The organism is Candidatus Clostridium stratigraminis, from assembly GCF_045310675.1.
In the GTDB taxonomy this organism is placed as follows: domain Bacteria; phylum Bacillota; class Clostridia; order Clostridiales; family Clostridiaceae; genus Clostridium_AT; species Clostridium_AT stratigraminis.
Genome location: NZ_JBJHZZ010000001.1, coordinates 576715 through 634385 on the forward strand (window position 1 = coordinate 576715; position 57671 = coordinate 634385).

The 57671-nt window shown below is 31.0% G+C and carries 57 protein-coding genes, 1 tRNA gene, 1 riboswitch and 1 other annotated feature (2 of these 60 only partly in view); of the genes, 42 read left to right on the forward strand and 16 right to left on the reverse strand.

The window, feature by feature from the left end; translation table 11 throughout:
* Both spoIIID and mreB read left to right on the forward strand, forming a co-directional pair.
* Positions 1–184: the 3' portion of a sporulation transcriptional regulator SpoIIID gene (spoIIID, locus tag ACJDUG_RS02770; protein WP_406763808.1), read on the forward strand. 71 nt of this gene lie to the left of the window's left edge; only the last 184 of its 255 coding nucleotides appear in the window; its start codon lies beyond the left edge, outside the window; its stop codon occupies positions 182–184.
* A gap of 97 nt (positions 185–281) precedes the next feature.
* Entirely contained in the window at positions 282–1316 is a 1035-nt protein-coding gene (gene mreB, locus ACJDUG_RS02775; protein WP_406768354.1) for a rod shape-determining protein, read from the forward strand.
* Between the two features lie 102 nt (positions 1317–1418).
* On the opposite strand, the gene yyaC is transcribed toward mreB, so the two are convergent.
* Positions 1419–1967, reverse strand: coding sequence for a spore protease YyaC (gene yyaC, locus ACJDUG_RS02780; protein ID WP_406768355.1), 549 nt, complete (start codon positions 1965–1967; stop codon positions 1419–1421).
* Positions 1968–2161: 194 nt separating this feature from the next.
* Positions 2162–2263: riboswitch (SAM riboswitch) on the forward strand.
* A gap of 81 nt (positions 2264–2344) precedes the next feature.
* Between yyaC and metK the strand changes: the two genes are divergently transcribed.
* From metK to prfB, 8 genes are all read left to right on the forward strand, one after another.
* Positions 2345–3520: a methionine adenosyltransferase gene (metK, locus tag ACJDUG_RS02785; RefSeq protein ID WP_406768356.1), complete on the forward strand. Its 1176-nt coding sequence runs from the start codon at positions 2345–2347 to the stop codon at positions 3518–3520.
* A 260-nt stretch (positions 3521–3780) separates the two neighbouring features.
* Positions 3781–4044, forward strand: a complete 264-nt coding sequence (locus ACJDUG_RS02790; protein WP_406768357.1) for a hypothetical protein — start codon at positions 3781–3783, stop codon at positions 4042–4044.
* A gap of 194 nt (positions 4045–4238) precedes the next feature.
* Complete coding sequence (gene recD2, locus ACJDUG_RS02795; RefSeq protein WP_406768358.1) at positions 4239–6461, forward strand: SF1B family DNA helicase RecD2; 2223 nt, start codon at positions 4239–4241, stop codon at positions 6459–6461.
* Positions 6462–6505: 44 nt separating this feature from the next.
* On the forward strand, positions 6506–7534 hold the full coding sequence (locus tag ACJDUG_RS02800) for a hypothetical protein (protein WP_406768359.1): 1029 nt from the start codon (positions 6506–6508) through the stop codon (positions 7532–7534).
* On the forward strand, positions 7507–8166 hold the full coding sequence (locus tag ACJDUG_RS02805) for a ComF family protein (RefSeq protein WP_406768360.1): 660 nt from the start codon (positions 7507–7509) through the stop codon (positions 8164–8166). The genes ACJDUG_RS02800 and ACJDUG_RS02805 overlap by 28 nt, the downstream gene beginning before the upstream one ends.
* A gap of 864 nt (positions 8167–9030) precedes the next feature.
* Entirely contained in the window at positions 9031–9570 is a 540-nt protein-coding gene (gene hpf / locus ACJDUG_RS02810) for a ribosome hibernation-promoting factor, HPF/YfiA family (RefSeq protein WP_406768361.1), read from the forward strand.
* Positions 9571–9755: 185 nt separating this feature from the next.
* Positions 9756–12260, forward strand: a complete 2505-nt coding sequence (gene secA, locus ACJDUG_RS02815; protein ID WP_406768362.1) for a preprotein translocase subunit SecA — start codon at positions 9756–9758, stop codon at positions 12258–12260.
* Positions 12261–12279: 19 nt separating this feature from the next.
* Positions 12280–13402 (forward strand): peptide chain release factor 2 gene (gene prfB, locus ACJDUG_RS02820; protein WP_406768363.1). Its coding sequence is split into 2 segments (ribosomal slippage): positions 12280–12357 and positions 12359–13402, totalling 1122 coding nucleotides; the frame shifts between segments, so codons are not numbered across the junction.
* Positions 13403–13522: 120 nt separating this feature from the next.
* Here prfB and ACJDUG_RS02825 read toward each other — a convergent pair.
* Positions 13523–14806, reverse strand: a complete 1284-nt coding sequence (locus ACJDUG_RS02825) for a M28 family metallopeptidase (RefSeq protein WP_406768364.1) — start codon at positions 14804–14806, stop codon at positions 13523–13525.
* Between the two features lie 232 nt (positions 14807–15038).
* Here ACJDUG_RS02825 and ACJDUG_RS02830 point away from each other — a divergent pair, with 232 nt between their 5' ends.
* Positions 15039–17201, forward strand: a complete 2163-nt coding sequence (locus ACJDUG_RS02830) for a Tex family protein (protein WP_406768365.1) — start codon at positions 15039–15041, stop codon at positions 17199–17201.
* 16 nt (positions 17202–17217) lie between these two features.
* On the opposite strand, the gene rimI is transcribed toward ACJDUG_RS02830, so the two are convergent.
* The 3 genes from rimI to tsaE are packed head-to-tail and all read right to left on the reverse strand — an operon-like array spanning position 17218 to position 18846.
* Positions 17218–17685 (reverse strand): ribosomal protein S18-alanine N-acetyltransferase, encoded by a 468-nt coding sequence (rimI, locus tag ACJDUG_RS02835; RefSeq protein ID WP_406768366.1) that lies wholly within the window; start codon positions 17683–17685, stop codon positions 17218–17220.
* Positions 17678–18391 carry a tRNA (adenosine(37)-N6)-threonylcarbamoyltransferase complex dimerization subunit type 1 TsaB gene (tsaB, locus tag ACJDUG_RS02840; protein ID WP_406768367.1) on the reverse strand — a complete coding sequence of 238 codons (714 nt, stop codon included), beginning with the start codon at positions 18389–18391 and terminating at the stop codon, positions 17678–17680. The genes rimI and tsaB overlap by 8 nt, the downstream gene beginning before the upstream one ends.
* Positions 18388–18846: a tRNA (adenosine(37)-N6)-threonylcarbamoyltransferase complex ATPase subunit type 1 TsaE gene (gene tsaE, locus ACJDUG_RS02845; protein WP_406768368.1), complete on the reverse strand. Its 459-nt coding sequence runs from the start codon at positions 18844–18846 to the stop codon at positions 18388–18390. Before tsaE ends, tsaB begins: the two co-directional genes overlap by 4 nt.
* Before the next feature lie 287 nt (positions 18847–19133).
* Here tsaE and ACJDUG_RS02850 point away from each other — a divergent pair, with 287 nt between their 5' ends.
* From ACJDUG_RS02850 to ACJDUG_RS02870, 5 genes are all read left to right on the forward strand, one after another.
* Entirely contained in the window at positions 19134–20081 is a 948-nt protein-coding gene (locus ACJDUG_RS02850) for a metal ABC transporter substrate-binding protein (protein WP_406768369.1), read from the forward strand.
* Positions 20082–20192: 111 nt separating this feature from the next.
* Positions 20193–20813: a CBS domain-containing protein gene (locus ACJDUG_RS02855; RefSeq protein ID WP_406768370.1), complete on the forward strand. Its 621-nt coding sequence runs from the start codon at positions 20193–20195 to the stop codon at positions 20811–20813.
* A 120-nt stretch (positions 20814–20933) separates the two neighbouring features.
* Positions 20934–21863: a peptidoglycan recognition protein family protein gene (locus tag ACJDUG_RS02860; RefSeq protein WP_406768371.1), complete on the forward strand. Its 930-nt coding sequence runs from the start codon at positions 20934–20936 to the stop codon at positions 21861–21863.
* Positions 21864–21937: 74 nt separating this feature from the next.
* Complete coding sequence (locus ACJDUG_RS02865; RefSeq protein ID WP_406768372.1) at positions 21938–22309, forward strand: hypothetical protein; 372 nt, start codon at positions 21938–21940, stop codon at positions 22307–22309.
* 390 nt (positions 22310–22699) lie between these two features.
* Complete coding sequence (locus ACJDUG_RS02870) at positions 22700–22858, forward strand: aspartyl-phosphate phosphatase Spo0E family protein (protein ID WP_406768373.1); 159 nt, start codon at positions 22700–22702, stop codon at positions 22856–22858.
* A 340-nt stretch (positions 22859–23198) separates the two neighbouring features.
* Here the strand turns inward: ACJDUG_RS02870 and ACJDUG_RS02875 are convergent, their stop codons facing one another.
* The 3 genes from ACJDUG_RS02875 to ACJDUG_RS02885 form a co-directional block, all read right to left on the reverse strand.
* Positions 23199–23402, reverse strand: a complete 204-nt coding sequence (locus ACJDUG_RS02875; RefSeq protein WP_406768374.1) for a hypothetical protein — start codon at positions 23400–23402, stop codon at positions 23199–23201.
* Between the two features lie 182 nt (positions 23403–23584).
* Positions 23585–23788, reverse strand: a complete 204-nt coding sequence (locus ACJDUG_RS02880) for a hypothetical protein (protein ID WP_406768375.1) — start codon at positions 23786–23788, stop codon at positions 23585–23587.
* Between the two features lie 458 nt (positions 23789–24246).
* Positions 24247–24489 (reverse strand): hypothetical protein, encoded by a 243-nt coding sequence (locus ACJDUG_RS02885; protein ID WP_406768376.1) that lies wholly within the window; start codon positions 24487–24489, stop codon positions 24247–24249.
* Between the two features lie 709 nt (positions 24490–25198).
* Positions 25199–25252: a sequence feature (sodium ion sensor (DUF1646 type); this cis-regulatory element may regulate processes involved in with the transportation of sodium ions), on the forward strand.
* An 80-nt stretch (positions 25253–25332) separates the two neighbouring features.
* Here ACJDUG_RS02885 and ACJDUG_RS02890 point away from each other — a divergent pair.
* On the forward strand, positions 25333–25461 hold the full coding sequence (locus ACJDUG_RS02890; RefSeq protein WP_406768377.1) for a hypothetical protein: 129 nt from the start codon (positions 25333–25335) through the stop codon (positions 25459–25461).
* A gap of 201 nt (positions 25462–25662) precedes the next feature.
* On the opposite strand, the gene ACJDUG_RS02895 is transcribed toward ACJDUG_RS02890, so the two are convergent.
* Positions 25663–26160, reverse strand: coding sequence for a hypothetical protein (locus tag ACJDUG_RS02895; protein ID WP_406768378.1), 498 nt, complete (start codon positions 26158–26160; stop codon positions 25663–25665).
* A gap of 400 nt (positions 26161–26560) precedes the next feature.
* On the opposite strand from ACJDUG_RS02895, the gene ACJDUG_RS02900 reads away from it, so the two are divergent.
* The 3 genes from ACJDUG_RS02900 (at position 26561) to ACJDUG_RS02910 (ending at position 28192) form a co-directional block, all read left to right on the forward strand.
* Positions 26561–26803 (forward strand): hypothetical protein, encoded by a 243-nt coding sequence (locus ACJDUG_RS02900; protein ID WP_406768379.1) that lies wholly within the window; start codon positions 26561–26563, stop codon positions 26801–26803.
* Between the two features lie 52 nt (positions 26804–26855).
* The gene (locus ACJDUG_RS02905) at positions 26856–27074 is read left to right on the forward strand and encodes a hypothetical protein (protein WP_406768380.1); all 219 of its coding nucleotides are present in this window, start codon (positions 26856–26858) and stop codon (positions 27072–27074) included.
* A gap of 920 nt (positions 27075–27994) precedes the next feature.
* Positions 27995–28192: a hypothetical protein gene (locus ACJDUG_RS02910; protein WP_406768381.1), complete on the forward strand. Its 198-nt coding sequence runs from the start codon at positions 27995–27997 to the stop codon at positions 28190–28192.
* Between the two features lie 85 nt (positions 28193–28277).
* Here the strand turns inward: ACJDUG_RS02910 and ACJDUG_RS02915 are convergent.
* Positions 28278–28352: transfer RNA gene (locus ACJDUG_RS02915), tRNA-Trp, on the reverse strand.
* A 126-nt stretch (positions 28353–28478) separates the two neighbouring features.
* On the opposite strand from ACJDUG_RS02915, the gene ACJDUG_RS02920 reads away from it, so the two are divergent.
* Both ACJDUG_RS02920 and ACJDUG_RS02925 read left to right on the forward strand, forming a co-directional pair.
* Entirely contained in the window at positions 28479–28685 is a 207-nt protein-coding gene (locus ACJDUG_RS02920; protein ID WP_406768382.1) for a hypothetical protein, read from the forward strand.
* Between the two features lie 54 nt (positions 28686–28739).
* The gene (locus ACJDUG_RS02925; protein WP_406768383.1) at positions 28740–30014 is read left to right on the forward strand and encodes an NAD(P)/FAD-dependent oxidoreductase; all 1275 of its coding nucleotides are present in this window, start codon (positions 28740–28742) and stop codon (positions 30012–30014) included.
* 12 nt (positions 30015–30026) lie between these two features.
* On the opposite strand, the gene ACJDUG_RS02930 is transcribed toward ACJDUG_RS02925, so the two are convergent.
* Positions 30027–30653, reverse strand: coding sequence for a RusA family crossover junction endodeoxyribonuclease (locus ACJDUG_RS02930; protein WP_406768384.1), 627 nt, complete (start codon positions 30651–30653; stop codon positions 30027–30029).
* Positions 30654–30743: 90 nt separating this feature from the next.
* On the opposite strand from ACJDUG_RS02930, the gene tsaD reads away from it, so the two are divergent.
* Positions 30744–31763 (forward strand): tRNA (adenosine(37)-N6)-threonylcarbamoyltransferase complex transferase subunit TsaD, encoded by a 1020-nt coding sequence (tsaD, locus tag ACJDUG_RS02935; protein WP_406768385.1) that lies wholly within the window; start codon positions 30744–30746, stop codon positions 31761–31763.
* A 121-nt stretch (positions 31764–31884) separates the two neighbouring features.
* Here tsaD and ACJDUG_RS02940 read toward each other — a convergent pair whose 3' ends face one another.
* Entirely contained in the window at positions 31885–33018 is a 1134-nt protein-coding gene (locus ACJDUG_RS02940; RefSeq protein ID WP_406768386.1) for an HD-GYP domain-containing protein, read from the reverse strand.
* Positions 33019–33272: 254 nt separating this feature from the next.
* Between ACJDUG_RS02940 and asnB the strand changes: the two genes are divergently transcribed.
* Positions 33273–35114 carry an asparagine synthase (glutamine-hydrolyzing) gene (asnB, locus tag ACJDUG_RS02945; protein ID WP_406768387.1) on the forward strand — a complete coding sequence of 614 codons (1842 nt, stop codon included), beginning with the start codon at positions 33273–33275 and terminating at the stop codon, positions 35112–35114.
* Positions 35115–35233: 119 nt separating this feature from the next.
* The gene (locus tag ACJDUG_RS02950; protein WP_406768388.1) at positions 35234–36988 is read left to right on the forward strand and encodes a MutS-related protein; all 1755 of its coding nucleotides are present in this window, start codon (positions 35234–35236) and stop codon (positions 36986–36988) included.
* 63 nt (positions 36989–37051) lie between these two features.
* On the opposite strand, the gene lepB is transcribed toward ACJDUG_RS02950, so the two are convergent.
* Positions 37052–37615, reverse strand: coding sequence for a signal peptidase I (gene lepB, locus ACJDUG_RS02955; RefSeq protein WP_406768389.1), 564 nt, complete (start codon positions 37613–37615; stop codon positions 37052–37054).
* A gap of 494 nt (positions 37616–38109) precedes the next feature.
* Here lepB and ACJDUG_RS02960 point away from each other — a divergent pair, with 494 nt between their 5' ends.
* The 12 genes from ACJDUG_RS02960 (at position 38110) to ACJDUG_RS03015 (ending at position 49873) form a co-directional block, all read left to right on the forward strand.
* Positions 38110–38949 carry a hypothetical protein gene (locus tag ACJDUG_RS02960; protein ID WP_406768390.1) on the forward strand — a complete coding sequence of 280 codons (840 nt, stop codon included), beginning with the start codon at positions 38110–38112 and terminating at the stop codon, positions 38947–38949.
* Between the two features lie 238 nt (positions 38950–39187).
* Positions 39188–40480, forward strand: a complete 1293-nt coding sequence (tig, locus tag ACJDUG_RS02965; RefSeq protein WP_406768391.1) for a trigger factor — start codon at positions 39188–39190, stop codon at positions 40478–40480.
* 78 nt (positions 40481–40558) lie between these two features.
* Positions 40559–41143, forward strand: a complete 585-nt coding sequence (gene clpP, locus ACJDUG_RS02970) for an ATP-dependent Clp endopeptidase proteolytic subunit ClpP (protein ID WP_406763867.1) — start codon at positions 40559–40561, stop codon at positions 41141–41143.
* Positions 41144–41161: 18 nt separating this feature from the next.
* Complete coding sequence (gene clpX, locus ACJDUG_RS02975) at positions 41162–42454, forward strand: ATP-dependent Clp protease ATP-binding subunit ClpX (protein WP_406768392.1); 1293 nt, start codon at positions 41162–41164, stop codon at positions 42452–42454.
* Between the two features lie 163 nt (positions 42455–42617).
* A complete protein-coding gene (gene lonB, locus ACJDUG_RS02980) occupies positions 42618–44297 on the forward strand; it encodes an ATP-dependent protease LonB (protein ID WP_406768393.1) in 1680 nt (559 codons plus the stop codon).
* A 132-nt stretch (positions 44298–44429) separates the two neighbouring features.
* Positions 44430–46751, forward strand: coding sequence for an endopeptidase La (lon, locus tag ACJDUG_RS02985; protein ID WP_406768394.1), 2322 nt, complete (start codon positions 44430–44432; stop codon positions 46749–46751).
* A gap of 1 nt (position 46752) precedes the next feature.
* Positions 46753–47334: a ribosome biogenesis GTP-binding protein YihA/YsxC gene (yihA, locus tag ACJDUG_RS02990; RefSeq protein WP_406768395.1), complete on the forward strand. Its 582-nt coding sequence runs from the start codon at positions 46753–46755 to the stop codon at positions 47332–47334.
* Positions 47335–47415: 81 nt separating this feature from the next.
* Complete coding sequence (locus ACJDUG_RS02995) at positions 47416–48153, forward strand: CPBP family intramembrane glutamic endopeptidase (protein ID WP_406768396.1); 738 nt, start codon at positions 47416–47418, stop codon at positions 48151–48153.
* Between the two features lie 111 nt (positions 48154–48264).
* Positions 48265–48621 carry a hypothetical protein gene (locus ACJDUG_RS03000; protein ID WP_406768397.1) on the forward strand — a complete coding sequence of 119 codons (357 nt, stop codon included), beginning with the start codon at positions 48265–48267 and terminating at the stop codon, positions 48619–48621.
* Positions 48622–48694: 73 nt separating this feature from the next.
* On the forward strand, positions 48695–48982 hold the full coding sequence (locus ACJDUG_RS03005) for a hypothetical protein (RefSeq protein WP_406768398.1): 288 nt from the start codon (positions 48695–48697) through the stop codon (positions 48980–48982).
* A gap of 45 nt (positions 48983–49027) precedes the next feature.
* Complete coding sequence (locus tag ACJDUG_RS03010; RefSeq protein ID WP_406768399.1) at positions 49028–49357, forward strand: hypothetical protein; 330 nt, start codon at positions 49028–49030, stop codon at positions 49355–49357.
* A 276-nt stretch (positions 49358–49633) separates the two neighbouring features.
* A complete protein-coding gene (locus tag ACJDUG_RS03015; protein WP_406768400.1) occupies positions 49634–49873 on the forward strand; it encodes a hypothetical protein in 240 nt (79 codons plus the stop codon).
* 40 nt (positions 49874–49913) lie between these two features.
* On the opposite strand, the gene ACJDUG_RS03020 is transcribed toward ACJDUG_RS03015, so the two are convergent.
* Together ACJDUG_RS03020 and ACJDUG_RS03025 are read right to left on the reverse strand one after the other, a co-directional pair.
* The gene (locus ACJDUG_RS03020; protein WP_406768401.1) at positions 49914–50285 is read right to left on the reverse strand and encodes a bactofilin family protein; all 372 of its coding nucleotides are present in this window, start codon (positions 50283–50285) and stop codon (positions 49914–49916) included.
* Between the two features lie 254 nt (positions 50286–50539).
* Entirely contained in the window at positions 50540–51490 is a 951-nt protein-coding gene (locus ACJDUG_RS03025; RefSeq protein ID WP_406768402.1) for an FG-GAP repeat domain-containing protein, read from the reverse strand.
* Positions 51491–51633: 143 nt separating this feature from the next.
* On the opposite strand from ACJDUG_RS03025, the gene ACJDUG_RS03030 reads away from it, so the two are divergent.
* Positions 51634–52860, forward strand: a complete 1227-nt coding sequence (locus tag ACJDUG_RS03030) for an ABC transporter substrate-binding protein (protein ID WP_406768403.1) — start codon at positions 51634–51636, stop codon at positions 52858–52860.
* A gap of 55 nt (positions 52861–52915) precedes the next feature.
* On the opposite strand, the gene perR is transcribed toward ACJDUG_RS03030, so the two are convergent.
* On the reverse strand, positions 52916–53350 hold the full coding sequence (gene perR / locus ACJDUG_RS03035; protein ID WP_406768404.1) for a transcriptional regulator PerR: 435 nt from the start codon (positions 53348–53350) through the stop codon (positions 52916–52918).
* Between the two features lie 214 nt (positions 53351–53564).
* Here perR and ACJDUG_RS03040 point away from each other — a divergent pair, with 214 nt between their 5' ends.
* The 4 genes from ACJDUG_RS03040 to ACJDUG_RS03055 all read left to right on the forward strand — a co-directional run.
* On the forward strand, positions 53565–54941 hold the full coding sequence (locus ACJDUG_RS03040; protein ID WP_406768405.1) for a PhoH family protein: 1377 nt from the start codon (positions 53565–53567) through the stop codon (positions 54939–54941).
* 199 nt (positions 54942–55140) lie between these two features.
* A complete protein-coding gene (locus tag ACJDUG_RS03045) occupies positions 55141–56169 on the forward strand; it encodes a phosphodiester glycosidase family protein (RefSeq protein WP_406768406.1) in 1029 nt (342 codons plus the stop codon).
* Between the two features lie 96 nt (positions 56170–56265).
* Complete coding sequence (locus ACJDUG_RS03050; protein WP_406768407.1) at positions 56266–57312, forward strand: hypothetical protein; 1047 nt, start codon at positions 56266–56268, stop codon at positions 57310–57312.
* Positions 57313–57410: 98 nt separating this feature from the next.
* A protein-coding gene (locus tag ACJDUG_RS03055; RefSeq protein ID WP_406768408.1) for a site-2 protease family protein crosses the window boundary here: on the forward strand, positions 57411–57671 show its beginning. The gene runs 378 nt beyond the window's last position; the window shows 261 of its 639 coding nt (coding positions 1–261); it begins with the start codon at positions 57411–57413; its stop codon lies beyond the right edge, outside the window.

A 57671-nucleotide genomic window follows, 5' to 3' on the forward strand; every position in this document is an offset into this window, starting at 1 on the left:
AAAAACAGCCAAGGTTTTTGGGGTTAGTAAAAGTACAATTCACAAAGATATGACTGAAAGATTACCTAAAATAAATCCTCAAATAGCGGATGAAGCTAAAAATATTTTAGATTACAATAAAGCTGAAAGACACATTAGAGGTGGAAAAGCTACTAAGTTAAAATATAAAGCTATTGAAGGTTAAAAACATTCCTATTATAATAAGAATTAGAGATTAATATAATTCAAGTTTAGTACAACTTGTTTTAAAGTATTACAAAAGAGCAGGAGAGTTGATAGGAATGTGTTTTAGAATTGGTATGGATATGGGGATTGACTTAGGGACAGCTACAGTACTTGTTTATATAAAAGGAAAGGGTGTTATACTTAAAGAACCTTCTGTAGTTGCAATTGATAAAAGTTATAATAAAGTTAAGGCTGTGGGTGAAGAAGCTAGACAAATGATTGGTAGGACTCCTGGTAATATAGTGGCAATTCGTCCATTAAGAGATGGAGTTATTTCAGATTACGATGTGACCGAGACAATGCTTAAACATTTTATTAGAAAAGCCTGTGGAAATAGAAGAATGTCTGCACCAAGGGTCATGGTATGTATTCCCTGCCAGGCAACTGAGGTTGAAAAAAGAGCAGTAAGAGATGCAGCGGTAAATGCTGGAGCAAAAAAAGTTTTTCTAATAGAAGAACCATTAGCAGCTGCAATAGGAGCTAATTTGGATATAACTGAAGCAAGCGGAAGTATGGTTATAGATATTGGCGGAGGAACAACAGATGTTGCTGTTATTTCTTTAGGAGGCATTGTAGTTAGATCTTCAATTAAAGTTGCAGGAGACAAGTTTGATGAAGCAATAGCAAGATATATTCGAAAAAAACACAAGCTTATGATTGGAGAACGAACAGCAGAAGACTTGAAGATAAATATTGGATGTGCATTTAAAAGAGAAAATGAAGTTGCTATGGAAATAAGAGGAAGAGACCTGATTACTGGCCTTCCCAAGAATATAACTGTATCTTCAGAAGAAATGAGAGAAGCACTAAGTGATACAGTAAATAGTATAGCAGACTGTACACATGCTGTACTTGAGAAAACTCCTCCTGAACTTGCTGCTGATATTGCAGATAAAGGTATAATTATGACTGGTGGAGGATCACTTCTAAATGGGCTAGATAAACTTATTGCTAGCGTTACTAAAGTACCAGTATTTGTTGCTGAGGAACCTGTGTCTTGTGTGGCAAAAGGGACTGGAAAAGCTCTAGAATATCTAGATAAAATTGATATTAGTTCAAATGGTTATGATGTTTCATTAATTGATAAATAAATTTACGGTTCTAAAATATAACATAAATTAGCCGCGTAAAAGCATCTGTTTTATAATAAATATGAGATAATGCTTATACTGCGGCTTTTATTTTGATTTTTATTATTTACTGGTAAAATTTATTCTATTTCCAGAATAGAGGTAATATGAATGAATAATAGCATGTGTTATTACCTTTGAAAGCTTCATTATCAAATCCAATCTTATATTTCTTGTAGTAAACAATTCATTACTGTCGCTTGAATCAACTATACCTATAATAGAGGCTCTGCCAACCTCAGGAAGCGATTTGCCAACTCCCTTACCAGGATGGATAGGATAATCTCTAACCTGGATCTCACCAATACTTTCAGTATCTCCCAAACAAGCATCAATACCTATAATATTTGCTTTAGGATATATACTTTTTATTTCATTTAGTTTTCTATCAATGTTTAGCGCATGAATTGGTTCTGAGATGGTACCAAATACCGGGAAGGGAAAAAAATTATCCTTCAATAGAGTACCTACTAAGGGACCAAGACAATCTCCAATACATCTATCTGTTCCAATACAAACTATAATTGTATTATCATCAATATAATCTTTTAGAAAGGTTGCAATTTCATAATATGCTAAAGGATTATCATAATGGGATCTAACTTTACTCAAAATATGCCCTCCTTGCAAAAAATGTTTTTCCCAATTGTTTTAGGCCAAAGTTTAAAATTAAAAATGAAAATTATTCAATAATATATATGCTTGAAATCCATTAAATATAAGATGAAAAATGTATTATTAATTTAAAATAATTTATTGACAGTTTTAGTTTCCTATGTTATTCTAGGTTAGAATTAAATTATTAGCTCTTATCAAGAGAGGTGGAGGGAAATGGCCCTATGAAACCCGGCAACCAAGTACTATACTAAGGTGCCAATTCCAGCAGAGTTATATCTGCAAGATAAGTGATGTGTTAAACACGCCTCTTCTTGTAGAAGAGGCTTTATTTTGTTAAAACATACTTGTAACATATAGGAAGGAGTTATAAAATGAGAAGATTATTTACTTCAGAATCAGTTACTGAAGGGCATCCAGATAAAGTTTGTGATCAAATTTCAGACGCAGTACTAGACGCTATATTAGCCCAGGATCCAAATGCAAGGGTTGCCTGCGAAACAGCAGTTACTACAGGCATGGTATTAGTTATGGGAGAAATATCAACTAATTGTTATGTAGATATACCTAAGGTTGTAAGAAAAACAGTTGAGGAAATAGGGTATACTAGAGCAAAGTTTGGTTTCGATGCTGATACTTGTTCAGTCCTCACTTCTATAGATGAACAATCCACAGATATAGCTATGGGTGTTGATAAAGCTCTTGAGGCCAAAAATGGACAAATAGAAAATATAGGGGCAATAGGTGCTGGTGACCAGGGTATGATGTTTGGTTATGCTACTAACGAAACACCAGAATATATGCCGCTTGCAATTGCAATGGCTCATAGACTTGCTAGAAAGCTTTCAGAGGTTAGAAAGGATGGTACATTTTCATACTTAAGACCAGACGGAAAAACCCAAGTTACTGTAGAATATGAAGATGACAAGCCTATAAGAATCGATACTATTGTAATATCTACACAACATAATCCAGAAGTAACTCGTGAGGAAATCGAAAGAGACTTAATTGAACATGTTGTAAGAAAAGTTGTTCCAGTAGAACTCTTAGATGAAAACACAAAGTATTTAGTAAATCCAACTGGCAGATTTGTTATTGGTGGACCTAATGGTGACTCAGGACTTACTGGCAGAAAAATTATTGTAGATACCTATGGCGGATATGGAAGACATGGTGGCGGAGCATTTTCAGGAAAAGATCCAACAAAAGTTGATAGATCTGCAGCCTATGCAGCTAGATGGGTTGCTAAAAATTTGGTTGCAGCTGGTGTTGCTGATAAATTAGAAATTGAGCTTGCCTATGCTATAGGAGTTGCAAAACCAGTTTCAATTGAAGTTGATACATTTGGTACAGGAAAAGTAAAAGATGATAAAATAATTGATATTATTAACAAAGTATTTGATTTAAGACCAGCGGCCATAATTAAGGCTTTAGATCTAAGAAGGCCAATATACAAACAAACAGCTTCATATGGCCATTTTGGAAGAACTGATATTGATCTTCCATGGGAGAAAAATAATAAAGTAGAAGAAATAAAAAAATATTTATAGTTATTTTATAAGACTACTGACTAAGTCAGTGGTCTTATGTTCTGTTTAAGACTTTTTGTTTAAAAGAGGATGTAATTACAAATAACTATAATACATGAATAATATGTATTTTAATTGTAAAAACTATATTTATCAAAAATTTAAATAATGCTATGTTCTGAAAAGAGGTAAAAGTCCTAAATGGACTTTTACGAGTAGTTTGCGAGCGGAAGTGAGTGGTCTTAAACTACTCAGTGTTCCGACACAAAAGGAGGAATATTATGAAAAGTGAATGGAGAGAAAGAGTTATTACAATTTTAAAAGGAATTAGAGTTTTATTTAATAGAGCATTAGTTTTGATAGCAGTTATAGCTATAGGAAGTGCTATGCTTTCAGCTTATTCGTTTATTCATTTCATAAATAAGATGGCTCTTATTTATAAGGGTAATCCTAATACTATTTTACTAGGGCTGATAATTTTGATTATTATTCCATTAATATCATTTTTACTAGAAAAAAGCTTATCATCAAGGTTAAATAACTAATAAAAAATCTCTGGCTATCATAAGCCAGGGATTTTTTATTGCTGAGGAATTGAATTTTAAAGATTACATTAATTATTATTGGACAATAATATAGACAACAGAATTATTAAGTTAAATAAAGTTGTTTAAAGTAATTCAATAATGTATCCTATAATTATAGGTTATATATTTTTATAGAGTTTAGGAGAGATTTTATGCCAGAAATTCAAGGCGTAGTTGAGGATATAATATTTAAAAATGAAGAGAATGGCTATGTCGTTTCTATTATTAAGGATGCAGATGAAAAATATACAATTGTAGGTTATATTCCATATTTAACTGAAGGCCAAAGCCTAAAGCTGCAAGGGATATGGGTTAAACATCCTCAGTTTGGTGATCAATTTAAGGTGGAAGGCTATGAGGAATTATTACCTAATTCTATAGTTGGAATTGAAAAATATCTATCATCTGGAATTATTTCAGGTATTGGACCAGTTACAGCCAGAAAGATAATTGATAAATTTGGAGATAAAAGTCTAGAGCTAATGGATAATGATATAGATTGTCTTAAAGAAATAGAAGGGATTGGAGAAAAAAAACTTGAAATTATTAAGGAGTCCTATTTAAGACAAAGAGAAGTAAAAAATATAATGGTTTTCCTGCAAACCTATGGTGTAACTACAAGTCAATGTGTTAAAATTTACAAGAAATTTGGCGAGGACTCCATAAATGTGGTTAAGCAAAACCCATATATTTTAACAGAAGAAATTAATGGAATAGGCTTTAAAACTGCAGATAAAATTGCCAGGAGTCTAGGTGTAGAGCTAAATTCTACCTATAGAATCAGCAGTGGTATTAACTATATTATCAATGAATTCTGCAGCCTTGGAAATACATATATGCCTTTAGAACTTCTTTTAAAGGAAGGAAAGAATATCCTTACCATAAAAGAAGAGGACATAGAATTAGTATTATATGACAGCACTGTTGAAGGGAAGATAAAGGTTGAAGTTATTGAGGATAAAAAGTGTGTATTTTTGTTACCCTTTTATTATTCGGAACTTGGTGTAACTAAAAAAATATTAACTCTTGCCTTAGATACTTATGAACCTATTAATACGGATGTAGAATTTGAAATAAAGCAATTTGAAAAGGATAGGAATATTGATTTTGAAGCATCTCAAATAGAGGCTATAAAAGGTGCAATAGAAAACGGTATAGAGGTTATTACCGGAGGGCCTGGCACAGGCAAAACAACAATTATAAATTGTATAATTGATATTTTTGAGAAGGCTAATATGAAGGTGTTTATGGCTGCCCCAACTGGCAGAGCAGCAAAAAGAATGTCTGAAGCTACAGGAAGAGAAGCAAAAACTATTCACAGGCTTCTAGAAATTGGCTTTAATGAAGAGGATACCTTAGAATTTGTGAAAGATGAAGCTTCAAGTTTAGAGTGTGATGTTGTAATTATAGACGAAGCCTCAATGATTGACATTATGCTGATGAATAACATGCTTAAGGCAATTGCCCCAGGTACCAGGCTAATTATTGTTGGTGATGTTGATCAACTTCCTTCTGTAGGTCCTGGAAACGTTCTTAGGGATATAATTGAAAGTAAATGTTTAAAGGTAGTTAGGTTAAAACAAATTTTCAGACAGGCTAAAGAAAGCATGATTATTGTAAATGCACATAAAATAAATAATAGCGAGATGCCTCTGCTTAATGAGAGAAATAAGGATTTCTATTTTATTAGAGGGGAAGATCAAAGTAAAATATTAAATACAATTGTTGGACTTATAGACAAAAGATTACCTAAATTTAATTCTAAATGGAATAAACTTCAGCACATTCAAATTCTATCACCAATGAGAAAAGGAGTTCTAGGTGTTCAAAATCTAAACAAAGTACTTCAAAATACTCTAAATCCAAGACATATAAGTAAAGATGAAAAGGAGTTTAGAGAGCTTATTTTTAGAACTGGTGATAAAGTAATGCAGATAAAAAATAATTATACACTCAAATGGACGAGAGTAGCAGGGTTAGGAGAAGATGAAGGTTTAGGAGTGTTTAATGGAGATGTGGGGTATATTGAGAATATAGATATAGAAAATGATTTAATTACAGTAATTTTTGATGATGAAAGGAAAGTAATATATGAAAGTATGTTCTTTGATGAATTAGATTTAGCTTATGCTGTAACCATACATAAAAGTCAAGGTAGTGAATTTCCGGTAATTATAATACCATGTTTCATGGGACCGCCGCTTTTAATGAATAAAAATCTATTATATACAGGAATTACAAGAGCTAAACAATTAGTGGTTCTAGTTGGTTCAATTAAAGCAGTACATTTTATGATAAATAATAATAAAAGCTTTGAAAGATATTCTGCACTTAAATGGAGAATTGCTGATATAATAGAAAGTGATGTTCTATAGTTTCTAAAATATATTTATGAATGATTTAGTTGAGGTAAAATGATATGTTAACTTTTAAAACCTCCAGTTTCGCTAGTTTTAATAATAGAATAGGTGAGAGTATTTTAAACTTTAGCTACAGTAAAGAGAAAGTATTGAATGTGATTGCACCTCCATTTAGCTCTCCTAGTATATTTGTAAAAATTATTTTAAAATTTGTTGAAACTAAGAAGAGAGTTTTATACATTACTGGAGAAATAGAGGAAAACGTTCAGCTCCTAAATATTTTAAAGAAACAAACAGATTTCAGAGCTTATAGCTACATAAGAAATAATGTATATAAAACTAATACTCTATTAACGGTTGCTAGCTATACAAATGCAGCTATTATAGATGAGAAATATGATTTGGTAATTTATGATGATATTAATAGCTTTCCTAAATACAATACTTTGGAAATTATTGATGTTATAATGAAATGTGTAAAAGAGTCAGGAAAAGTAATTTGTTTTTCAATAGAAGGTATATTTAGAGCACAAAGAGATATACTTATACCTACTAGAAGTAATAAAAAACCTTTATCGGAACCACGTTACGTTATTACAAGAATAGATTTAAATAAAGAGATCCCATTTATTATTTATGATTACCTTAATTTTTCTGTTGAAAATGATAGGAAGGTTGTAATTTATATTCCTAATAATACTGAAAAGGTTCACAATGTGTTTTCTTATCTATGTAACTTTAGAAGCATTTTAAGTAAAAACATTATGTATTTTATAAATGGAGAGAGTGATGAAAAAATACTTTATAATTTTTCTAGAATTAAGAAAGCCATTCTTGTTACAGATGACTATAAGGATAGAAGCATTTGCTTAGACGATGCAGATGTTATAGTTTATTTTTCTGATGATATGTTCTTTGATTATAAGAAGTTAACTTTTTTATGTGGAAAGGTAGGGAGAAGTGAAAAGCTTCGCGCTTCAGAAGTTATATTTTTGGCTAACGATGAAACTTATGACATGGATAAGGCTAAAAATATTATTCGATACTTCAACAAGGAATCATGGGAAATGGGATTATTGAATATTTAATAGAAAGTGTTTTAAATGTAATTTACTGTACAAATGAGACATGTTTAATCTGTAATGATTACTTGGTTTCTGATGGACCATTATGCAAAAGCTGCAGTGATAAAATTGAGTATTGCAATGATGCATTTGAATTAGAAAATAAAATTGAATGCTATAGTGCTGCATATTATGCTTCCTGCATTAAGGAAATGATCAGAAGACTAAAATATAAAAGTGATTTTGCTTTAGGTGAATTTCTTGGAGAAATGCTGCTTAATACCGTCAAAAAGAATAATATAGAATTTGATTTAATTACCTATGTGCCCCTTAGTAAAAAGGCCTATAGAAAAAGAGGTTTTAATCAAAGTGAATTTTTGGCAAGATATATAAGTAAAGGTGTTAACAGGCCCATGAAAGAATTATTGCGTAAGAAGAAGGACACAAAAGATCAAATAGGCCTAGATGGATATGATCGATGGCAAAATATGCTGGATTGCTTTGAAGCATTGAATTATAATTTAGATAATAAAAAAGTGATTCTTATTGATGATGTTATAACAACTGGAGCTACAGCTTTTCATTGTAGCAAGCAATTATTTAAAAGTGGTGCGGAAAAAGTTTCTGTATTGACTGTAGCAAAAAGTAGGTTATAATAAATATGTTAAGCTAGGTCTGTGATTGAAAGTCGATGCCAGTCGCAGGCAAAACGATCCACGTAAGTTAAACAAAGTTTTAATGAGCATGGTGCGGCTTAGAAGTAAATCCTGCCGATAAGATCGAGAGAACTAGTAGTGAGAGGTTGATTCTGGGTAGCAAAAATTCCAGCAGGTGAGTGTGGGGTCAAAGATCAGGTCAGCTAGCTTAATAACTATTAATAATGCGGTGTGGCAGTCTTTTATAAGGCTGCTATATTTATTTTTTGAATAAATTAAGCATTTAAAAAATATAAATTTAAAAAGGATATCTTGCTCTAGTCTATTAAAAGATAATTGTGTGGTAGTCAAAACAAAAAATAAATTGCTATGTATTTGTGCCATCGTATTTAGTATAGACCTTGTAATTTGCTTAAAAAACGATAACTTCAAAAGATGAGCATTATGCTTAAAAAGTTTTAAAATAGGAACTCTAATGTATAGAAATAAATTATATGGATATAATTCAAATGGTTAATATCCATATTTATTCTCCAATTTAATTTTGGCAGTTGCTTATAGCGGCTGCTTTTATTTTTTACTAAATTTTTATTAAGCTATTGAGGGATATTATTTTCAATAATACACATAATTATAATTATTAAATTACTATAAACTAAGTAAATAAAAGTAAATATTAAGTAATAATTATGCTAATTTATTTAATATTTTGTAAATTAAATCGAAAAAGCTTGTTATTTTTCACTTTTAGTAATAAAATGATATTAATAAATTCTACAAACTAAGCATAAATTTAACTTTATGCAAGTACATTATAAAACCAGTAAATTATCACCTAATATAGGTAGAGAGGGGCTGTATTATATGAAGATAAATATATTAGGAAAGAACGTTGAGGTTACTGAAGGATTAAGAAATGCAATTGAGAAGAAAATCTCAAGGCTTGATAAGTTCTTTGAAAATGAGCAGGAGGCATTTGTTACTTTAAATGTTCAAAAGGCAAGAAAAATCATTGAGGTTACTATACGATTTAATGGAGTACTTTTAAGAAGTGAAGAAGCTAATTCAGATATGTATGCTGCAATAGATATTGTTAGTGATAAATTAGAAAGACAGATGGTTAAACATAAGTCAAGACTTGAAAGAAAATATCATACAAATGTTCCATTAAAATATAAAGAAATTCCAACATATGAATATCACGAAGGTGAAGTAAGAGATCCACATATTGTAAAAACTAAAAAATTTGCTGTAAAACCAATGTCTTCTGAAGAAGCAGTTCTTCAAATGGAACTTCTAGGACATGATTTCTTTGTATACTCTAACGCTGAAGATGGAGTAGTAAATGTAGTATATAAGAGAAAAGATGGCAATTATGGATTAATTGAACCAGAATTTTTGTAATTAATATTTTTAAAGATACAAGGGAGCTTTAGAGCTCTCTTTTTTATTTAAAATATACATACATTTTATGTAAATTATTTTAAATATTGTTCATAAAAGTTGAATGGCAATTAAATAGATGGTATAATCTATAAAGTATAAGTAAATAATGATTTCTAATTTAACTAAGATAGTGAGGATGAAAAATGGGTGTATTTAATAAAATATTTGGCAGCTATAGTGAAAGACAGGTAAAAAATATTATTCCAACAGTAGATAAAATAGAAGCCTTAGAAAAGACTATGCAGGGCTTAACTGATGAAGAGCTAATAAATAAGACTCAGGAATTTAAAGATAGATATTTAAAGGGTGAAACCTTAGATGAATTACTTCCGGAGGCCTTTGCAGTATGTAGAGAAGCTTCTTGGAGAGTTCTTGGAATGAAGCACTATAGAGTACAGCTTATAGGTGGAATTGTTCTTCATCAAGGAAGAATATCTGAAATGAAAACTGGTGAAGGAAAGACCTTAGTTGCTACTTTACCTGCTTATTTAAATGCTATCTCTGGCAAAGGTGTGCATATAGTTACTGTAAATGATTATCTAGCAAGCAGAGATAAAGAGTGGATGGGCAAAGTTTATGAATTTTTAGGATTGAGTGTTGGCTGCATTCTTCATAATCTTAATAACGATGAAAGAAGAGAAGCCTATGGTTCAGATATAACTTATGGTACAAATAACGAATTTGGCTTTGATTATCTTAGAGATAATATGGTAATTTATAAGGAAGAAAGAGTTCAAAGGCAGCTTAATTTTGCAATAGTAGATGAAGTTGACTCAATACTTATTGATGAGGCTAGAACACCTCTAATTATTTCTGGTGAGGGAGATAAGTCTACTGAATTATATAGAATAGCAGATATGTTTGTAAAAACACTAGCTAAAGAAAAAGATTATACCTTGGATGAAAAAGCTGGAGCAGTAATGCTTACAGATGATGGTGTCGTAAAGGCAGAAAAATTCTTTGGCCTTGAAACCTATACAGACGCTTCTAATATGGAAATCCAGCATCATGTAGTTCAAGCACTTAAAGCTAATTATCATATGAAACTTGACAAGGATTATATAGTAAAAGAAGGAGAAATCATAATAGTTGATGAATTCACCGGAAGACTAATGGAAGGAAGAAGATACAGCGATGGTCTTCATCAAGCCATTGAAGCAAAAGAAGGGGTTAGAGTTCAAAAGGAATCAAAAACTCTTGCAACTATTACCTTCCAGAATTATTTTAGAATGTATACAAAGCTTTCTGGTATGACTGGTACTGCACTTACAGAGGAAGCTGAATTCAGGGAAATATATGGATTGGACGTAATTGTAATACCTACAAATATGCCAATGATAAGAATAGACCACTCAGACTTAGTTTATAAATCTGAAAGGGGTAAATTTAATGCTATTGTTGATGAAATAGTTGAAACTCACTCTAAGGGTCAGCCAGTACTTGTAGGTACTGTAAGCATTGAAAAATCAGAGGTAATATCTGCGCTATTAAAAAAGAAGGGAGTTCCTCATCAAGTTTTAAATGCCAAGTTCCATGAAATGGAGGCTGAAATTGTTTCACATGCAGGTGAAATGAATATGGTAACTATAGCTACAAATATGGCAGGACGTGGTACTGATATTAAGCTTGGAGAAGGAGTTACTGAGGTAGGCGGATTAAAGATTATAGGTACTGAAAGACATGAATCTAGACGTATAGATAATCAGCTTAGAGGTCGTTCTGGACGTCAAGGAGACCCAGGTGAATCAAGATTCTATGTATCTCTTGAAGACGACTTAATGAGAATATTTGGATCTGAAAGATTACAAGGTATAGTTGAAAAGCTCGGTCTTGAGGAAGATGAAGCTATAGAAAGTAAAATGGTTACAAGTTCTATAGAAAAAGCTCAGAAAAAGGTTGAAGGAAATAACTTTGACATCAGAAAGACTTTGCTTGGCTATGATGATGTAATGAATACTCAAAGAGAAATTATCTATAAACAGCGTTCACAAGTTCTAGAAGGAGAAAATCTTGAAGATCAAGTTAAAGATATGATTGATGAAGTTATTACTTCAGCAGTAGATTCACATTATACAGAAGTTGAAGAAGAACTTGAGGGGGATTTAGAGAAATTACTTGCCTTCTTAGATGAAATTTATCTTCCTAAGGGTATAGTTACTTTAGATGAACTTAAAGAAATGCCAATTCAAGAAATTAAAGATAAATTCCTTGATATTGCAAAGAATATATACAGACATAAGGAAGAAAATTTTACTTCTGAACAGATGAGAGAAGTTGAAAGAGTAATTCTTCTTAGAGTTGTAGATACTAAGTGGATGGATCATATAGACAATATGGATCATTTAAAACAAGGCATAGGCTTAAGAGCATACAAACAGCAGGATCCAGTGCAGGCTTATCAATTTGAAGGAAGCGAAATGTTTAATGAAATGATATATAATATAAAGGTAGATACTGTTAAATATCTATATCATGTTCAAGTTGAGAGAGCACCTGAGAGAGAGAAGGTAGCAGTAGAGACTGCAACTAACACAGACGATTCTCTTCCAAAACAGCCTATAAAGAAAGACAAAAAGGTTGGAAGAAATGATTTATGTCCATGCGGTTCAGGAAAGAAATATAAAAATTGCTGTGGAAGACTTGCATAATTGTTTTGGAGGGAAAGATATGTTTGCTGAATTTGAAGAGGCTGTAAATTCTATAGATACTTTGCAGAAAGAACTTAATGAAATTAGGGGGTCTCTTTGACATTGAGGCTTTAGAAAAAAAACTTGAAGAATTTGAAAATAAAATGCAAGAGCTAGACTTTTGGAATGATTCAAGGAACGCTCAAGGCATAACTCAAGAGGCAAAACTTATTAAGGATAAAATTGAAAACTTTTATTCTTTAAAGAATAGATTGGAAGATGTTAAAGTTTTAATTGAACTATCATCTCTAGATGAGGATGAGAATATTAAAAGCGAAGTAATAGGTGAATTAAAGCTTCTTTCAAAGGACTTAGAGAAGCTTAGAATTGAGATAATGCTTTCAGGAGAATATGATAGGGATAATGCAATATTAAACTTACATGCAGGAGCAGGAGGAACTGATGCTCAGGATTGGACTGAAATGCTTTTAAGAATGTACACAAGATGGTGCATTAATAAAGGTTACAAAATAGAAACAATAGATTTTGAACCTGGAGATGAGGCGGGAATTAAAGGCACAGCAGTAAGAGTAATAGGTGAATTTGCTTATGGTTACTTAAAAGCTGAAAAGGGCATTCATAGGCTTGTAAGAATTTCTCCGTTTAATTCAGCTGGGAAAAGACAAACTTCCTTTGCTTCTGTTGAGGTGTTGCCAGAGCTTACTGATGAGCAGGATATTGAAATTAGGCCTGAGGATTTAAAAATTGACACATATAGAGCTGGCGGTGCAGGTGGTCAATATGTAAATAAAACCGAGTCAGCAATCAGAATAACTCATATACCTACAGGTATTGTTGTTCAATGTCAAAATGAGAGAAGTCAGCATAGCAATAAAGAAACAGCAATGAAGATGTTAAAAGGAAAACTAATTGAACTTAAAGAAAGAGCTCATAAAGAAAAAGTAGAAGACTTAACTGGAGAGCTTAGAGATATAGGTTGGGGCAGTCAAATTAGATCCTATGTTTTTCAGCCATATACCATGGTTAAGGATCATAGAACAAATGCCGAAGCAGGTAATATTGGAGCTGTTATGGATGGGGACATTGATATATTTATTAATGAATACCTAAAGCAAAGCAGCAATGGAAAATTGGAACTGTAGAAGTGAAAAATTTTATGAATAGTTTATAGTAATTTTAAAAGCACTGAAATAACAGAAAACGCTTAAGACACTGAGGAATTATAATAATTAATTACTTCAGTGTCCTTAGTGGATGCTAATTCAGTGTTTTTTTATATAAAATTTTCTAGCTTGAAGCATAAGTAAAATAAAAAGTAATAGGGTACCTACACTAGAGAAAATTAGAATATATTTATTATAAAGTAAAAAAATATTACCGGAAAAGCCGTTTTTAAGAATTTCCTTGGAGGCTACTTTAAAGCAGCGATCTATTGCCGAAGTACTTATATATTGAACTTTATCCTCTGGTGTGTGAATTTTAGAGGAATCACTATCACAGAAAGTAATAGCATCTATGTTATTTTTCCTAAAAGCTTCATGATCACTTGAATCTTGAAAAAGCAGGTTATAATTTACTTTTTCCTTAATGCAGGTTTGACTTACTGCATGTATAAAAGGAGTTTTATTTGTATCTTTGCTTCCACCCATTATACTTAAAGGTACTGAGCTGCTTCCTATCATATCAAAATTATATGCTTTAGAACCTTTTAATAAAGTTGCATATTTTTGAACAAAATGCTCAGAACCTAAACAACCAAATTCTTCTGCATTAAAAGCTGCAAAAATAATATTTCTATCTGGTTTTCCAAGCGTTTTAACATATTTAACAAGCTCGAGTAAAAATGAGACACCAGAAGCATTATCAAAGGCTCCTTTATATATATTTCCAGAAAGATCGCTACCAAGGTGATCAAAATGTGCTGATATAATTATAGGAGGTGCATTAGGATCTTTACCCTTAATAAAGCCAACTACATTATTTAAAGTTGCATTTTTAATATCAACTGGTATATAGCAGGATATTCTATAATTTGTATCAATGTATGCTTCTATTTCCGCAAGAGTGTTTTTTGTAACCATTATGTATAAACTTTGAAAACGTGGGTCTGACCCCATGAAGGAGCTCCTAAAAGCTAAAGAATTATTATTCGGTACTAAGAATACAAAGCTATCTGTTCCTACAGTTACTTGAAGTGCTCCTTCAACCTGCTTTATAGAATTTTTATTTGTAAAGTTAATTGTGTTTTTTTTGAAATTTAACATTTCTTCTTTATAATCCGTGCCATATTTATACTCTTTTACTAATTTTCCTCTACTATCGTATATTTTAAGATAGGGGATATCGTTTATTCGATGAGGATAATTAGTTTCAAACTGATCATAGTAATTACCATCATAGGGAAGTAACTCATTTTTTTTAAATTCATTTTTAATAAAAGCTGAAACCTCTAAATTTTCAGCTGTACCTGATAATCTGCCCTTAAAATAATCAGAAGAGAGATAGCTTATATTTTCTTTTACTTCGGCATGACTAAAGCTATACACATGATTATAAATATTTAGGCTGTATAATAGTACAATAAAGAATATTATTAGGAAAAAAGATGAAATATATTTTTTCAAATTTAAGCTCCTTTTATATAGTTGTCCTTAAATAATATGAAATATATTTTTTGTATATAACTTTTGACTAATAAAATATATTTCTGTAAAATTATATAGTAGTAATAAACTATCAGATTTATAGCTAGACTTAAAGTAAATTGGAGGAACATAAATGAATAGTATTGAAAATAGACTTACAAGGGAATTTAACATAAAGCCCTTTCAAGTAGAAAACGTAATATCACTATTAGATGCAGGAAATACTGTGCCTTTTATAGCTAGATATAGAAAAGAAGTTACAGGTGGTCTTGATGATGTAATTTTAAGAAATTTATCTGAAAGATTGGCCTATCTTAGAAATTTAGATGAAAGGAAAGAAGCAGTTTTAAAGACAATAGAGGAACAAGGTAAATTAACAGAAGAAATTAGGATTGCAGTAGAAAACTCAGAAACCTTAACAGAAGTGGAGGATATTTATAGACCATTTAAACCTAAAAAAAGAACAAGAGCCATCATTGCAGAGGAAAAGGGATTAAAGTCTATAGCTGAGGTTATTTTTAATGGAGATTTTAAAGGTGATATAAAAGAATTTGCAAAAGAATTCATAAGTGAAGAAAAGGGTGTTAATACAGAGGATGAAGCTCTTCAAGGGGCTATGGATATAATAAGTGAAATGATTTCCGATGTAGCTGAATACAGAAAGTGGATTAGAAGTCTTTTGCAGAGGGAGGGTTTAGTAGAAACAAACGGGAGCTCAGAGGAACCTACTCCCTATGAAATGTATTATGATTATAAGGAAGCTGTAAAATCTATCCCTTCTCATAGAATTCTTGCTATAAACAGAGGTGAAAAAGAAAAAATATTATCAGTTAAAATAACAGTTGATAATGAAAAAATAATTCAATATTTAAATTCAAAATGCCTTAAAAAAAATAATATCACTGATTTTTACATAGAAGATGCAGTAAGAGATGCTGTTAAAAGACTTATTTATCCTTCCATTGAAAGAGAAGTAAGGTCAGATTTAACGGAAATTGGTGAAAATGGTGCTATAGATATATTTAAAGCTAATTTAAAGGCACTATTAATGCTATCTCCCATTAAAGGAAAGGTAGTATTAGGCTTTGATCCTGGTTTTAGAACAGGCTGCAAAATTGCAGTTTTAGATGATACAGGTAAATTTTTAGATCAAGCAACTGTTTATTGTACTGCACCGCAAAATGACATTGAAGGCTCTATTAAAATTCTTAAGAATTTGGTTTATAAATACAAGGTAGAGGTAATTTCACTTGGCAATGGTACTGCCAGCAGGGAATCAGAAGAGGTCTTAGCAAGACTTATAAAGGAAGTAATGGAAGAGAAGGGCATAGAGCTTTATTATGTAGTTGTCAGTGAAGCTGGTGCTTCAGTATATTCAGCTTCTGAGCTTGCTTCAAAGGAATATCCTGATGTCAATGTATCCATAAGAGGAGCAATTTCAATATCAAGAAGACTACAAGACCCACTTGCAGAACTGGTTAAAATTGATCCTAAAGCCATTGGCGTTGGGCAGTATCAGCATGATGTTACACCTAAAAAACTTGATGAATCTTTAAGAGGAGTAGTTGAAGATTGTGTAAACAGTGTTGGAGTGGACTTAAACATTGCAACACCAGCTCTGCTATCTTATATTTCAGGAATTAATTCTGCAATAGCTCAAAATATAGTAGCCTATAGAGAAGAAAATGGTAAGTTTAAAAGCAGAAAAGAGCTTTTGAAGGTTAAAAGACTTGGAGACAAGGCCTTCGAGCAATGTGCAGGCTTTTTAAGAGTTATGGAAAGCAGTGAACCTCTTGATAACACTTCTGTACACCCAGAGTCATACAAAGCATGTAAAGAGCTTTTAAATATACTTGATTATTCTATTTCAGATTTAAAAAATGGGAAATTAATTGATATAGATAATAAAGTATCTAAAGAAGGTTTAAAAGCTTTAGCAGTGAAATTAGAAATAGGAGAACCAACCTTAAAAGATATAATTAAAGAAATTAAGAAGCCTGGAAGAGATCCTAGAGAAGAACTTCCAAAGCCAATTTTTAAAACAGGTGTAATTGATATAAAACATCTTAAACCAGGTATGCTGCTTATGGGAACAGTAAGAAATGTAGCTGACTTTGGAGCCTTTGTAGATATTGGCGTACATCAAGATGGATTAGTTCATAAAAGTCAATTAGCACATAGATTTGTAAAACATCCCTTAGATGTAGTTAAGGTAGGAGATATAGTAGAAGTAAGAGTTCTTGAGGTAGATGAAAAAAGAAAGAGAATATCATTGACTATGAAAAAAGAACAGTAGTTAAAAATGCAGGGTATCAAAACCCTGCATTTTCTTTTGTTATATTATGCTTCCACATAATAATACCATCTTCTAAGGGATCTAAGTAGTAATTTTTTCTAACACCTTCTTCTACAAAACCATGCTTTTTATATAGGTTTTGAGCAGTAGTGTTTGATTTTCTTACTTCCAAAGTCATAGCAGTAATGTCTTCTAAAGCACATACCTCAATAAGTGCATCTAGTAGTAAATGGCTGATACCTAAGCCCCTGAATTCAGGGTGTACGGCTATATTTGTTATCTGACCTTCATCTAAGATAAGCCAGGCGCCTCCATAACCAATGACCATATTATCCTTTATAGCTACAACATATCGTGCTACTTCATTATTAATTTCTTTTTCCATTGATTCTCTTGACCAAGGGGTTCTAAAACTCAACTTGCTTATTGTAAAAACACCTTCAACATACTCTGGAGCAAAAGGTAATATAGTAATATTATCCATTGATATCAAGTCCAGTCCGTTTTTCATATTCCCTTACAGCTTGTGGTTTTCTTATATAAATTGGAGAAGTACTGAAAAGTTCATCCCTAATTCCAGAAGATAGCATATTTAAGCCTAGTTCACCTAAAGAAGAAGCTTTAACTAAGTTAAGATGATTAGGTGCAAAATGATTTTTATCAAAACTTTTTAGTAATTTACTTTTAAATTTCATGGCAGCGTCTCCTAAAAAGGTAACCGAGCAGTCATACTGCTTTAACATTTCGATTAACTCATCAATATGAAGAGCCATATAATCTGTCAGTTTAATCAATTTATCATTCTTAAAGGAATATAGAGCAGTATAGACATTATCACGTAAAGCATCAAGTATAGGACAGATAATGCCTCCTGTATATGACATGTTATAAGCTAGGGCATCTAGTGAAGAAACCGAAACAAAGGGTTTATTAGTACCTTGGCTTAAACCTTTAATCATTGATATACCAATCCTGAGTCCAGTAAAAGAGCCAGGACCTTTACTTACTACAAATCCATCTATATCTTTTATAGTAAATTCAAGGGATTTTAACAGACTGTCAACCATAGGCATCAATATAACCGAATGCTGCTTTTTATAATTTAAACTAATTTCACCTATTAATTTATTTTCATCAATAACTGCACAACTTGCACATTCCGTTGCAGAATCTATACTAAGTATTTTCATATATGTATCTCCTTTATGTAATTATATCTATCTCCATATCCTTCTATTGTAATTTTTCTAAAGTTCTCGCCTTGAAATGGAAGCTTATTAATTATTATTCTAATATGTTCCTCAGGAATAAGCTCCTCAATATAATTAGCCCATTCTATTACGCTTACACTATCTGAAAATATATATTCATCAAATCCTATAGCATATATTTCATCAGGATCACTTACTCTATATACGTCAAAATGATTTAGTTTTAATCTTCCTGAGTATTCATTTACAATAGTGAAGGTTGGACTAGTTATATCGTCACTAATTGCAAGTCCTGCTGCAATTCCTTTAGTTATATGGGTTTTACCCGTTCCCAAGTCTCCAATCAAACAAATAACATCTCCAGGTCTTGCAAACTCTCCAACTTGTTTCCCTAATGCAAAGGTTTTTTCCACACTGTCAATGATAAAGTCCACAAATATCACTCCTAAACAATAAGAACTTTCATGCATTATATTTTATAATAAAACAATAATAAAAAAAAGACAAATTTATTATTGAATTAACCATTTAATTTGCATATTTAGACTATTTTATGTAAAATAATAGGTGGTAATATAAAGTAATTAAAAGATTAAAAACCTAGATGGGCTTATACGGGCAGTCTACCGATGAGTAATCGGTAAGCTAGACTAGCCAGTGTATCGAGCAGGAGCGAGTAGTATTAAACTACTCAGTGTGACCACTGAAAGGAGGAAGAGGCGTGAAAAAAAGCATTTATACCCTTCTCATAACTATAATTTTCCTTTTTACTGCTTGTAGCAAGAACATACCTGAAACTCAATCAAAACCAAATGTGGAAGTAGACACAAACAAAGTGGTTAGCTTAAATATAATAACAACAAATAAATTATTGTATAATATGGTAAAGGATATTGTACAGGACAGGCACTGTGTTTCTTATATGTTTTCCTCTAAAGATAGACTATGGAACTTTAATTTTACCGATGACAGCATTAATAATATAAGTAAAAAAGATTTGTTTTTTTATTGGGGCTCAAGTTTTGAACCTTGGAGTTCGAGTTTTGTTGATAAGTTAAGCAAAACCAAGGTTGGACCAATTGACATATCTAGGGGCGTAAAGCTTATTGGCTATGACAGTGAAGTAAAATATCAAAATACTGTTATTAAGGATAATCCATACTATTGGATGAACATAGATAATTATAAAATTGCAATGCTTAATATAAAAAATGCCATTGAGGATAAAGACACTAAGGATAGAGATTATTATGAAAATAATTTTTCTAAAAACATTAATGATGTGGAAGCTTATCAAGAAAAGTTAAAAGATGCAGCAGATTCTTTAAAAGATTTTACTTTTGTGGTGGAAGGTGACAGCTTAGATTATTTCGTTAAATATTATGGATTTAAAGTTTTAAAGGTACATAACCTTACAGAAGGTAATATAAGTAATAATGAAAATGATAATAAAGCAATTTACGATAAAATCAAAGGCTTTAATAATTCTAATAACATTGTCTTTTTATATGATGAGAATAGCAAGCTAACTTCACAGGCGCAGTTAATAAGCGAATTTAAACTAAAAACAGTAAATATAATAAGCTACAAGGATGACATTAAATATTTAGAAATTTTAGATCATAATTTGAAGACCTTGCAGGGAATAAATCCTTCAGTAAAAAAGTAACATAGAAGTCCATATAATTAATTAAATTAATTAATTTGTATAAAATTGTTTGAATTTTGTATATATTTTATGTATAATATCTTTAAGAATTAAATTAGGGAGAGTGCAATTATGTTTGTGAAAAATTTAATGCTTCCAATTGAAAAATTAGTAATAATAAGTCCAAAGGATACCATAAAAAAGGCGTTGGAATTAATTGAAAAAAATAATTTCTTATCCATTCCGGTTGCAGAAGATGAAAAATTTTATGGGTCTATTTCAAAAGAAAGAATATATGCATTTTATTATGAAAAGTGTTTAGATAAGGAATGCCTACTATCTGATTTTAAGGTTGAAAATGTTATGAGAGATGATGTACCAACGATTCATCCTTTAGAGCAAATGGAGAAAGCAGCTCATTTTTTAGAAGTAAAAAATATTTCTTTTGTAGCTGTTGTTGACGAGTATGGCATCTTTAGAGGTATTATAACTCATCATGCTATCTTCCATGAATTTACTGAACTCTTTGGCCTTAATAAAGGAAGGAGACTTGCTGTAATAGCCTATGATATTCCTGGACAAGTATCAAAACTCTCTAAGATAATATCAGAAAACGGTGGGGATATAATTAGTTTTGTTGTGGTAGATCCTAGAAGTGTAACTGATGTAAAGGAAATTGTAATTAGAATTAGAACTGAGAACTTCCAGCAAATTCTTGAAAAAGTTAAGGATTCAGGCTTTAAAATTCAATAATATATAAAACCAGGTTTAGACACCTGGTTTTTTTTATGAGAAAAATGTACCTTTTAAAGCTTCTGCATATTATATTATAGGATTAAAAAAACTAAAATCAATTTCTTATGGAGGTAAGATATGGATTATACTATTAATCAAAGATTTATATCGAAGAACAGGTCCAATAAACAATTAAAAGCAATAGGAACTGTTGTTCATGAAACCAGTGATCCAGGAGCAACAGATGAAAATGAATATAATTACTTTAATACAGGATATAGAGGGGCTTCTGCCCATGCTTTTGTGGATAAGAATAGCATAACTCAAACTATTCCTTGGGACGAGCAGTCCTGGCATGCTGGTCCATCAGCAAACACAAGTTTTATAGGAATAGAGCTATGCCATTATGATGATGCTGAAGGCTTTAAAGAGGTATGGACAAGGGCAGTTTGGTTATTTGCCTATATTCATGTGTATATCATTAAGAGATTTCCAATAACAAAATTTAATTTAATGTCCCATGCAGAAGTAAGTGAAAAATGGCATGAAACAAATCATACTGATCCAGTAAGTTATTTTGGGAAATTTGGAAAGACAGTTGAGGATTTTAGGAATGAGGTTCAGAATGAAATAGACAAAATGCTTGGTCAGCAATTATCAGCTGCCCCTATTGAAAACAAAGTAAATAATGATATTTTACAGCTTCAGAAAAGCTTAAATAGATTAAAGGTTACCGACAGCAGTTCTAATAAATTAGTTGAAGATGGAATACAAGGACGTAGGACAACCGAAGCTGTTAAAAAGTTACAAAGTATAGCAGGCATAAAGGTAAATGGCATTACTGGAGCACAAACCTTAGGTGCTATAAATTCTATCATTAATAAACCATTACTTTCTTTAAATTCTACTGGCGTTGCGGTAAGATATCTGCAGTATAGGTTAGGAGCTAATATAGATGGTATTTATGGAGCAATAACAAGGAGTAAAGTAGTAAGTTATCAAAGTTCAAATTCATTAAAAGCTGACGGCATTGTAGGCAATAATACTTGGTATAGGCTTATTGGATAAAAATAAATTTATTACTAATATGTCAATTTTATATCCTCCACATATTATGGTAGCAAATGGGGGAGGTGAAGAAAGTGTTAAAAGATATATTTGTAAACCAAGTTATTCCACAGCTGCTTTATATTGTAATAACAACAATACTAGGAATTATTAGCTATTATGTAAAAAAGGTGCTAGATACTAATAAAGCCTACATTGAAGTGCAAAAGCAGCAAGTAATACAGAAAATTGGTAAAGATGCTTATAATCAAGATATTGCTATTGCTAAGCAAATAATTTTGGCTGTGGAGCAAATGGGAAGGGAATTTAACTGGCAGAGCGAAATAAAACATTCCAAGGCTACCGAAATGATTTCTAAACAAACAGGGCTAAGTCAAGATGAAATATATAATATTATTAAAGCTACTGTTGGAGAATTTAATAATAATAAATTAACCCCTAGGTAAAACTAGGGGTTTTCTTGTAAAAAAATAAAGGATTAAATTTATTTACCTAAATGTAAATAAATGGTAATATGATTATATTAATTAAATTAGGAATGGGGTTTTGATATTCATGATAATTATATTATTCCTATTAAGTCTTTTTATACCTTTCCTTATAATAATATTTTCTTTGGGTACTGCATCTATTAATAATAGCAAGCTTTTAGATGAGAAAATACTTAAAGAAATAAAATATTGATTCTTTAGCAGTAATCCTTTTAGGAGCTGCTTTTTATTTTTTTAAAAATAAAAGATATTATTTATATAAATTTACTTGAAATTAACTGATTAATCAATTAAAATATAACTGTTGTGTTAAAATTTGTCATGTGAGAAAAAGGGTGAACCAAAGTGTCAGAAACAAATGAGATTGAAAATTTAAGAACAAAGCTAAATAACATGATTTCCGCTAAGGAAATTATAACTAATGATTCTGAACTATTAAACCTAAGCATTGAACTTGATGAAAAAATAAATATTTTTATGTATAAGGAAAATGATAAAAAATAAAAATGGCATCCATATGAGTAATAACTTATATGAATGCCATTACTTTTTCTCTTCCACTCTTATAGTTCCAATAGTTTCGTTTAAATATTCTATTTTATCGCAAATATTAACATCTTCTCATTTTATACTAATCAGCTAAAAGAGGAATAGATTTATCTTCAAGGCTTTTTCATTAAAGACAGCACATATTTCTTAAATGTCAATGCTTTAAAAGCGAATAATTATTCTGAACACCACATTATTCATGATTGAATTTTACGGTGTTTTTATGACGTTATTCAAGAAAAATACGACAAAATGTAAGAATAGAACACATAGAAAAAACCTGTGTTAGATAAAATTACTTAGAATCATCAATAATTGCACTAGTTTTAGATGACCAACTTTTTTCTTCGTGAAAATTAGGGAAAAAAGAATTATTATCATCACCATCAGTACCTGAAGATTCTATAGTTAAGTTTGCTGAATTTGATATTCCATATGATCCAGTGGTTGATTGACTAGCTAGTAGTTTATCTTTCTTATTTTTATTAGATTTATCCATAAAAGCACCTCCGTATATAGCATGTGCAGTTAATTTAAAAATATGAAATTAAGTAAAAGTAATTGGGCAATAAAGGAAATGAAATCAAAAGGAATGGAGGGCAGGTCAATAATAAATTATTCTTTGGAATCAAATAAAACAATCCCATATTATTGAATTGAATATGGATGATGTTTAGCATTTTATTTAGTTTGATTTTGATTGGCGTTAGAAGATTTTAGGGATTCTTCTTGAGCTGCCATAGTTAGAAGTAGGCTACCTATTGCGGTAAATAAGTTGCCTATTATATTTATATCACCAGGTGTTCTATTTTCTGCTATAGCAATTGCTATGACACTTGCTAGAATAGAAAGATCTTTAGGACTGATATAACTAAATTCTGACATTGCACCACCATATTTAAACTTAATAAAAGTAATCACTTTTAAATTATACTTTTCTAATTAATGTTTTATGATTTGTTTTAATTAAATTTAACAAATGGAGGGGGTTAAAGATGATTAAATTAATATTCCCAGGAAAGCCAATGGGAAAAGGCATAACAGGGTTAGGTAAATTTTAAATTTATTGTATATTAGTATTTTAAATGCAAATACTTATAAAGGGAATGCGGAAGCCTCCTACAATTTGATACATAAATAAAATAGCAGTTGGCCCCGTTGGCAGCTGCTATTTTATTTGCGAATCTAATGTATAGATTAAATATAATTGATAAAATTCAAATTGTTAATATCCATATTATTCTCCAATTCTTTTATTTTGGGAGGTTGCTTTTAGAAGCTGCTTTTTATTTAGGAAATATAATAGCTCCAGAATGATCTGAAGCTATTATTTAAATTACCAATTAGAAAAAGAAGAACCACCACGGGAAGCCACCTATAGGGAAAAATGGACGTGGACGCCTACGATGATGTCGTCTTCTATACATATCGTCATATGCAGGATATTCATCGCTAGGATACATAATAGGATTGTAATATCTAGAATATTGGCGTAAGTAAGGACAATCTAGGCAAGGATATTCACTATAATCCATTGATTCAGGAATATTGTAGTTAGTATCTTGTAATTCTTCAGTGTTATTCATTGTTTACCTCCAATTAAATTAGCTCACATTATCATATTATGAAAAACATTAGATGTGGTTACTAGTTTTTACTTTGGATTCCCTACGAGCTGTAGAACTTTTATAAGTCTATAGCTTTTATTATATGTAAAGTAAGGCGAGTCCTAGAATTAATGCCTCCTCAAGTATAAAATAAAAATAAAAAAGCTTGTAGACTATTAAATCTACAAGCTTTTGCTTTGGCAGGGGTACTAGGATTCGAACCCAGACAAACGGTTTTGGAGTTCGATTTTAATTATTTAAAGGTAAAAACAAAATCTTATGCTTTAATGCTGCAGGCAAAGAGTTTAGCTAAGGATACAGTACTTAAATCAGGACAGCAGCAGGAAGAGTGAGTATGTAAAAAAGCTTATCAATTTTACAAGTAATTTTAACCATATTCTTATCAGAAGACAATATGAGAAATTGGTTCATTATCTATACACAAAAGCAAAGGACTACCTAGATGATGGACAACTTAATAATAGTATACAATAACATTAATCCCGTGGGAAACCTCGGGATTTTTTATTTTTTTAAAAAATGTAAGTTTAATTCAGAATAAAATAATAACAGGTAGACATAATGGTTAAATATTGTTATGGAACTTTATGGGACGTTTCTATAATAGTTGAATTATTATATATTTATGATATAATTATATAAAATAGTGTTATATATAATTTCTACCGGTTGGACAAACAGAAGTTTGATTCCAAGATATTTGTTTCTAGGGTGGGAAACTCTTATTTGAGTTTCCCATCTTTTTATTTTTTGCCTAGTGTTCGAAGTTTGTTTGCAAATATCATTTAAGGGGAGAATGTAATGGATATTAAAAGTATAATGATAACTATTCCTATTATTGTGGTAATAATAGGGGCTATTTATATAAATGTTATTTTACCTAAAAGGATTGAAAAAGAGCAAAGTGAAAAACAAAAAAAAGATAAATAAATTATCTATGTAAATTAAATTTAGAACACTAGACTAAATTTAATCCTCGGGATTCTTTTATTTTCTAGAGGAATTGTAAATTGAATCAGAATATAATAACACTAAGACATAATGGCAAATAATTGTGATTCGAAAGTTACTTATTTAATACCTGACAAATAGTAATTTGTCATAAATAAAGAGACCGCCGAGGCAGCCTCTTTATTGTTCAAATATACTTTTTTTATCTTTAATCTTATGAATTTTTAACATAACCACTCTTGCTATTGGCTGCGCAATGAATGCCTCTACTGCAAAGGAAACTACGATATTACGTGGCCACTTATAAAAGAACATTCGAATAGGCTCCATGCTCACTTGCCTATTTCCTATCCATGTACCAATTACAGTTAAAAATATTGACATAAAAAATACCGTACATAAAATATTTATAGTAATATGTGAATTAAAACTGTCTCCTTTCTCTACTATTCTTGCTGTTAGCCATTCCGCGGGTTTATATGTAATTAAAACTAAGGCAATCACGCAAACCCAAATAAAAGGAATTATTTTTATTGCATCTGCCCATACATACATATGGAACCCAACTTCAAAGCAAGTATTCAATGGTGCAATTATATTCACTGATATAACTGAAATAACTAACAAAAATAATGCAAACTCCTTCTGGTTTCTTGGTAATTTCATATAAAAGTCCATATTATATCTCCCTATTTCCTTTGTGAAATAAAGCATTTAAGCAAAAAATAAAGCGTGAAACCAATTACTTGATTTCACGCTGAACAATTATACGCGTTAATGCTTTTATACTATTTATTGTAAAGGCATTTTTTATTTTTTTCAAAAAAAAATTTAAAAAATTATTTAAAAATTTAATCTATGAAATACTATAAATGATTCAAATTCTAATTTGTATACTAGAATAAAATGAACATAGTATAAAGTTAAGTTAATTCATATTTTTATTAGAAGACTTCTTTAATTATGCCAGCGAGGAAGGAAATTTCTCTGATGAATTGAAGAATTTGATTTATCTGAAGGCAAGAAATTTAATGAATAATAGAGTTCAAGGTGTTAATACTAAACTGCATATAATGCAATGAATTCAGGAGCTAACAGAACTAAAATTAATAATATAATTTCAAAGATTAATAAATATAAGGCAAATTATACTAAGGAATATAATTCATTTAAGGCTGGTTTTTCAAGTGCTTTTAACCAGAAGAAATATTCATCAAGTTTATACATTCAGAAAGACCATAAAAGTGTTTTTAGAATACCTGGCGAGATTGATATCTTGGGGAGAAGCCTCGGGATTTTTCTATTTTTGAAGGAATTGTAAGTTTAATGCAGAATATAATAATAACAGTTTGCTCCACTTGGAAGGTGAAAAAATGAAAATACTAGCTACACCTATAGATATGGCTTGCTGGTTTGAGAAAACGGGTACACCGCATCCAGTTAGATTTAAACCCATAACTGAGGATGAAAGCGAAGTAGTATTTAAAGTTGATAAAGTAAAACTTATAGACAAAGAGAAAATAGCAGGCAATGAAATGCTAATATTTAAGTGCCAGAGTGCAATAAATAATCAGCAAAGACTATTGAATTAAAGTATGAGCTTAGGAGATGCAAGTGGATCCTTTGGAAGATATAAAGTGGAAGGGTATTAGCAAAAATTTTTATAAAAACCTATTTTACTTACTTTAAGAAATTAGTATAATAATAAATATAAATAATAGAATACAAAGGAAGGAATATATGAGTTTTTTTGGAAACTTAGCACAAAAATATTAGTTATTTTATTTATTTTTCAAGCTATGCTTCCCTTTAGCTTTACACAAAACTTTTCTAAAGCTAATGTTGGAACTAATGGGGCTATAATAACTTCGGTTAAGGTCGACCAAAGTTCAGTTATTATACAAAGTCAAAGGAAGTTTGTTCAATTTAATTATAGTTATATTGATTTCTTTTACAAAACCTTCTTTTTAGCAATAGCGTATTTCAGTATAAAATCTATCATTATATATAGAGAACCAATTATAGATTTAAGAACCAAAATATATATATTTAAATCTCCAATTTTATATGGGAGTAACTGCATTACAAAGCCTTCTTTTTTTGAATAAAAAATAAAGGAGAAGGTGGGAAAATGGATTCTAGCAGTATAGTAGTATTAATAGTTGTAGGAATATTTGGTGTTGGTGGAGTAGTAGCTATGGCTATGTCTTCACGAAAAGGCAAATAGAAATTTTGTAATCCAAAAATAATTAGAATAGCAGCTATGGTTTTTGCTGTAATATCAATACTTTCTAGATAGTTATTAATTTCAAATAAAGCTCTGATTACTCAGGACTTTATTTTTTATTATTAAATTACGAATATATGGTTGCATCGAAATTTAAAAAGTGGTAATATGGAAATTACCAACATCTCTAATTTAAAAATCCTTGTTGCAAACAAAAAATTATATAAAATTTAGTTATGTGGTACATTAATGGAAAATGGGGAATCTAAATAGTCTTATAAAGGATTGAAAGCATTTTTGATATTAAATGATATTAGCAGAAAAGAACTTGCTGAAACTATGAAGATTAGCACAAGAGCACTTAATAATAAGTTAAATGGATATTCAGATTTTACATTTAATGAAGTTATGATATTTTGTAATAAATATAACAGCTGTAGTGATATATTTTCAACAAATTCAAAAATCAAAAAACTAAAATAAAAGAGTAGAAATTATTTTCTACTCTTTTTAAATTCCGGTTTCAAACATTCTGTCCGTTTTTTGTCCGGTATTAATTTTAAGAATGTGGCAGGGGTACTAGGACTCGAACCTAGGCCAACGGTTTTGGAGACCGCTACTCTGCCAACTGAGCTATACCCCTAAGACAAGAAATATTATATAACATGATTAATAAAAAAGCAACAGTTTTTAAATATAATATTTTAAATATATTTCATTAAAAAATTGTGGTAAAATGGTAATAGAAAATTGATGGAGAGGATAACATATGAGAAAGAATAAAAATTTTGCATTTTTAATACTAATAATTGGTGTTTTAGGGCTTGCAGCAACAGCATATTTTATAATAAATTCATATTTCAAAGCTAAAAATATGGAGGCACTTTTGAAACCTGTGGCCATTGGTTTTATTCCGTTTTTTATATCCTTTGCGTTTTTGAGAATAGGAATAGATGGATTGATTAAAAAAAAATAGCTAATTTACATTTCTAGAAAAATGCTAACATTCATAAAGAAATGAGAGGATATTATGCATAATTTTGATATAGTTATTATAGGTGGAGGTCCTGCTGGGCTTTCAGCAGCTATAGCAGCAAAGGAGAAGGAAGTTCAAAAGGTATTACTAATAGAAAGAGAAAACGAACTTGGCGGAGCTTTAAATTATTCTATTCATTGTGGCTTTGAAAGAATTAAGGATAATAAGACGCTGACAGGACCGGAATTTGCACAAAACCTTATAGATAAAGCAAATAAACTTAATGTTTCTTATATATTAAATACTGAAGTAATTGATATTTCTAAGGACAAGGCAATTACAGCAGTAAATGAAAATGGAATATTGGAAATTGGTGCAAAAACAATTGTTATAGCCCTTGGAGGAAGAGAAAAGCCGAAGGGAACAATTAATATTCAAGGAAAAAGCTGTGCTGGAATTTTTACTGCTGGAGCTGCTCAAAGATTTATCGTTAATGAAGGATATATGCCTGGTAAACAAGTAGTTATTATTGGATCTGGGGATACTGGACTAATTGCTGCGAAGAGAATGGTTCTTGAAGGAGCTTCTATTAAATCAATAATTGAAAGAGCATTTTTTCCAAAGGGATCAAAGAAAAACATTAAGGAGTGTATTAATGATTTAGACATTCCACTAAAACTTGGATATAAGGCTATAGATATAAGAGGTAAAGACAGAGTTGAAGGAGTAACTATTATAAAAGTAGATAATGATAATACAGCTATTATTGGCACAGAAGAATATATACCTTGTAATACTGTAATTTTATCTATGGGTCTTCAACCCGAAAATGAACTACTAAAAAAGGTTGGTATTAATATTTCAAATTCAACAAATGGCACAATTATTGATGAAGAACTTAACACAAGCATAGAAGGCATATTTGCCTGCGGCAATGTAATTAACATTCATAACACGGTAGAATATATAGTAAAGGAAGGCTATAAGGCAGGAGAAAATGCTGCAGATTTTTGTACAGGTAAGATTTTTTCTGCAGATAGAATCGAAGTTTATGAAGGCGAAGGCATAAAATATGCTGTACCTAAATTTATTAATTTAGACAAATTGGATGAAAAGGTAAATATAAGCTTCAAAACCGATAAATTATATAAATCTTCCTCGGCAGTCTTATATATTAATAATAATAAGATACAAGAAATATTTAAAGAAGAATTCTCCCCTGGTGATATAGAAACCATAATATTAGATAAGAAACATTTAAAAACAGATGAAGGAAACATTAGTATTGTAATTAAAATTGAGAATATGCAAGGACAGAAGGTTAATTAGCCCTCTGTCTTTCTACTTAAAAAGCTTTTTAAAACAATCTTTACAAATTACCATTTTACCTTTATTGGCAGTTATAACACTGCTTGTACTTATAGACTTTTCACATATTTCACATACCTTTAAACTTTTTTCTTTTTCAGTTTTTTTGCCTCGAATTCCGAGAGCTCCCTTTTTATTACTTGGAGGATTGTATATTATTGCCTCCTTTTCATGTTCATTTTTGATTATATTATAATCCATAGAATATGTACTTTCGCTATATAACTCCAGTTCAAATCTTGGGTTAATTGAATCATAAAACTCCTCTATTATAAGCCTTCTGACTTGAGCATCATTTACTATAAGGCCGCTTTTTTCTATTCCATCAAAAATACTCTTCGTAATGTTATTTGTATCCGGATGTCTAAGTTTGCTTTTGTAGTAGACTTTAAGTACTGCAATAAGAGCTTCAGACAGTACTATACCAGGATTTTGTGATCTGGCTTCATAGGCAATTTCCTCTTCATATAAGGCATATCTGTCGTGATATTTACCAGAATTATATGGAAGTATAGCCCGACCTTTAAGATTAAAGAGCTTAAAATTAGATTTTGATATTGGAGAACCCTTTACTACAACTCGCGCATAACGATTATTCATAATTTGCTCCTTTTTTGTAAGATATACATTTGATTATAACATATATTTTTGTGTATAATAAAATTTAGTTATACAAAAGGGAGTGTTCTTATGAAGGACTTAAAAATACTTGCAATAGAAAGCAGCTGTGATGAGACCTCAGCTGCAATAGTGGTAAATGGAAGACAGGTTCTTTCAAATATAATCTCCTCACAAATTGATATTCATACCAAATTTGGTGGGGTTGTACCTGAGGTTGCCTCAAGGAAGCACATTGAGGTAATAAGTAAGGTAGTAGAAGAGGCCTTAGATAAGGCAAATGTAACCTTTGAGGATTTAGATGCCATTGGAGTGACATATGGCCCAGGACTTGTTGGAGCATTATTAGTTGGGCTTCAGTATGCAAAGGCCTTAGCTTATGCATTAAATAAACCTCTTATTGGGGTAAATCATATAGAAGGACATATTTGTGCAAACTTTATAGAGCATCAGGAGCTTAAACCACCCTTTGTATGCCTTGTAGTTTCGGGAGGACATACATTTATCGTCTATATGAAGGACTTTGGAGATTTTGAAGTTATCGGAAAGACTAGGGACGATGCAGCAGGGGAAGCCTACGATAAGGTTGCTAGAGCTATTGGACTTGGATATCCAGGAGGTCCTAAAATAGATAAAATATCAAAAGAGGGAAATGAAGATGCAATAAAGTTTCCAAGGGCTAATTTTCATGATGATTCTTTAGATTTTTCATTTAGCGGCTTAAAGTCTGCTGTACTTAATTATTTAAATAAAATGGAAATGACTAAACAGGAAATAAACAGGGCAGATGTAGCTGCATCCTTTCAAAAGGCTTTAGTTGGTGTGCTAGTTGATAATGTAATTAAAACTTGTAAAATGAGAAATGTTTCTAAGATTGCAGTTGCAGGTGGAGTTGCCTCTAATTCCAAGCTTAGAGAAACTCTAATAGAGGAAGGAAGTAAAAATGGCATTGAAGTATTGTTTCCATCTCCAATATTATGCACAGACAATGCAGCTATGATTGGAAGTGCGGCTTATTTTGAATTTATAAAGGGAAACACTGCTGATCTATCACTTAATGCCATTCCTAATTTAAAGCTTGGTGAGAGATAATATTCTTAGGTTTAATATTAAATGTTATTAAATAAAAAGGAAGAGTCTTTAAAATGCACAGCAAATGTTAGATAAAAGTTAACTAATATTTGCTATGCATTTCATTTAGACCTTCCTTTTGTTATTCGGAGAATTTTGGAACCTCATATTGAACTCCCTGGATTACTAAATTAAGTTCATCCAATAAATCAACATAGGTATTTCTTTTTATAGTTGGATCAATTGCTTTCACTATTTTAACCTTTGGTCTTAGTGGATAATTGGGATGATTTTCTTCAACAATAGCAATATCACCATTTGTTAGTCTTACAATTGTTCCTTCTGAATAGGGGACTACTACTTTAGAAAAAGCAAGAACCATATTGTAATCAAACAAAGTTCCCCCACCAGCCATTATATATTCAAGTGCTTCATTTGGGCTTAAAGCTCTTCTTTGGGGTCTGTCAGAGGTTAAAGCATCATAGACATCAGCTATAGCAACAATTTTTGCTAATTTATTTATATCATTACCTTTTAGAGACTCTGGATACCCATAACCATTAATCCTTTCATGATGTTCAAGGGCGATTATTCTTGCTGGAGCGGAAATGTCAGGGCTTCCTTTAAGATACTCATAGCCCTTTTGTGAATGTTCTTTAACAATATTATATTCTACATCTGTAAGTTTATCATATTTTTGAATTATTTCATTTGGAATAAAAACCTTACCTATATCATGCAGCAAAGCTCCAAGACAAAGAGAGTATAATTCTGCTTTAGAAAGCTGCAGCTGCATGCCTATAATTAATGAAATTACAGCTACATTAACGCTGTGTTGATAAGTATAACTGTCTAAGTTCTTTATATCTACAACATTAATTAGAACATTTTTTTGTGCAAAAATTTCCTCCAAAATATCTGCAGCTATTTTTCCAATAGATAAGAAATATTTTTGCTTTTCTTGAATAAATATGGAATCCTTATTGGAGTTTGTACCCTTTGAAGTGTAGCTATTATACTTTTCAAAGCTTACAAATGTGTCTTTAATAGTTTTAATTGCCTTTTGCCTCAGTTCAGGCTTAATTACTTCTTCTATTATGTTATCGCTATACTCATCATTTATGTATATAGAAAATATTTGAATATGTCTTATTCTTTTCAATAATATGTCATTAAGTTTTACTCCTTCCCTAAGTAAAACTCGACCTTCATTATCGTAGATGGTTTTTGCCAAATAACTACCTTCATTTACACATTCAACTGGAACAAGTCTCATAATATGGCCCCCAAGATTGTTATAAAATTATTATTCTTGAAATGATAAATTTATTTATAAATTAAAGTGATATTAATAAAATATTTGTATCTTTTTCTTTATTATAACAGGTTAAAAATAATAATTCCATATTATTACCATGTAATTTTAAGTAACTAGAAAATAATTATTAATTTTTTTAATATGCACCCTTTATACATCAAATCATAGTATGTAATTGAATATATGAAATTTGATTATTAGGAGATGATACTATGTGTGGAATTGCTGGATGGGTGGATTACGATAAAAACCTTTTAGGCTTTGAGCAAATTATTGAAAACATGACAGCCGCACTTAAAAAGAGAGGACCAGATGCTTTTGGAATATATAAGCACAAGCATGCACTGCTGGGACATAGAAGACTTGTGGTGGTAGATCCTTCAGGTGGAGCACAGCCTATGACAAGGGAATTAGGGAAAAAAAAATACACTATCGTTTATAATGGAGAACTATATAATACTGAAGAAGTTAGAAATAAATTAAAATCAGAAGGTTTTTCATTTAAGTCTTACTCAGATACGGAGGTTTTATTAATTGCCTTTATTGCTTGGGGTGAAGAATGCTTAAGGTATATCAACGGTATTTATGCCTTTGGAATTTGGAATGAAGCTGATAATTCACTTTTTTTAGCAAGGGACCCTCTAGGAGTAAAACCCCTATTTTATACTAAAAGGGAGAATTCTATTATTTTTGGTTCTGAAATTAAAACTCTGCTTAGCCACCCTGAGGTAGAGGCTGTAGTGGATAAAGATGGGCTTACTGAGTTATTCGCACTTGGACCAGCACGTAATCTTGGAAGCGGTATTTTTAAGGATATAAAGGAAATGCCCCCAGCTCATTGCCTACTGTTTAATTCTCATAGCTTAAAATTTGGGGAATATTGGAAAATTGAAAGCAAGCCCCATGAAGAAAGCTTTAAAGAAACTGTGGAGCATACAAGAAGTTTAATAATTGATGCAGTAGAAAGGCAGCTTATTGCTGATGTTCCTGTCTGCACATTTCTATCAGGAGGACTTGATTCAAGTGCCATCTCTTCAATAGCTTCTAATTATTTCAAAAACAATAATATAGATAAGCTAAATACTTATTCTATAGATTATATTGGAAATGATAAATATTTTAAAGCAAATGAATATCAGCCTAATGCTGATAGCTCATATATAAAATTAATGTCAAATTATATTGACAGCAACCATCACAATATTATAGTTGATAATGAAGATGTGGCTATGGCGTTAAAAGATGCTGTTTTAGCAAATGATCTGCCTGGGATGGCTGACATAGATTCTTCATTATATTTATTTTGCAAAGAAGTAAGAAATGATGCAGTTGTTGCTCTCTCAGGAGAATGTGCCGATGAAATTTTTGGCGGCTATCCGTGGTTTAGAAGAGAAGAGGATATAAATGCAAAAACCTTTCCATGGTCAAGATATGTAAATGAGAGAAAAGATATTTTATCAGAGGATTTAAAAAAATTGCCCCTAGAAGAATATTCAAGAGAAAAGTATGATGAAGCCATAAACAAGGTTCAAAGACTTTCTGGAGAATCTGAAAGGGAGCACAGAATGAAAGAGTTATTCTATTTAAATATTAAATGGTTTATGGTAACTTTATTAAACAGAAAAGACAGAATGAGTATGTCAAATAGCTTAGAGGTAAGAGTACCATTTGCGGATTATAGAATTGTAGAATATGCATTTAATGTGCCTTGGAATATTAAATATTATGGCAATATTGAAAAGGGACTTTTAAGAAAGTCACTTGAAGGTTTATTGCCAGAGGAAGTCTTATATAGAAAAAAGAGTCCTTATCCTAAGACTCATAATCCCGCATATACAAAATTCGTACAAAAATGGCTTAAAGAAATTTTGACGGATAAGAGCTCACCCATTTTAAATCTAATTGATATTAACAAAGTTAATGAACTAATAGAGTCAGAAGGAAAGACTTTCAAAAATCCTTGGTATGGTCAGCTAATGACAGGTCCTCAGCTTATGGCTTATTTAATTCAAATAAATATATGGCTAAGAGAATATAATGTTAGATTGATTTAATTGAAATGCCGAAAGGTCAGCGTAAATGCTGACTTTTTATCTTTTGTTGCAAAGAATTCCTCCATGGTATATAGTATAAACTATGAAAATTTAAGGAAAAGATGATAGGGGGAAGTGCCTTGGATGAAAAAGAAATGCTTATAAAGAAGGCAAATTATATGAAATTTGCTATGTGGACCTTCATCGTGTTAATAGGTATATCAGGTTATGCTGTGATTTTAATGGGTGAACAAATAGGAAAAGCATATTATTTAGGCTTTACCTTAATAATTCCTTTAGGGATTTTAGCCCTATATTTTAGAAGAAAAATGCTTAAATACAAGGCCCTATATAGTATAAAAAATAGTTGGGGAAATAAGGATATTAGAAAAAGAAAATTTGAGGATATAAAAAAGCTTTATGAATATATGAAAAAAGAAAGTGAAGATGCATTCTTCATAGATGATCAAACTTGGGATGACTTAACTATGAACAAGATATTTGAAGAAATAGACAGAACTTTTTCAGCTGCAGGTGAACAAATACTCTACTTTATGCTTAGAAATCCAAAGTTTAATGACAAGGAGCTTACAAAAAGAAAGTTACTTCTAAAGTTTTTTAAAGAAAATAAGGAATTAAGAGAAAAAATACTTGTGGAACTTTATTATTTAGGAAGACAGACAAAAAATAGAATAACTGATTTGCTTTGGGGTGAACTTCCAAAAAAGAGCTGGGTAAGTATTTTCTTTAACTTTATGGCTCTTCTTCCTATAATCATTTTGCTTTTGATCCCTTTTATGGGAATTAAAATTGGAATATATATTGTGGTAGTTTTCATTATTAATATGTACATAAGTTATAAGTTTAGAAATGAAATATCTGCTCACGTGGAAGCTATGTCATACCTCAGCGCAGTTGTAAATACTGGAAAAAAACTATGTGAAATCAGTTCTGGCGAATTAAGTGATTATACAGAAGGACTAAAGTCTAATCTTAAGCATATTAAAGCTTCCAAATCAGCTTCCTTATTAGGAAGTATAAATGCAGATGTTATATTACAATATTTTAATATTTTATTTCTAATAAAAGAAAGAAGCTTTTTTAAGGTTATAGGAGAACTGACTAAATATAAAAGGGAGATGCAGAATGTTTACATTGCAATAGGTGAAATAGATGCCTTAATTTCTATTGCCTCCTATAGGGAAGGATTAACCTTTTACGTTGAACCTGAACTTGTGTCAGGAGAAAGAGTTCTAGATATAAGTAATTTAGTTCATCCACTAGTTACTAATCCAATTGCAAATTCAATTTCTATATTTAATCAGGGCATAGTACTTACTGGTTCTAATATGTCAGGTAAATCTACATTTTTAAGAACTATAGGTGTAAATGCATTGTTAGCACAAACTATAGCTACCTGCATAGCAAAAAACTATAAAGGAAGCTACTTTAAAATATTGTCCTCAATTAGTCCAAATGATGACATACTACAGGGGAAAAGTTATTATCTTGGAGAAGCCGAAGCTGTACTAAGAATTATTAATAATTGTGAAGATAATATACCTTCATTATGTATTATTGATGAAATTTTTAGGGGAACAAATCCTATAGAAAGGATATCTGCCTCATCGGAAATTTTAGATTATTTAATTAACCACAACAGTGTCCCTATTGTTGCAACACATGATTTGGAATTAACTGGAATAGTAGATAAGTCTTATGAGTGTTATTATTTCACTGAAGATGTTGGAGAGGATGGCCTTAAGTTTGACTACTTAATAAGGAAGGGAGTATCACAAACTACAAATGCAATAAAATTATTAAAGTTTCTAGGATATCCGGATAACATAATAGAGAATACTTATAAGAGAATAGATAAATTGTTTTTAAAATAATAAAAGCTGCAATATATAAAATATACTATTTCATATATTGCAGCAAACTTTTTTGCCAAGTTTTTAAAAGAATCTCATTGTATTAAAGGGGTAAGCTCGTAATATTACATGACCCTTTACATCATTTATTGGTATGGGACCTAGAATTCTACTGTCTACGCTGTCCCCTCTATTATCACCCATAACAAAAATGTAGCCTGGTTTTATAGTATAAAGCTGATTTTCAGTTAAAAAAGGACCGGGGTTTGTTATTATATTTTTATTTAAATAAGGTTCATTTATTTCTTTGTTATTTATATATACCTTTCCATTTTTAACTTCAATTTGATCTCCCGCTGTTGCGATAACTCTTTTAACGTAAATATCATGTGTGGGGTTTTCAGAATCAAAAATAATAATTTGACCTTTATTTATACTATGCGTCAAAAGGCTGAGCTTTTCAACAAATAATACATCCTTATTATTTAAGGTGGAATACATTGATTCACCTTCAACATCAGCTCTTGCAAAAACATAGTTTCTAAAAGTAAGTGCAATTAAAATGGCAATAACTATGGAAATAATATAATCTCTAATTTGGGATTTTTCTTTAGAAGGTTTTTTCTTAATGTTATCATTACTTTCCATTTATTTTTCTCCTTAAATCAAAATACTAGATAACTAATTATATTGATATAAATATGTAATATAAAAACAGTTTAATATTTTTTACTAGCCTTGTCAATTTAACAATGGCTTCATAATTATATATAATATGATATGCAAAAAATATAACTTTTATTTTATTTTTTTCTTTTTTGCTTGCAAATTATAGTAAATTATATATAAAATTAATACAGGAAGTAAAAATCGAATCCAAAATTCGTATTATTTGTAAATTAAGTTTAAAAATTGCTAAAATTATTTAAAAGATTGAATTTATAAAACCATTTTGTGACATAATAAATAGACTATGATGTTGTTTATAAGAAAGTAAGTTGTAAGCTATAAGGAGGTTAAAGCCCTAATTGGACTTTAACGGGTAGTCTAACCATGAGTAATCGGCAAGATAGAGCAGCCAGAGTATCGAGTGGAACGAGAGAGCTTAATTGCTCAGTGTGACCATTGAAAGGAGGATACTGTTGAGTAAGGTAAGTATCTTTAGTAGTGATTATAATAAACGTAGGAGAAAGAGAAAACAAAAAACCGTTGCTGCAGTTATAATTTTTGTAATGATAATTTTGGTGATTTTTTTTAGCAGCAGTCTTAAGTCCTATGTATATAATAAGTATGATTATATAAGAAGCAGTAAATTTTTTAGTATTGTTCGTAGATCAAATAAAACTGATAAGTTAACTAAAGTCAATGATACCGTTACAAGTAAAGAGACAAAAACTCCAGAGATCTCTTCTAATAATACAGCAGAAAAAACTATAGAAGTTGTTTTAAGTAATGGTACTAAAATTCAAGCTGTTTATGAAAATAAGAATGGCAAAAATATGTTTAAATATGTTACTCCCATAGATGCACCTGTAAGCAGCAGCATAAATCCCTCAGGAACAACTATGATAGTATTGGAAAACAATACACAAAGTATGTTTAAAATTTCTATTGAAGGAAGTATACATAAGATAAATGATACGAAATATATTTCCTCCTCAGGAGGTATTTTGCCTAAAGATGCTGTATTAAAATCAAAACCAGGCTATATCTGGTGTTCATCACCTAAGTTTATAGATGACAATTATGTAGCCTATATATCTCAGGTGCCATGGTTTGATAAGAGAACAACAAAATATGTATGGATTTTTAATATCAATAATAGCAATATAAAAGATAGAAATGACCACACCTTGTATGAAAAATTAGGCGGGGACAATGTTAAATTTGGGAATATAACATCTAAGGGACTTGAAATATCAATAGATAACAATATAAAGTATATTAAATATAATGGGAAATCAATAGAAATTTCAGAATAAGATTTAAAAAGCTAGTATTAAGAAAAATTTCTTGTAAACTTTATCCTTTATGATATAATTATTATGCAAGAAATTTATATAAATATTTGTAAATTTACAAAGTGATATGTTATAATATTGTGGTTAAATATATTTATTTTGTAGAAATATAAAGTTTATAGATTGACTAATAAGTAAGGTAACTGAAAAGAAATCAGAAAGCTTACATAGGATTTATTCATTTTAGGAGGAAAGTACAATGAACGTTAAAGTAGAAAAAATAGAAAAAAATTCCGTTAAACTTGAAATAACTGTAGAAGTAGAAAAGTTTAACGAAGCTTTGAAGAAATCATATGCAAAGAATGCTAAGAAATTTAATATTCCTGGATTTAGAAAAGGTAAGGCTCCAATTCATATTATAAAAAGATACTATGGAGAAGGAGTATTTTTCGAAGATGCTATCAACTTCTGCTGTGATGATACATATCCTGTAGCAATAAAAGAAAATAATATAAGACCTGTAGATTATCCAAACATTGATATAGTTCAAATAGAAGAGGGTAAAGATTTTATATACACTGCTAATATAAGTGTATATCCTGAAATTGAACTTGGAGAATATAAAGGTTTAGAAGTTAAGAATGTAGAATATACTGTAAGTGATGAAGAAATTGAAAATCAGATTAAGAGTATGCAGGAAAAAAATGCTAGAATTGAAAGTATGACTGAAGGAACTGTTGAAAATGGGAATATAGCTATTATTGACTTTAAAGGTTATGTAGATGGTATTGCCTTTGAAGGTGGAGAAGGTAAAGACTATTCCTTAGAGATTGGTTCAGGTACATTTATAGATACCTTTGAGGAACAACTTATAGGAATGCAGATTGGTGAAACTAAAAATGTTAATGTTAAGTTCCCTGAAAACTATGGTAAAGAGGACTTAAATGGTAAACCAGCTGTATTTGAAGTTACAATAAAAGAAAGAAAAGTTAAGGAACTTCCAGCCCTTGATGATGAATTTGCTAAAGAAGTTTCAGAATTTGACACTTTAGACGAATTAAAGGCTGATTTAAGAAGAAAGCTCCAAGAATCTAATGATATGAGAGCAAAGAGAGAATATGAAGAAGCTGTTATTGATGCAGCAAGTGCAAATGCAGCTGTAGAGATTCCTGAAGTTATGGTTAATAAAGAGATAGACAATATGGTTAAAGACCTTGAAATGAGATTGCAATATCAAGGACTTGATCTTAACTCATATTATCAATATACAAACACAGACGAAGAAAAAGTTAGAGAATATATGAAGGAAAGTGCTGAGAAGAGAGTAAAGATTGATTTACTTCTTGAAAAAATAGCAAAGGAAGAAAATATTGAAGCATCTGAGGAAGAGCTTAAGGTAAGAGCAGCTGAGCTTGCAAAGCAATATGGAGAAAAGGATATTGATAAGACTACTGAATTAATACTTAATGCTCAGAGGGATTACTTAAAGCTTGATGTAGTTAATGAAAAAGTAATAAAATTACTAGTTGATAATAGCAAAGCTATTGCATAGTATATAGGATAGCTGATTGCCAGAGATATTTCTGGCAATTAATTTTATAAGAATATGGTTTTACAAGGAGGAGATTTCATGAGTTTGGTTCCAATGGTCATAGAACAGACTAATAGAGGCGAAAGATCCTATGACATTTATTCAAGATTGTTAAAGGATAGAATAATATTTTTAGGCGAAGAAGTAAATGATACTACTGCAAGTTTAATAGTTGCACAGCTGTTGTTTTTAGAAGGTGAAGATCCAGACAAGGACATATACCTTTACATAAATAGTCCTGGAGGATCTATTACTGCAGGCATGGCTATTTATGATACAATGCAGTACATTAAGCCAGATGTTTCAACTATTTGTGTAGGAATGGCTGCATCAATGGGTGCTTTCTTGCTTACAGCTGGTGCACCTGGAAAGAGATATGCACTACCTAATAGTGAAATTATGATACACCAGCCATTAGGTGGTTTCCAAGGGCAGGCTACAGATATAGGAATTCATGCTGATAGAATTTTAAAGATAAAGAAAAATCTTAACAAAATATTATCAGAAAGAACAGGAAAGCCATTAGAACAAATTGAAAAGGACACAGAAAGAGATAATTTTATGACTGCAGAAGAAGCAAAAAATTATGGGTTAGTTGATGAGGTTATTACTAAAAAGAAATAGCCCAAAGAGGTGAAATGTATGGCTAAAAATGAAGATAAAAAGCAATTGAAATGTTCCTTTTGCGGTAAAAATCAAGATCAGGTAAGGAGGCTTATTGCCGGACCAGGAGTATATATCTGTGATGAATGCATTGAACTTTGTTCTGAAATAATTACTGATGAGTTTGATGAAAATATTCAGATTGAAACTGGTGCACTTCCAAAACCAATGGAAATTAAATCCTATCTTGATGGTTATGTAGTAGGTCAGGATGATGCAAAAAAAGCCCTGGCAGTAGCAGTTTATAATCACTATAAAAGAATAAATTCTAATATGGATTTTGAAGATATTGAACTTCAAAAGAGCAATATCCTGCTTTTAGGACCTACTGGTTCAGGTAAGACCTTATTAGCACAAACACTAGCTAAGTTCTTAAATGTTCCTTTTGCTATTGCAGATGCTACTACACTTACTGAGGCTGGCTATGTTGGTGAGGATGTTGAAAATATTCTTCTAAAACTTATTCAAAATGCTGATTATGATATTGAAAGAGCTGAAAAAGGTATAATTTACATTGATGAAATAGATAAGATAGCAAGAAAATCTGAAAACCCATCTATAACAAGAGATGTTTCTGGTGAAGGAGTTCAGCAGGCACTACTTAAAATTCTTGAAGGAACTGTAGCTTCAGTACCTCCACAAGGTGGAAGAAAGCATCCGCACCAAGAATTTATTCAGATTAATACTACAAATATACTTTTTATTTGCGGCGGAGCATTTGATGGAATTGAAAAAATTATAGAAAAAAGAACAAGACAAAGTGCAATGGGCTTTGGTGCAGAAATACAATCAAAAACAGAAAAGGATATAGGAAAGCTTTTAAAAGAAATAATGCCAGGAGATCTTTTGAAATTTGGTCTTATTCCTGAGTTTGTTGGAAGATTACCTATAGTTGTTACACTACAGTCCTTAGACAAAAATGCACTTATGAGTATTTTGACTGAGCCCAAAAATGCTTTGGTTAAGCAGTATAAAAAACTATTCGAAATTGATAATGTGCAGCTAGATTTTAAAGAGGAAGCATTACTTGCAATAGCCGATGAAGCAATTAGAAGAAATACAGGTGCAAGAGGACTTAGAGCAATAATCGAGGACATAATGAGAGATGTTATGTTTGAAGTTCCCACAAGGGAAGAGATTTCTAAGGTAATTATTACTGAAGAAACTCTAAAGACTAAGACTCCAGAGCTTGAGCTAGCTGAAGGTGATAAGAGGCTTCCAATAAAAGCTTCAAAAAAAACGAAAAATAAAAAGGGAATAGAATCAGCATAAGAGCAGAAATTTTCTGCTCTTTTTTCCTTTTTATCTGCTAAATTAAGGAATATATTAGATTAAACTTGTGCATACTAACAAGGGATAAGTATATAAAATTTATTTATATTGAAGGGAGGCACAGGTTTAGTTTTAGGTTTTTTAAAATTAAATCAGATTTTATATGACGAATTTTTTAATATTTATTGAGCTTTTAGTTACAATTATTATGGGCTTATATTTTTTTAATGCCCTAAAAGGCCAACAAAGCAGCAAAGTTGTTGTTGACAAGGAAAATAAAAAAGAGATGGAAAAGCTTAGAAAACTCAGGAATATTAATCTAACAGAACCCCTTACTGAAAAAAGCAGACCTTCTGCTTTTGAGGAAATAATTGGTCAGGAAAAGGGAATAAAAGCTCTGCAAGCGGCACTTTGCGGTCCAAATCCTCAGCATGTATTAATATATGGACCTCCAGGTATAGGTAAAACAGCTGCTGCCAGATTAGTGTTAGAAGATGCAAAGAAAAGAATGAATTCTCCCTTTAAAGCTAATGCTAAATTCATTGAAATAGATGCTACTACAGTGCGTTTTGATGATAGAGGAATAGCTGATCCACTTATTGGCTCGGTCCATGACCCTATTTATCAAGGTGCAGGTCAGTTAGGTGTAGCTGGCATTCCACAACCTAAACCTGGAGCTGTTACTAAGGCCCACGGTGGAGTTCTATTTTTAGATGAAATTGGTGAACTACATCCAATTGAGATGAACAAACTATTAAAAGTGCTAGAAGATAGAAAGGTATTTTTAGACAGTGCATATTATAACTCTGAAGACAATAATATGCCGCTATATATAAAAGACATCTTTGATAATGGCCTCCCTGCAGATTTTAGACTAATAGGTGCAACTACAAGGAATCCAGATGAGATAGTTCCAGCCTTGAGGTCTAGATGTGTAGAAATTTTTTTTAGGGCTCTTCTTCCTGATGAAATAGAAAAGATTGCTCAAAATTCAGTGGATAAGGTTGGCCTCAAAATTGAGGAAAAAGCAAAAGAGATGGTTGGAAGATATGCAAGTAATGGAAGAGATGCTCTTAATTTGATACAATTAGCCTGCGGAATAGCTATAAATGACGAGAGGACTGAAATTAACGTAGATGATGTTGAATGGGTTATTGAGAATGGTCAATATACCCCAAGGCTTGAGAAGAAGGTATATGATAAACCGCAAATAGGATTTGTAAATGGTCTTGCCGTATACGGAGCAAATATGGGAACAGTAATGGAGATTGAAGCTACAGCCATGAAAAGTAAATTTAGAAAAGGTACCATAAAAATTACTGGAATTGTTGAAGAAGAAGAAATAAGCGGCTTTAATAGAAAAATGGTTAGAAAGAGTATGGCAAGATGTTCTGCAGAAAATGTAATAACAGTACTAGAGAAAGTGCTGAATGTAAACTGTGAAAAATATGATATTCATGTTAATTTTCCAGGGGGATCCCCTGTGGATGGTCCATCGGCCGGTATAAGTATAAGTACAGCAATATATAGTGCTATTACCGGAATTCCCGTAGATAATGAAGTAGCAATGACTGGAGAAATTTCACTTCACGGAAATGTAAGGCCTATAGGTGGAGTAAATGCCAAAATTGCTGCTGCTATTAAAGCTGGAGCAAAAAAAATTATTATTCCTAAGGATAATTGGCAAGATAGCTTTGCAGCACTAGAAGGAGTAAATGTTATTGCAGTCTGTAATATTAGAGAGGTTTTAGCAATAGCTTTAATAAAAGATGAGAGCAGCAGTAACTCTATAACCATAGATGGAAATAATAGTATCCTTACTGCAAAGCCCTTTGTTTCATAGATAAATATTTAAAAAATATAATTGAAAATCCCATGTTTTATGGGTATAATATATTAAGTCTAGCCAAGTGTGGTTGAATAAATATCAAGACACTTGGCTGTCTAATCTTATTAGATAAGTGAGGGGAGTAAAATGGAAAATGAAATAAAGATTCTTCCTCTAATTCCCTTAAGAGGTATTACTGTATTTCCGTATATGGTTATGCATTTTGATGTAGGCAGAGAAAAATCTATACTTGCATTAGAAGATGCAATGTTAAATAATCAGGAGATATTTTTGGTTTCTCAAAAGGATGCAAAAACAGAGGAACCTGAAGAAGCAGATATATATGAAATAGGAACTATTTGTACTATAAAACAGATATTAAAGCTTCCAGGTGATACCATAAGGGTATTAGTAGAAGGTACAAATAGAGGCAGAATAAATAAATATACAGAGTCTGACCCTTTTTTTAAAGGAGAAGTAGAGATTTTAGTAGATAAAGAATGCTCTGATGATAAAAAATGTGAGGCACTTGTTAGAAGCGTTAGGAAAGCTTTTGACGACTACATTAAGTTTTCAGGGAATATGCCTACAGAACTTTTAATATCATTAGATGATTTGGAGATCCCAGGAAGATTAGCAGATGTTATTAGCTCCTATTTAATGCTTAAGGGTGATAAAAAACAAGAACTCTTAGATGCCTATGATACCACTTTGCGATTAGAAAAATTGCTTCTAATTTTAAATAATGAAATTGATATTTTAAGAATTGAGAAAAAAATAGGAGTAAAGGTAAAGAGCAATATAGATAAGGGCCAAAAAGAATACTACTTAAGGGAGCAGTTAAAGGCCATTCAAGAAGAACTTGGAGAGGAAGACGAGGATAAAAAGGAAATAAATAGGTACAAAAATAGAATAAATAAGGCAAAGCTGCCAAAACCAGCAAAGGACAAGGCTCTTTATGAATTAGATAGGTTAAAGGGTAGTGGTTCTTATTCAGCTGAGGGTGGAGTTATCAAAACTTATTTAGATTGGATATTAGAACTTCCTTGGAATAATGAAACAAAAGATAACTTGGATATTAAATCAGCCAAAGAAATTCTTAAAAAGGAACATTATGGGCTCGAAGATGTAAAGGAAAGAGTTATTGAGTATCTTGCTGTTAAAAATATGAGTAACAATTTAAAAGGACCAATACTCTGTTTAGTAGGACCACCTGGAGTAGGTAAGACATCTATTGCAAAATCAATAGCACATGCTCTTAATAGAAATTTTGTTAGGATGTCCTTAGGCGGGGTTAAGGATGAAGCTGAAATTAGAGGCCACAGAAAGACATATGTAGGATCAATACCTGGACGAATTATATATGGTATGAAACAAGCAAAATCAAAGAATCCTTTATTTCTTTTAGATGAAATAGATAAGATGAGCAATGATTTTAGAGGAGATCCTGCTGATGCGCTTTTAGAAGTTTTAGATTCTGAGCAGAACAGCACTTTTAGAGATCATTACCTTGAATTAGAATTTGATTTATCAAAGGTTTTATTTATAACAACAGCAAATAGTCTAGAGACTATTCCTAGACCACTTTTAGATAGAATGGAAATAATAGAAGTATCAGGCTATACCTATGAAGAAAAATTTCATATAGCTAAAGAACATTTAATACCAAAACTTATAAAGGAGCATAATCTAGAAGATGGAATACTTAATATTGTTGATAATGCTCTATATAATGTTATTGAAAACTATACAAGAGAATCAGGTGTTAGAACCTTAGAAAGGACTCTTGCAACTTTAATTAGAAAAAGTATTGCTGAAATGGTTGAAGAAAATAAAAATACTGCTAATATAACTACAACTCAAGTCAAAAAATATCTTGGTCCAGCTCGTTTTACCTATGAGAAGATTCAAAAGGATGATAAAATAGGTGTTGTTACTGGAATGGCTTGGACTGGATATGGCGGTGATACATTACCTGTAGAAGTATCAGTTATGCCAGGTAATGGGAAATTAGAGCTTACCGGGCAACTTGGTGACGTTATGAAGGAATCAGCCAAAGCTGGGTACAGCTATGTAAGAGGAAATACAAAAAAATACGGTATTGAAGAAAGCTTTTATAAAGAGAAGGATATTCATATACATGTACCTGAAGGTGCAGTCCCTAAGGATGGACCATCAGCCGGTGTAACTATGATCACGGCTATGATATCTGCATTAAGTCTTAAAAAAGTAAGACACAATGTAGCAATGACTGGTGAAATAACCCTTACAGGAAGGGTTCTCCCAATTGGAGGCCTTAAGGAAAAAAGCTTGGCAGCCTTTAGGGCTGGCATTGATACAGTAATTATACCTAAGGAAAATGAAAATGACTTACAGAAGATACCCAAAAGTATAAAAAATAAGTTAAAATTCATTTTAGCTGATAAAATTGATGTGGTGCTTGATAATGCACTTATAAGTGAGGAATAATATGGAGATAAAGCAGTCTGAATTTATAACTTCTGCTGTGACTAAAGTTCAATATCCCATGGATGATAAAGCTGAAATCGCCTTTGTTGGCAGATCTAATGTAGGTAAATCATCTATTATTAACAGTATTACAAATAGAAAGAGTTTGGCCAAAGTAAGTGGAACGCCTGGAAAAACAAAGCTAATAAATTTTTTCCTTATAAATAACTCCTTTTATCTTGTGGATCTACCTGGATATGGTTATGCAAAAGTTTCAAAAAGTGAGAAGGAAAATTGGGGCAAAATAATAGAAACTTATCTCTTAAATAGACCCCAGTTAAAGAAGGTAGTTTTGCTAGTAGATTGCCGGCATAAACCAACTAATGATGACATACTGATGTATAAATGGATAAAGCATTACGGGCATGAAACAGTTATAGTTGCTACAAAAAAGGATAAGCTTACTAAAAATGAAGTTATTAAAAGTGAAAAATTGATTAAAGAAACCTTCGAACTTAATAAAAATGAAAGTATTATGTTCTTTTCTTCTTTAAACAAAGAAGGAAGAGAAGAACTTATTGATACAATCTTTTCAGATCTTTAAGATAATTAAATAAAAAGCATTTCTAATTTTTTAGAAATGCTTTCTTTACATATATTTTTATATAAGACAAGGAGGAGGAAAGTGAAATATTTTGAAAATATTTTAGTATTTATTTTTTTGTACATACCGCCTTTAATATTTTTTTTAAGCTGCTCTGTAAAAAGAGGTATCAATAAATTTTTATTAACAATAGTAAGTATTGTATACCTACTTCTTTCAATAAGTACCCAGAATCTATTACCTTTCATAATTGTTATTATAAGCATAAGATATTTAAGGAAAAGTGCAAATTTCGAAGGCAATGGATCAAGATGTATTAATGAAGAAATTCATGATTACAATAGATTTAACTTCGATATTCGTAAGTTTAGTATTTTTAGGGCATTTAAATATGCAATAGAAACCTATGGGATTACTATTTTTCTTGGAATAGCTACTACTATTATTTTAAATTACTTTAATTTAAGCTTAAAAGAACAAGAAATTGTAACGGATTTAATGAAGGTGCCTATTAGTAAATTTATATTCATGATACCAATTATGATCATCTTTGCACCTGTGGTGGAGGAATTTACTTTTAGATGGCTTTTATTTGAGAAGTTATTTAAACCTAAAATAGGCATATATTTTTCAGCAATTCTCTCAAGCTTAATTTTTTCAATGGTACATTTTAATTTAAGATCTATGCCTGTAATGATTACTATAGGACTTATTAATTGCTACCTTATTGAAAAGAAAGGTTATTGGTACGCTGTTTTCAATCACTGTTTTTTTAATAGTATAAATACACTTTTAATGCTGCAGCAAAAAATAAGTTGAGTACATTTATTTGTACTTAGCTTATTTTTTTGTGTCAAAAAGTTATTAACAGAATAGTATATATTAGAAAACAAAAGATAGGATAATCTTCTTAAAAGGAGGAGAGAAATTATGAACGCTTTATCACAAGAGCTTGCAGTTACTAGAATAACAGATGCTAATAGTGCCTTTTGTGGAGATGGAAGATCAAATAATAATATATGGATTTGGGTAATTATTTTTGTTATCTTCTTTATCTTCAATGGAGGAGACGGTTTTGGCTTTGGAGGCTCAAATAACCAATGCTGCTGCAAGAGATGTCGTCGTCGTCGCCACCACTGCCGCGATAAAAATGAAAATGGACTTGATGGCATCTTTGGGGGGAATGGGTGGTTTATTCTAATTATCTTTGCCGTACTATTCCTATTTAATGACGGAGGAGCAAACACTAACATTATTAATGTAGACACAGATGATGCACAAGTATAATTATAAGCAAAAGCAGGAAAATAAAAAGCTTGGGCTGTGAAACAGCGCCCTTAATGAGAAGGAGGATATATTAATGGGTAGAAGAAAGAATGAATGTTGCGAGGAAAAAAATACATTTTTTGGAATGGGAAATTGCTGCTGTGATTTTTCAACTTTAATAATTCTTATACTGATAATTCTTCAGTTTAATAGGAGAAGAGATTGGTTTGGAGGAATTGCACCAATAGCTTCAGAAGATGATTGTGGAACCTCAAAACCACAACAGCCAATATTTGGATGCACTAGTTTAATAGACAATAGCATTCTGTTCATAATTGCACTGTTCTTCCTTTCCTGCTGCAATCCTTGCAGAAAGTTTTAAAAAATGGGGGGCTACTTAGCCCTCCATAACATAAGGGGTGATGATATGTCTAAGCAAAGAAAAAAACATAATAATACTAATAATAGTAATAATGGCTTTGATATAAATAATTTAGATTTGAATAACATTGGGGGATTATTAAATAATATGAACCCTAATCAATTATCAGGATTACTAAACAACGTTGATATTAATCAATTAAGAAATATGTTTCAAGGATTTAACAACGGCCAGAGCGGCGGGGGAAATCCAATTGGAAACATTAGAAGCGTTGAACTTTTAAATGCAATGAAACCTTTAGTAAATGCAGAGAGATCACAAATTATTGATTCCATTATTCAGCTTTATAATATAAGTCAGATTATGAAAAAATAGAATCTTTAATAAGCAGCTGCTTTTTCAGATATAAAATATACTGATAGCTGTTTATTTAAGCATAAATAAACCTAAGATAGTGTAATTAATTGTTATCTACTACGGACTAGAGTTAAATATTAACTAAAGAATCCAGTGCCCACATAGGCTACAGAAGAAATCTATATATCCCAAATAACAACAGAATTAAGCTTAAGTCAAAAACTAAATTTATTAAATTGCGTAAGTTAAAAATTAGATTACTTTAAACCATTGCCCAAGAAAGGGGGGGTTCATATGAGTAGAAAGCACAGAAACGAGTGTAGTTATGATGAAAAAGGTCTTAGCAATTGCTGCTGCAGTTTTCCGACTTTAGTAATACTAATTCTCATACTCCTACAATTTAACGGAACAGGAGTATTTGGACTTACTGGAACTGAAGGAATAGGAAACAGAGAAGGATCTTTAGTGGATAATAGCATATTATTCATCATAGCTTTATTCTATCTTTCCTGCTGCAATCCATGCAAAAGATAGTTTAATATAAAATAATGGAGGGGTAAGCCCTCCATTATTTTTATTCAAGGACGTCTTCGATCCTTTTACTTACAAGCATAGTACACTTGCCTTCAAAGGATCCCCCTTCCTTTACTATTAAGTTTTTAACTGTAAGATCTCCTATTATTTTACCATTGGCTTCTAAATTTAATACGCTCTCACATATCACATTACCTTCTACTTTACCGTTTATTAAAGCATTTTTACAAGTGATTGTGCTTTTACAATAGGAGGTTTCACCTATTATAACGTCATCCTGCCAAGATATATCACCTTCAATAAAACCGTCTATTTTTATCAAGCCTTCCCCTTGAAGAGAGCCGATTATTTTACATCTTTCACCAATAAGTGTTTCGATTTTATTGGTATTTCTCTCCTTATCGCTAAACATTATTATACATTCCTCCTCTTAAACAATATAATATTAAAAATATATAAAACGAAGCTTAAGAACATAAAAATTTGTGTTCATATATATAAAAAATAATAAATTTTTTATGTATAAAATCTTCGATGTTTGTCAATATTAATAATGTAAATGGAGATAACATCTCCAAAGCATACAATAAAATATTAATTTTAATTGTATGTTAGAACCCCCCATCCCCCTTGGGACCGTGAGTAACGGTCCCTTTTGTTTTACTGTTATTGATTTAATGTTATTGCAACTATTTTAAAATAATTTGCAGCATCTGACTTTCCCTCAGGTCTTAAGTAAACATTTAAGGTATAATTTTTTGTTTTGCCGATGCTAATATTAGAAACTGCTTTAAAATTTAGAGTCCAGATAACATCAGTAATTGTTCCGTTTTTATCTGATTTACTGTCTTTAAATACGCTGTTTTGGTAGGAATATGTATTTTGTTCTCCAGCTAGTCTCCCAATTACGGAAAGATCTTGTCCGGTTAGTCCAGGATAGAATATATTTGATGGACTATTAGCTTCACTCTGAGGAAGTCCTTCTATGTATTTAACAAAGGAATATATTGTATCTCTTCCTAAAAAGTTATCATTATAATTGAATACAATATTCTCAAGTTTACCTTTATCATACATAAACATATAGCTAGACAGTTCTATTTTATTTGCACCGATTTTTCCTGTTACAAACTTTGGCGTTTTATTATTACTGCTGTCATAAAAACCAATAATGTTGTTGGAGCTACAAAAAATATCGTTGAATTTATCTCCGTTCCAGAAAAAAATATGCTGCAGCGATGTGCCCTTTTGATTAGACTGAATAAAAATTTCAGGAGTTTTATCTCTCGTAATATCCATTAGAGTTATCTTAAGAGGGTTGAATTCATCGTAAATACCTGCTGTAGCTAGCTTCTTATCCGGTTCTAAATAAAAACTTTTCTCTCCTGTATTTACTTCCAAATAATACTTGTCCTTTTCGGTTTTAATATAAAGTATATCTTTTTTACCATCACCAGTTAAATCTGCTCGTATCATCTTGTTATCACTAACAAGAGTGTTAAAGGTTTCAGTAGCTTTCTTAGTTAAAAGAAGAATGATAAATAGGATGATTAGAATTATTGATAGAATTATGTAGTAGATATGTTTTTTCTTTAGAAAAATTACCCTAAATTTCATATAATTCACCTCCACTTTAATTATATGAAGTAATTATATATTTAATTATTTTACATAAAATAAATTTAAGGTTTTTATATAATTTATATTAGGAGGTTAATAATCCTAAGAATTATGAGTATTTGAAAGGAGGTAAGTGAGAAATGAAAAGGAAGAATATATTTATTCTCATATTAGCTATTATTTTTGTTTTCTCAGGCATATCCTGTCAGAAAAAGAATAAAGGCGATAATGAAAAAAATTTAAACATATATATTGATCTTAAAGATAAAAGTGCTATAAATATTATAAAATTCTTAACTGATGAATACAAAAAAGATAATCCGGATACAAAGCTTAAAATAAATGATGTCCTTGGAGCTGATAATATCGCCAGTGATATAAGTAAAGGCACAATGGCAGATTTAATAATAACCGCCAGAAACACAATGATTGAATTGTCAGAAAAGGGTTTGATAAGTGATATGGGGCAATATTACGAAAAAAATAAAATTAATGATAGTTTTTATAATATCATTCCTGCTTATGGTAGAGTAGGTGATAAATATTATGGCATATCAATACTACCTTTCTCTTTTGAAGTATATTATAATTCTGATGCACTTAATAAACTTGGAATTACACCCCTTACAAATATTAAAGATATTTTAAACATTGCTAAAAGGCTAAATGATAATAATGTTAAAATTCCTGTAGTAGTTCCAGAAGACTTAGATATCAACTTAATGTTATCTTCTATAATAGCAAGCAATACAATGAAAATTTCAAGTTTAGATTCAATTTATGATAATAAGGATGAATATAAAAAATTAAATGATATGCAAACTCTTTTTAATTCCATTAATAATTTGGTAAGAACGAGCTCTATTAATAAAAAATTATTTGAACTTGGCAATGAAAGCAGCTTTACTGCCTTAGCAAAGGGAAATATACCCATGGTAATTAGTTATGCCTATTACTTTAATAAAATTAAAGCTGAGAATGTCAGCTTAATTGAAAATTATATTGTAACTCCAAATAAGAAAGAAAAAATACCGGTAATAGTAAATAGTCTAATATGCATGCCTTCAAATGGAAAAAATACTGAAGAGGCGGGCAAATTTATTAAATATGTAATTGGTGATGAAACTCAAAAAATGTTAAGTAAAAAAGATTATATTACTAGCAGTAAAAAAACAAATGAAAACCTAGTTGGTACCTCCCAGGTTGTTGCTAAGCATTTGTCTTTGGCAGATGATAATAGTATAATTTACGCTTATAGTATGCCTGGTAAGCTTCACAGCATTATCTCAGGTAAAATAGATAACATATTGCAAGGCAAATATACTGGTAATGAGTGGCAAGATATAATTAATGAAGCTTACAAATAAAAAAATAGATATGTAGGATTAGTTCTACATATCTTTTTATTTAAAAATTTAAATATTATTCTTCGTAATTATTTGAAGGTTTGTTTTGACATTCTTTGCATAGTCCGTAAAAGTACACTTGATTAGTCAAAACTTCATAATCAGTATGAGATTTAATTGTTTGATTTAAATCGGATAAGCAGAAGCCTTCAATATCATCAACTCTACCACAGCTCAAGCATTGTATATGAGAGTGATCACACATATTACCATCATATCTGAAGTTTCCTTCTCCTACATTTAATTCCTGAATTAATCCAACTTCAACAAGTGTTTTAAGAGCTTTGTAAACTGTAGCTAAGCTCATTGTACTGTATTCAGGTTGAAGGGCTTTATAAATAACCTCTGCTGATGGGTGCTCTTTTGTAGCCTTAAGATATTTGTATACTGCAATCCTCTGAGGAGTTAGTTTTAACTTCTTATCTTTAAAAACTTCAGTCAAATTATCCATTGATTCACATCCTTATTAAGTAATTAGTTATATTATATAATAAATATTATTCATTGTCAAAGAAAACTCACATGAATCATAGTTTTGATAATTAAAGCATATTATTTTTTAACAGTATATTAATACACAAATTAGCAACTAATCATATTATATTAATAATATATATTTTTCTCAATACTTAATTATTATGCCTGATGTAAAGGAGGACAATATTTTGAAAAAAACCTATGTATTAGATACAAATGTCATTTTGTATTCGCCAAACGCACTTTTCTCATTTGGCAACAATGATGTTGTAATTCCTGAGGTGGTTTTGGAGGAACTGGACTCTTTTAAAAAGGATAAAAGTGATTTAGGTTCCAATGCTAGACATGCAGCTAGGATTTTAGATAAGTTAAGGAAAGAAGGTAAGCTTAATAAGGGTATTGAGCTTCCAAGCGGAGGGAAGCTTAGGGTGGAAATGAATCATTATGATACTGAAATTCCTCAGTCCTGGAGCAGGCATAAGGCAGATAATAGAATAATACAGGTATGCAAGGGCTTAATGGAGAAGGGGAATGAGGTTTGTTTAATTACAAAGGACATATTTGAGAGAATAAAAGCTGATATTGTAGACATTGATTCAAATGATTTCTATGATGAACTAGTACCAGAATATGAAAGTCAATATACTGGAAGAGCAGAGGTTTATACTGCATCAGAAAAAATAGATGAGTTTTATCAAAAAAAATATATGGAAGTAGAGGACTTACTATGCTACGGAGCAGAAGAAGATGACTATTACTTACCTGAACTTATAATAAATCAATTTTTAATCATACATGCTATAAATAATCCAAGGAAAAGTGCCTTAGGCAGATATGATGGAAAATTAGTTATACCTCTATTATTTAAAGAAATGAATCCGCTAGGAATTGCTGCAAGAAATGTTGGCCAAAAATTTATTCTAGAAGCTTTATATATGGATGCAGATAAGGTACCACTAGTAATAATAAAAGGGCCAGCAGGAACAGCAAAAACTTTATTTTCCTTAGCTGTTGGACTTCAAAAGGTGATGGAGGAAAACTCTTGTCAGTATAGAAAAATTTTAGTATGTAGACCCAATGTTACAATGGATGAAGATATAGGATTTTTACCGGGCACTGAGCAGGAGAAAATATCTCCGTTTATGAGACCCATTTTTGATAATCTTCAAATACTTGTGGATTCAGATGAAAAGGAAAGGTACAAAAATGAAAAAGAATTAGATGATAAGGTTAGAGAATTATTTGATAGGAAGATAATAACGACTGAAGCCGTGGCATTTTTAAGAGGAAGATCCATTGTGAAAAATTGGGTAATAATTGATGAAGCACAAAATTTATCTCCCAAACAGGTAAAGGCTATAATAACTAGGGTAGGAGAAGGAACAAAGCTTATACTAATTGGGGATCCTGAGCAGATAGACCAGCCCTTCTTAGATTCAAGATCTAACGGGTTATGTTACGCGGCTGAAAGAATGAAGGGAAGCGAGCTGTGTTGTCAGGTGAGCTTAAAATACGATGAATGTGAAAGATCACCTTTAGCCTATGAATCCTCAAAAAGACTATAATAAGTTTTAGGGGTTGTTTGAAGCAACCTCTTTTTGATTTACAAATTTAATAGGAATTTAAAATTCTTTTACATATTTACTTTAGAAATACTATTTTAAATTGGACTGTTTTATAGTAGAATTATTAATGTATTTGTATAAAACATAAATTGAAAATTACAAAGTATATATAAATATGTAGAAAAGAGAAAGGATGTTAATGAAAATGACTACTAAGGGTAAAAGTAATAAGAAGAAAACAAAGAAAAAATTTTCATGGAAATTTTTTATAATGTTCATTATATTTGAAATAATTTTTACTGGTGTAACTGGGCCATTTCTGCTTTATTATGGACCTTTTCAAAATGTGAAGAAATCAATGGTTAGTGCAATAATGCAGACTAAGACTCATCAATATTTAGCTACTACTTTCCTTTCAAAAGACAGTATTAGCAAAATATTAAATAGAGATGCGAACAATTTAGGCTCATGGACTACCGGAAGTACTGCTGATGAGCAGCTAAATGATGTCAAGATTTCTAATAGCCATGACGATACAATTACAAGATATGATATACCTGGGAAAAAATTTGATGGGTACATGCTTGAAATAAAAGATCCATCTAGGATCAAAGTTGGCTATACGAAAAAGCTTGGTAAAGAAGGGCAAAGAACCAGTCAAATAGCCGAAAATAATAATGCCATAGCAGCAATTAACGGTGGAGGTTTCACTGATAAATCCTCTGATGGTAAAGTTTGGGCAGGGACAGGTGGAACTCCATTAGGTTTTGTTATTTCTAACGGAAATGTAATTTTTAATGATATGTCTGAAAATGAAAAAACAAGTGTTATGGCTATGTCAAGTGATGGCCACTTAATAATAGGACAAAAAAGCCTTGCAGATTTAAAAAAGGAAAGGGCAACTCAAGCCATTGCTTTTGGTCCAGCACTTATTGTTAATGGAAAAGCTCAGAAGGGATTAGATGCAGGACCTAATCCAAGAACGGCCATAGGACAGAAACAAGATGGAACAATATTAATGCTTGTTATAGATGGTAGACAAGGTTTAAAGCTTGGTGCCAGCCTTCAGGATGTTCAGCAGATAATGCTTCAGTTTGGAGCATGGAATGCTACAAATCTTGACGGAGGATCTTCCTCTACCATGTATTATGATGGCGGAGTTATAAGTAATCCTAGTGATCCATTAGGGGAGAGGTCTGTAGCTACTGCAGTATACGTTGAAAGATAAGTTATAACTTATTTAAGAAAAGTAGTAATAGTAAAATCTTAAGAATACATTGATATTAGTTAAGAGACAAGATATAACTTATTTTAGGAGGAAATTATGAATAACTTCAAAAGGATAGTTACTTGGATTGTAATTTCTTTGATTTTACAGTCTTCTGTACTTTTATATTTAGATAAATTTTATTTTGTAACTGAAACAAATTTTCAAGCTAAAAAGGTAGATAATAGTAAAAAAGTCGCTGTAAAAAATGTAAAAATAAATGTACCAAGCAGTGCAACAAAATTAAGCGTTTCTTTTGATGGAAAATATTTAGCTTATTATGAAAATGATATTTTGAAAGTAGTTAATATACAGACAGGAGAATTAAAAGAAGTAAACTTTGATAAAAATATAAAATTGTCCTATTATAAATGGTCGGCTGATGTTGATAATCTGTTAATTGCTGAAAAAAAGACCACCACAAATGGTGATTCAATAAAATTATCAAGATATGAGCCTCAAAAGGATAAAAAATTTGATATAAATAATGATAATAAAGGAAATCCAGTATTTATTTCCTTACCAGATAAACAGTCAGAAGTTCAGGATTTAGAGTTTAGTATTACAAATATGATATACGCTAAAATTGGGCACAGTGGAAGCAGAAACAGTATTTATTCAATAGATGTAATGGCTCGAATGAATAAGCTTAAGATTAATAGCTATTTTACTGGTAATATAGTAACCTTTAGAACTGATTCAAGAATGGCCTACGAGAATTTAACATATCATAAAATATATGTTACTGGTATCCAAAATCCTATAAATATTAAGGGAGTTACAAGCCCAGCTCTTCTTGCCACTGATGAAGAGAACAATTTATATATAGGTAAACGAGAAGGCGATTATATTACAAAGATATACTATGGAAATATAAGCGAGAGTACAAGTAATTGGAAAAGTATAGATTTAAAGAATCCTGCAAAGGCTGAAGATATATATGTTACAGGTGAAGGTAATATTTATACTAATGATAATCTTAAGGGTATAGTATATAATATTAAAGAAAATAAAGAAGTACAATATGAAGGACAATTTTTGCAGATATATAATGCTGGCGTATATTCAGTATCTCAGGGAATATTAAGTAAAAAAGCCTTTTAATATGGAGGTTAAAGCCCTAAATGGGCTTTAACGAGTAGTTTTACGAGCGGGAGCGAGTAGTCTTTAACTCAGTCGTGACCACTAAAAGGAGGATTACAGTGAGTAATCAGATTTTATATACAGTTCTTTTAATACCAGGCATATTACTAGGGCTTACTTTTCATGAGTATGCCCATGCCTACGTTGCAGATAAATTAGGAGATAAAACTCCAAGATTCCAAGGAAGGCTAACGCTCAATCCTCTTGTGCATATTGATCCAATAGGATTTATCATGATATTAATTGTTCATTTTGGATGGGCAAAGCCAGTTCAAACTAATCCTAGCGCCTATAAAAATTATTATAAAGATGATTTAAAG

Excerpts from the sequence above, each read along its gene's own strand:
- lepB (WP_406768389.1), bottom strand. The coding sequence starts at position 37,615 with ATGGAAAGTAATGATAACATTAAGAAAAAACCTTCTAAAGAAAAATCC.
- ACJDUG_RS03030 (WP_406768403.1), top strand. The coding sequence starts at position 51,634 with ATGAAAAGGAAGAATATATTTATTCTCATATTAGCTATTATTTTTGTT.
- ACJDUG_RS03050 (WP_406768407.1), top strand. The coding sequence starts at position 56,266 with ATGAATAACTTCAAAAGGATAGTTACTTGGATTGTAATTTCTTTGATT.
- lonB (WP_406768393.1), top strand. The coding sequence starts at position 42,618 with ATGACGAATTTTTTAATATTTATTGAGCTTTTAGTTACAATTATTATG.
- recD2 (WP_406768358.1), top strand. The coding sequence starts at position 4,239 with ATGCCAGAAATTCAAGGCGTAGTTGAGGATATAATATTTAAAAATGAA.
- asnB (WP_406768387.1), top strand. The coding sequence starts at position 33,273 with ATGTGTGGAATTGCTGGATGGGTGGATTACGATAAAAACCTTTTAGGC.
- tig (WP_406768391.1), top strand. The coding sequence starts at position 39,188 with ATGAACGTTAAAGTAGAAAAAATAGAAAAAAATTCCGTTAAACTTGAA.
- ACJDUG_RS02925 (WP_406768383.1), top strand. The coding sequence starts at position 28,740 with ATGCATAATTTTGATATAGTTATTATAGGTGGAGGTCCTGCTGGGCTT.
- ACJDUG_RS02905 (WP_406768380.1), top strand. The coding sequence starts at position 26,856 with ATGAAAATACTAGCTACACCTATAGATATGGCTTGCTGGTTTGAGAAA.
- clpP (WP_406763867.1), top strand. The coding sequence starts at position 40,559 with ATGAGTTTGGTTCCAATGGTCATAGAACAGACTAATAGAGGCGAAAGA.
- ACJDUG_RS03020 (WP_406768401.1), bottom strand. The coding sequence starts at position 50,285 with ATGTTTAGCGATAAGGAGAGAAATACCAATAAAATCGAAACACTTATT.
- metK (WP_406768356.1), top strand. The coding sequence starts at position 2,345 with ATGAGAAGATTATTTACTTCAGAATCAGTTACTGAAGGGCATCCAGAT.
- ACJDUG_RS02805 (WP_406768360.1), top strand. The coding sequence starts at position 7,507 with ATGGGAAATGGGATTATTGAATATTTAATAGAAAGTGTTTTAAATGTA.
- ACJDUG_RS03010 (WP_406768399.1), top strand. The coding sequence starts at position 49,028 with ATGTCTAAGCAAAGAAAAAAACATAATAATACTAATAATAGTAATAAT.
- ACJDUG_RS02890 (WP_406768377.1), top strand. The coding sequence starts at position 25,333 with ATGGATATTAAAAGTATAATGATAACTATTCCTATTATTGTGGTAATA.
- mreB (WP_406768354.1), top strand. The coding sequence starts at position 282 with ATGTGTTTTAGAATTGGTATGGATATGGGGATTGACTTAGGGACAGCT.
- ACJDUG_RS03005 (WP_406768398.1), top strand. The coding sequence starts at position 48,695 with ATGGGTAGAAGAAAGAATGAATGTTGCGAGGAAAAAAATACATTTTTT.
- clpX (WP_406768392.1), top strand. The coding sequence starts at position 41,162 with ATGGCTAAAAATGAAGATAAAAAGCAATTGAAATGTTCCTTTTGCGGT.
- ACJDUG_RS02880 (WP_406768375.1), bottom strand. The coding sequence starts at position 23,788 with ATGTCAGAATTTAGTTATATCAGTCCTAAAGATCTTTCTATTCTAGCA.
- ACJDUG_RS03000 (WP_406768397.1), top strand. The coding sequence starts at position 48,265 with ATGAACGCTTTATCACAAGAGCTTGCAGTTACTAGAATAACAGATGCT.
- ACJDUG_RS02860 (WP_406768371.1), top strand. The coding sequence starts at position 20,934 with ATGGATTATACTATTAATCAAAGATTTATATCGAAGAACAGGTCCAAT.
- rimI (WP_406768366.1), bottom strand. The coding sequence starts at position 17,685 with ATGGATAATATTACTATATTACCTTTTGCTCCAGAGTATGTTGAAGGT.
- ACJDUG_RS02900 (WP_406768379.1), top strand. The coding sequence starts at position 26,561 with ATGAATTCAGGAGCTAACAGAACTAAAATTAATAATATAATTTCAAAG.
- ACJDUG_RS02790 (WP_406768357.1), top strand. The coding sequence starts at position 3,781 with ATGAAAAGTGAATGGAGAGAAAGAGTTATTACAATTTTAAAAGGAATT.
- perR (WP_406768404.1), bottom strand. The coding sequence starts at position 53,350 with ATGGATAATTTGACTGAAGTTTTTAAAGATAAGAAGTTAAAACTAACT.
- ACJDUG_RS02895 (WP_406768378.1), bottom strand. The coding sequence starts at position 26,160 with ATGGACTTTTATATGAAATTACCAAGAAACCAGAAGGAGTTTGCATTA.
- ACJDUG_RS02830 (WP_406768365.1), top strand. The coding sequence starts at position 15,039 with ATGAATAGTATTGAAAATAGACTTACAAGGGAATTTAACATAAAGCCC.
- ACJDUG_RS02940 (WP_406768386.1), bottom strand. The coding sequence starts at position 33,018 with ATGAGACTTGTTCCAGTTGAATGTGTAAATGAAGGTAGTTATTTGGCA.
- lon (WP_406768394.1), top strand. The coding sequence starts at position 44,430 with ATGGAAAATGAAATAAAGATTCTTCCTCTAATTCCCTTAAGAGGTATT.
- yihA (WP_406768395.1), top strand. The coding sequence starts at position 46,753 with ATGGAGATAAAGCAGTCTGAATTTATAACTTCTGCTGTGACTAAAGTT.
- ACJDUG_RS02875 (WP_406768374.1), bottom strand. The coding sequence starts at position 23,402 with ATGGATAAATCTAATAAAAATAAGAAAGATAAACTACTAGCTAGTCAA.
- tsaD (WP_406768385.1), top strand. The coding sequence starts at position 30,744 with ATGAAGGACTTAAAAATACTTGCAATAGAAAGCAGCTGTGATGAGACC.
- ACJDUG_RS03025 (WP_406768402.1), bottom strand. The coding sequence starts at position 51,490 with ATGAAATTTAGGGTAATTTTTCTAAAGAAAAAACATATCTACTACATA.
- ACJDUG_RS02930 (WP_406768384.1), bottom strand. The coding sequence starts at position 30,653 with ATGAATAATCGTTATGCGCGAGTTGTAGTAAAGGGTTCTCCAATATCA.
- secA (WP_406768362.1), top strand. The coding sequence starts at position 9,756 with ATGGGTGTATTTAATAAAATATTTGGCAGCTATAGTGAAAGACAGGTA.
- ACJDUG_RS02885 (WP_406768376.1), bottom strand. The coding sequence starts at position 24,489 with ATGAATAACACTGAAGAATTACAAGATACTAACTACAATATTCCTGAA.
- ACJDUG_RS03045 (WP_406768406.1), top strand. The coding sequence starts at position 55,141 with ATGAAAATGACTACTAAGGGTAAAAGTAATAAGAAGAAAACAAAGAAA.
- ACJDUG_RS02855 (WP_406768370.1), top strand. The coding sequence starts at position 20,193 with ATGTTTGTGAAAAATTTAATGCTTCCAATTGAAAAATTAGTAATAATA.
- ACJDUG_RS03015 (WP_406768400.1), top strand. The coding sequence starts at position 49,634 with ATGAGTAGAAAGCACAGAAACGAGTGTAGTTATGATGAAAAAGGTCTT.
- ACJDUG_RS02920 (WP_406768382.1), top strand. The coding sequence starts at position 28,479 with ATGAGAAAGAATAAAAATTTTGCATTTTTAATACTAATAATTGGTGTT.
- tsaB (WP_406768367.1), bottom strand. The coding sequence starts at position 18,391 with ATGAAAATACTTAGTATAGATTCTGCAACGGAATGTGCAAGTTGTGCA.
- hpf (WP_406768361.1), top strand. The coding sequence starts at position 9,031 with ATGAAGATAAATATATTAGGAAAGAACGTTGAGGTTACTGAAGGATTA.
- ACJDUG_RS02800 (WP_406768359.1), top strand. The coding sequence starts at position 6,506 with ATGTTAACTTTTAAAACCTCCAGTTTCGCTAGTTTTAATAATAGAATA.